This window comes from Pseudomonas sp. Os17 (genome assembly GCF_001547895.1).
Lineage (GTDB): Bacteria > Pseudomonadota > Gammaproteobacteria > Pseudomonadales > Pseudomonadaceae > Aquipseudomonas.
The window spans coordinates 5999239-6054635 of sequence record NZ_AP014627.1 but is presented as its reverse complement, the minus strand read 5'-3'; the positions used below and the strand labels follow the sequence as shown (position 1 = coordinate 6054635).

General features: G+C 63.1%; 56 protein-coding genes (2 of these 56 only partly in view). 31 read left to right on the top strand and 25 right to left on the bottom strand.

Features of this window, described 5'->3' with window-relative positions; translation table 11 throughout:
* The 4 genes from POS17_RS26800 to POS17_RS26785 all read left to right on the top strand — a co-directional run.
* Positions 1-144 carry the end of a sigma-54-dependent Fis family transcriptional regulator gene (locus POS17_RS26800; protein ID WP_060841270.1) on the top strand. Its footprint begins 1776 nt before the window's first position, so only the last 144 of its 1920 coding nucleotides appear in the window; the start codon falls outside the window, past its left edge; its stop codon occupies positions 142-144.
* 121 nt (positions 145-265) lie between these two features.
* The gene (gene mpl, locus POS17_RS26795; protein ID WP_060841269.1) at positions 266-1615 is read left to right on the top strand and encodes a UDP-N-acetylmuramate:L-alanyl-gamma-D-glutamyl-meso-diaminopimelate ligase; all 1350 of its coding nucleotides are present in this window, start codon (positions 266-268) and stop codon (positions 1613-1615) included.
* Positions 1612-2244, top strand: a complete 633-nt coding sequence (gene ubiX, locus POS17_RS26790; protein WP_016966094.1) for a flavin prenyltransferase UbiX — start codon at positions 1612-1614, stop codon at positions 2242-2244. Before mpl ends, ubiX begins: the two co-directional genes overlap by 4 nt.
* A complete protein-coding gene (locus POS17_RS26785; RefSeq protein WP_060841268.1) occupies positions 2237-2524 on the top strand; it encodes a YceK/YidQ family lipoprotein in 288 nt (95 codons plus the stop codon). Before ubiX ends, POS17_RS26785 begins: the two co-directional genes overlap by 8 nt.
* 59 nt (positions 2525-2583) lie before the next feature.
* Here the strand turns inward: POS17_RS26785 and POS17_RS26780 are convergent, their stop codons facing one another.
* The 3 genes from POS17_RS26780 to POS17_RS26770 form a co-directional block, all read right to left on the bottom strand.
* Positions 2584-3225, bottom strand: coding sequence for an oxidoreductase (locus POS17_RS26780; RefSeq protein WP_060842018.1), 642 nt, complete (start codon positions 3223-3225; stop codon positions 2584-2586).
* Between the two features lie 29 nt (positions 3226-3254).
* Positions 3255-4973 (bottom strand): C13 family peptidase, encoded by a 1719-nt coding sequence (locus POS17_RS26775; RefSeq protein ID WP_060841267.1) that lies wholly within the window; start codon positions 4971-4973, stop codon positions 3255-3257.
* A 103-nt stretch (positions 4974-5076) separates the two neighbouring features.
* Positions 5077-5532 (bottom strand): MaoC family dehydratase, encoded by a 456-nt coding sequence (locus tag POS17_RS26770; protein WP_060841266.1) that lies wholly within the window; start codon positions 5530-5532, stop codon positions 5077-5079.
* Between the two features lie 178 nt (positions 5533-5710).
* Here POS17_RS26770 and POS17_RS26765 point away from each other — a divergent pair, with 178 nt between their 5' ends.
* Genes POS17_RS26765 through POS17_RS26755 form a run of 3 tightly spaced genes read left to right on the top strand, consistent with a single transcriptional unit; the run spans position 5711 to position 7387 of the window.
* Complete coding sequence (locus POS17_RS26765; protein WP_060841265.1) at positions 5711-6073, top strand: CidA/LrgA family protein; 363 nt, start codon at positions 5711-5713, stop codon at positions 6071-6073.
* Positions 6070-6786 (top strand): LrgB family protein, encoded by a 717-nt coding sequence (locus tag POS17_RS26760; protein WP_060841264.1) that lies wholly within the window; start codon positions 6070-6072, stop codon positions 6784-6786. Before POS17_RS26765 ends, POS17_RS26760 begins: the two co-directional genes overlap by 4 nt.
* A 10-nt stretch (positions 6787-6796) precedes the next feature.
* A complete protein-coding gene (locus tag POS17_RS26755) occupies positions 6797-7387 on the top strand; it encodes an LON peptidase substrate-binding domain-containing protein (protein WP_060841263.1) in 591 nt (196 codons plus the stop codon).
* Positions 7388-7423: 36 nt separating this feature from the next.
* On the opposite strand, the gene POS17_RS26750 is transcribed toward POS17_RS26755, so the two are convergent.
* Together POS17_RS26750 and POS17_RS26745 are read right to left on the bottom strand one after the other, a co-directional pair.
* Entirely contained in the window at positions 7424-8740 is a 1317-nt protein-coding gene (locus tag POS17_RS26750; protein WP_060841262.1) for a bifunctional DedA family/phosphatase PAP2 family protein, read from the bottom strand.
* Positions 8741-8788: 48 nt separating this feature from the next.
* Positions 8789-9475, bottom strand: coding sequence for a DNA-3-methyladenine glycosylase (locus tag POS17_RS26745; protein WP_060841261.1), 687 nt, complete (start codon positions 9473-9475; stop codon positions 8789-8791).
* A 175-nt stretch (positions 9476-9650) separates the two neighbouring features.
* Between POS17_RS26745 and POS17_RS26740 the strand changes: the two genes are divergently transcribed.
* From POS17_RS26740 to POS17_RS26680, 13 genes are all read left to right on the top strand, one after another.
* A complete protein-coding gene (locus POS17_RS26740; protein WP_060841260.1) occupies positions 9651-10916 on the top strand; it encodes a glutamate-5-semialdehyde dehydrogenase in 1266 nt (421 codons plus the stop codon).
* A complete protein-coding gene (gene nadD, locus POS17_RS26735; protein ID WP_060841259.1) occupies positions 10916-11560 on the top strand; it encodes a nicotinate-nucleotide adenylyltransferase in 645 nt (214 codons plus the stop codon). Before POS17_RS26740 ends, nadD begins: the two co-directional genes overlap by 1 nt.
* Before the next feature lie 60 nt (positions 11561-11620).
* Entirely contained in the window at positions 11621-12043 is a 423-nt protein-coding gene (gene rsfS / locus POS17_RS26730; RefSeq protein ID WP_015637171.1) for a ribosome silencing factor, read from the top strand.
* Positions 12044-12052: 9 nt separating this feature from the next.
* Positions 12053-12520 carry a 23S rRNA (pseudouridine(1915)-N(3))-methyltransferase RlmH gene (gene rlmH, locus POS17_RS26725; RefSeq protein ID WP_011063671.1) on the top strand — a complete coding sequence of 156 codons (468 nt, stop codon included), beginning with the start codon at positions 12053-12055 and terminating at the stop codon, positions 12518-12520.
* A gap of 12 nt (positions 12521-12532) precedes the next feature.
* A complete protein-coding gene (gene mrdA, locus POS17_RS26720; RefSeq protein WP_060841258.1) occupies positions 12533-14428 on the top strand; it encodes a penicillin-binding protein 2 in 1896 nt (631 codons plus the stop codon).
* A 31-nt stretch (positions 14429-14459) separates the two neighbouring features.
* Positions 14460-15563, top strand: coding sequence for a rod shape-determining protein RodA (rodA, locus tag POS17_RS26715; protein WP_047306242.1), 1104 nt, complete (start codon positions 14460-14462; stop codon positions 15561-15563).
* A 5-nt stretch (positions 15564-15568) separates the two neighbouring features.
* Positions 15569-16591: a lytic murein transglycosylase B gene (mltB, locus tag POS17_RS26710; RefSeq protein ID WP_375136277.1), complete on the top strand. Its 1023-nt coding sequence runs from the start codon at positions 15569-15571 to the stop codon at positions 16589-16591.
* Positions 16591-17592, top strand: coding sequence for a septal ring lytic transglycosylase RlpA family protein (locus POS17_RS26705; RefSeq protein WP_060841256.1), 1002 nt, complete (start codon positions 16591-16593; stop codon positions 17590-17592). Before mltB ends, POS17_RS26705 begins: the two co-directional genes overlap by 1 nt.
* Positions 17593-17778: 186 nt before the next feature.
* The gene (locus tag POS17_RS26700; protein ID WP_060841255.1) at positions 17779-18936 is read left to right on the top strand and encodes a D-alanyl-D-alanine carboxypeptidase family protein; all 1158 of its coding nucleotides are present in this window, start codon (positions 17779-17781) and stop codon (positions 18934-18936) included.
* A gap of 81 nt (positions 18937-19017) precedes the next feature.
* On the top strand, positions 19018-19293 hold the full coding sequence (locus tag POS17_RS26695; protein ID WP_011063665.1) for a DUF493 domain-containing protein: 276 nt from the start codon (positions 19018-19020) through the stop codon (positions 19291-19293).
* Positions 19293-19940: a lipoyl(octanoyl) transferase LipB gene (lipB, locus tag POS17_RS26690; RefSeq protein WP_060841254.1), complete on the top strand. Its 648-nt coding sequence runs from the start codon at positions 19293-19295 to the stop codon at positions 19938-19940. Before POS17_RS26695 ends, lipB begins: the two co-directional genes overlap by 1 nt.
* Position 19941: 1 nt before the next feature.
* Positions 19942-20964: a lipoyl synthase gene (lipA, locus tag POS17_RS26685; RefSeq protein ID WP_016964512.1), complete on the top strand. Its 1023-nt coding sequence runs from the start codon at positions 19942-19944 to the stop codon at positions 20962-20964.
* A 164-nt stretch (positions 20965-21128) separates the two neighbouring features.
* Positions 21129-22076, top strand: coding sequence for a S66 peptidase family protein (locus tag POS17_RS26680; protein WP_060841253.1), 948 nt, complete (start codon positions 21129-21131; stop codon positions 22074-22076).
* A 39-nt stretch (positions 22077-22115) separates the two neighbouring features.
* On the opposite strand, the gene POS17_RS26675 is transcribed toward POS17_RS26680, so the two are convergent.
* From POS17_RS26675 to leuS, 5 genes are all read right to left on the bottom strand, one after another.
* Entirely contained in the window at positions 22116-23438 is a 1323-nt protein-coding gene (locus tag POS17_RS26675) for a lytic murein transglycosylase (RefSeq protein WP_060841252.1), read from the bottom strand.
* 63 nt (positions 23439-23501) lie between these two features.
* On the bottom strand, positions 23502-23663 hold the full coding sequence (gene arfA, locus POS17_RS26670; protein WP_015637164.1) for an alternative ribosome rescue factor ArfA: 162 nt from the start codon (positions 23661-23663) through the stop codon (positions 23502-23504).
* Positions 23664-23778: 115 nt separating this feature from the next.
* Positions 23779-24816 carry a DNA polymerase III subunit delta gene (holA, locus tag POS17_RS26665; RefSeq protein WP_060841251.1) on the bottom strand — a complete coding sequence of 346 codons (1038 nt, stop codon included), beginning with the start codon at positions 24814-24816 and terminating at the stop codon, positions 23779-23781.
* A 39-nt stretch (positions 24817-24855) separates the two neighbouring features.
* On the bottom strand, positions 24856-25461 hold the full coding sequence (locus POS17_RS26660) for an LPS-assembly lipoprotein LptE (RefSeq protein WP_060841250.1): 606 nt from the start codon (positions 25459-25461) through the stop codon (positions 24856-24858).
* 88 nt (positions 25462-25549) lie between these two features.
* Positions 25550-28156 (bottom strand): leucine--tRNA ligase, encoded by a 2607-nt coding sequence (leuS, locus tag POS17_RS26655; RefSeq protein WP_060841249.1) that lies wholly within the window; start codon positions 28154-28156, stop codon positions 25550-25552.
* Positions 28157-28417: 261 nt separating this feature from the next.
* Between leuS and POS17_RS26650 the strand changes: the two genes are divergently transcribed.
* On the top strand, positions 28418-28735 hold the full coding sequence (locus POS17_RS26650; RefSeq protein ID WP_060841248.1) for a hypothetical protein: 318 nt from the start codon (positions 28418-28420) through the stop codon (positions 28733-28735).
* A 124-nt stretch (positions 28736-28859) separates the two neighbouring features.
* Positions 28860-29621, top strand: coding sequence for a YdcF family protein (locus POS17_RS26645; protein ID WP_060841247.1), 762 nt, complete (start codon positions 28860-28862; stop codon positions 29619-29621).
* Between the two features lie 45 nt (positions 29622-29666).
* On the opposite strand, the gene lnt is transcribed toward POS17_RS26645, so the two are convergent.
* The 5 genes from lnt to miaB all read right to left on the bottom strand — a co-directional run bounded on the left by lnt (position 29667) and on the right by miaB (position 35240).
* Complete coding sequence (lnt, locus tag POS17_RS26640) at positions 29667-31190, bottom strand: apolipoprotein N-acyltransferase (protein WP_060842017.1); 1524 nt, start codon at positions 31188-31190, stop codon at positions 29667-29669.
* 185 nt (positions 31191-31375) lie between these two features.
* Positions 31376-32215 carry an HlyC/CorC family transporter gene (locus tag POS17_RS26635; RefSeq protein WP_016965481.1) on the bottom strand — a complete coding sequence of 280 codons (840 nt, stop codon included), beginning with the start codon at positions 32213-32215 and terminating at the stop codon, positions 31376-31378.
* A gap of 42 nt (positions 32216-32257) precedes the next feature.
* Positions 32258-32716, bottom strand: coding sequence for an rRNA maturation RNase YbeY (ybeY, locus tag POS17_RS26630; protein ID WP_060841246.1), 459 nt, complete (start codon positions 32714-32716; stop codon positions 32258-32260).
* Positions 32709-33728 carry a PhoH family protein gene (locus POS17_RS26625; RefSeq protein ID WP_060841245.1) on the bottom strand — a complete coding sequence of 340 codons (1020 nt, stop codon included), beginning with the start codon at positions 33726-33728 and terminating at the stop codon, positions 32709-32711. The genes ybeY and POS17_RS26625 overlap by 8 nt, the downstream gene beginning before the upstream one ends.
* 183 nt (positions 33729-33911) lie before the next feature.
* Positions 33912-35240, bottom strand: coding sequence for a tRNA (N6-isopentenyl adenosine(37)-C2)-methylthiotransferase MiaB (miaB, locus tag POS17_RS26620; RefSeq protein WP_060841244.1), 1329 nt, complete (start codon positions 35238-35240; stop codon positions 33912-33914).
* A gap of 134 nt (positions 35241-35374) precedes the next feature.
* On the opposite strand from miaB, the gene POS17_RS26615 reads away from it, so the two are divergent.
* Positions 35375-35701: a DUF1820 family protein gene (locus tag POS17_RS26615; protein WP_007927079.1), complete on the top strand. Its 327-nt coding sequence runs from the start codon at positions 35375-35377 to the stop codon at positions 35699-35701.
* A gap of 78 nt (positions 35702-35779) precedes the next feature.
* Here the strand turns inward: POS17_RS26615 and POS17_RS26610 are convergent, their stop codons facing one another.
* The 4 genes from POS17_RS26610 to POS17_RS26595 form a co-directional block, all read right to left on the bottom strand.
* The gene (locus tag POS17_RS26610) at positions 35780-36334 is read right to left on the bottom strand and encodes a tetratricopeptide repeat protein (RefSeq protein ID WP_016965755.1); all 555 of its coding nucleotides are present in this window, start codon (positions 36332-36334) and stop codon (positions 35780-35782) included.
* 219 nt (positions 36335-36553) lie between these two features.
* Positions 36554-37837: a glutamate-1-semialdehyde 2,1-aminomutase gene (gene hemL / locus POS17_RS26605; protein ID WP_060841243.1), complete on the bottom strand. Its 1284-nt coding sequence runs from the start codon at positions 37835-37837 to the stop codon at positions 36554-36556.
* 18 nt (positions 37838-37855) lie between these two features.
* A complete protein-coding gene (thiE, locus tag POS17_RS26600) occupies positions 37856-38479 on the bottom strand; it encodes a thiamine phosphate synthase (RefSeq protein WP_060841242.1) in 624 nt (207 codons plus the stop codon).
* 18 nt (positions 38480-38497) lie between these two features.
* Entirely contained in the window at positions 38498-39295 is a 798-nt protein-coding gene (locus POS17_RS26595; RefSeq protein WP_042941299.1) for a hydroxymethylpyrimidine/phosphomethylpyrimidine kinase, read from the bottom strand.
* A gap of 292 nt (positions 39296-39587) precedes the next feature.
* Between POS17_RS26595 and POS17_RS26590 the strand changes: the two genes are divergently transcribed.
* From POS17_RS26590 to POS17_RS26575, 4 genes are all read left to right on the top strand, one after another.
* Complete coding sequence (locus POS17_RS26590) at positions 39588-41954, top strand: hybrid sensor histidine kinase/response regulator (protein WP_060841241.1); 2367 nt, start codon at positions 39588-39590, stop codon at positions 41952-41954.
* A gap of 75 nt (positions 41955-42029) precedes the next feature.
* Complete coding sequence (locus POS17_RS26585; RefSeq protein WP_060841240.1) at positions 42030-43682, top strand: acyl-CoA dehydrogenase family protein; 1653 nt, start codon at positions 42030-42032, stop codon at positions 43680-43682.
* 97 nt (positions 43683-43779) lie between these two features.
* Positions 43780-45252, top strand: a complete 1473-nt coding sequence (amn, locus tag POS17_RS26580) for an AMP nucleosidase (protein WP_161799194.1) — start codon at positions 43780-43782, stop codon at positions 45250-45252.
* A gap of 146 nt (positions 45253-45398) precedes the next feature.
* Entirely contained in the window at positions 45399-45965 is a 567-nt protein-coding gene (locus POS17_RS26575) for an rRNA large subunit pseudouridine synthase E (RefSeq protein ID WP_162492861.1), read from the top strand.
* Here POS17_RS26575 and POS17_RS26570 read toward each other — a convergent pair.
* A complete protein-coding gene (locus tag POS17_RS26570) occupies positions 45960-46169 on the bottom strand; it encodes a DUF2788 domain-containing protein (RefSeq protein WP_060841238.1) in 210 nt (69 codons plus the stop codon). The genes POS17_RS26575 and POS17_RS26570 overlap by 6 nt on opposite strands.
* A 177-nt stretch (positions 46170-46346) precedes the next feature.
* Positions 46347-46826 (bottom strand): Lrp/AsnC family transcriptional regulator, encoded by a 480-nt coding sequence (locus POS17_RS26565; RefSeq protein ID WP_016963825.1) that lies wholly within the window; start codon positions 46824-46826, stop codon positions 46347-46349.
* Between the two features lie 413 nt (positions 46827-47239).
* Here POS17_RS26565 and POS17_RS26560 point away from each other — a divergent pair, with 413 nt between their 5' ends.
* The gene (locus POS17_RS26560) at positions 47240-48334 is read left to right on the top strand and encodes a DUF6515 family protein (RefSeq protein WP_060841237.1); all 1095 of its coding nucleotides are present in this window, start codon (positions 47240-47242) and stop codon (positions 48332-48334) included.
* Here the strand turns inward: POS17_RS26560 and POS17_RS26555 are convergent.
* Both POS17_RS26555 and POS17_RS26550 read right to left on the bottom strand, forming a co-directional pair.
* Positions 48328-49224 (bottom strand): cation diffusion facilitator family transporter, encoded by an 897-nt coding sequence (locus tag POS17_RS26555; protein ID WP_060841236.1) that lies wholly within the window; start codon positions 49222-49224, stop codon positions 48328-48330. The genes POS17_RS26560 and POS17_RS26555 overlap by 7 nt on opposite strands.
* 27 nt (positions 49225-49251) lie before the next feature.
* Positions 49252-49671: a hypothetical protein gene (locus POS17_RS26550; protein ID WP_047306214.1), complete on the bottom strand. Its 420-nt coding sequence runs from the start codon at positions 49669-49671 to the stop codon at positions 49252-49254.
* A gap of 130 nt (positions 49672-49801) precedes the next feature.
* On the opposite strand from POS17_RS26550, the gene hrpB reads away from it, so the two are divergent.
* Entirely contained in the window at positions 49802-52321 is a 2520-nt protein-coding gene (hrpB, locus tag POS17_RS26545) for an ATP-dependent helicase HrpB (RefSeq protein ID WP_060841235.1), read from the top strand.
* Positions 52322-52331: 10 nt separating this feature from the next.
* On the opposite strand, the gene POS17_RS26540 is transcribed toward hrpB, so the two are convergent.
* Both POS17_RS26540 and POS17_RS26535 read right to left on the bottom strand, forming a co-directional pair.
* Positions 52332-53408 carry an endonuclease/exonuclease/phosphatase family protein gene (locus POS17_RS26540; protein WP_060841234.1) on the bottom strand — a complete coding sequence of 359 codons (1077 nt, stop codon included), beginning with the start codon at positions 53406-53408 and terminating at the stop codon, positions 52332-52334.
* 87 nt (positions 53409-53495) lie between these two features.
* Positions 53496-54158 (bottom strand): YciC family protein, encoded by a 663-nt coding sequence (locus tag POS17_RS26535; RefSeq protein ID WP_060841233.1) that lies wholly within the window; start codon positions 54156-54158, stop codon positions 53496-53498.
* A 180-nt stretch (positions 54159-54338) separates the two neighbouring features.
* On the opposite strand from POS17_RS26535, the gene POS17_RS26530 reads away from it, so the two are divergent.
* Entirely contained in the window at positions 54339-55106 is a 768-nt protein-coding gene (locus POS17_RS26530) for a DUF2076 domain-containing protein (RefSeq protein ID WP_060841232.1), read from the top strand.
* Between the two features lie 139 nt (positions 55107-55245).
* Positions 55246-55397, top strand: partial view of a LabA-like NYN domain-containing protein gene (locus POS17_RS26525; RefSeq protein WP_060841231.1) — the 5' portion only. 328 nt of this gene lie beyond the right edge of the window; 152 of the gene's 480 nt are visible here — the first part of the coding sequence; its start codon is at positions 55246-55248; its stop codon lies off the right edge, out of view.

Below are 55397 nucleotides of genomic sequence, written 5' to 3'. Positions count from 1 at the left end.
CGGCCCCTGGAAGACGCCGAGCGAGTGGCGCTGCTGGCGGCCCTGGAGCAGCAGCGCTGGCACATGACCCACACCGCCGAGCAGTTGGGGGTCAGCCGCAACACCCTTTATAGAAAGCTGCGCAAGCACGGCATCGCGCGCTAAGCCCGGCCCCTCGCCGCTGGTACAGGCTGCCGCCCGCAGGGGCGGCAACCACTCGCTCAGCTAATGGGTGCGATTTGCAGCCCTCTAGGCTAACCTGCGCCGATGTTTTTCGAGGTCGACTATGCACATCCATATTCTCGGTATCTGCGGCACTTTCATGGGGTCGATGGCGGTTCTGGCCAAAGAGCTGGGCCATCGCGTAACGGGCTCCGACGCCAACGTCTATCCGCCGATGAGCACCCAGTTGCAGGCCCAGGGCATCGAACTGACTCAAGGCTATGATCCTGCGCAACTGGATCCGGCGCCGGATCTGGTGGTGATCGGCAATGCCATGTCCCGGGGCAATCCGGCGGTGGAATATGTACTGAACAAGGGCCTGCCCTACGTGTCCGGCCCGCAGTGGCTGGCGGATCACGTGCTGCAAGGGCGCTGGGTGCTGGCAGTGGCCGGCACCCACGGCAAGACCACCACCAGCAGCATGCTGGCCTGGGTGCTGGAGCATGCCGGCATGAGCCCGGGCTTCCTGATCGGCGGCGTGCCGCAGAACTTCGCGGTGTCGGCGCGCCTGGGCGGCACACCGTTCTTCGTGATCGAGGCCGATGAATACGACAGCGCTTTCTTCGACAAGCGCTCGAAGTTCGTCCATTACCGCCCGCGCACGGCGATCCTCAATAACCTTGAGTTCGATCACGCGGACATCTTCCCCGACCTGGCGGCCATCGAGCGGCAGTTCCACCATCTGGTGCGGACCATCCCAAGCGAAGGCCTGGTGATTCATCCCACCACCGAACCGGCCTTGCAGCGGGTGATCGAGATGGGCTGCTGGACCCCGGTGCAGACCACCGGTGCCGGTGGCCAGTGGCAGGTCAAGTTGCTCAGTGCCGACGGTTCGGCCTTTGAAGTGATGTTCGAGGGGGTGAGCCAGGGCGTGGTGGAGTGGGAGCTGACCGGGCAGCACAACGTGGCCAACGCCCTGGCGACCCTGGCCGCCGCGCGTCATGTCGGCGTGGTGCCGTCCATGGGGATTGCCGGCCTGAGTGCGTTCAAGAGCGTGAAGCGGCGCATGGAGAAGGTCGCGCAGGTGCACGGTGTGACCATCTACGACGACTTCGCCCACCACCCGACGGCCATTGCCACCACCCTGGACGGCCTGCGCAAGCGGGTCGGCGATGCCCCGGTGATCGCCATCATCGAGCCGCGCTCCAATTCCATGAAGCTCGGCGCGCATCGTGACGGGCTGCCGGAGAGCGTCAATCAGGCCGATCAGGTGATCTGGTATGCACCGGCCAACCTGGGCTGGGACCTGGCGGCCACGGCGGCCTTGTGTACGGTGCCGTCGATTGTCAGCGACTCCCTGGAGGGCATCATCGAACGGGTGAAAAGCCAGGCCAAGCCGGGCACCCAGGTGGTGATCATGAGCAACGGCGGCTTCGGCGGCCTGCACGGCAAATTGGCCGAGGCACTGCAATGAGCAACGGCCCGGAACGCATCACCCTGGCCATGACCGGCGCCTCCGGCGCCCAGTACGGTTTGCGCCTGCTCGATTGTCTGGTGCGCGAGGATCGGGAAGTGCACTTCCTGATCTCCAAGGCCGCGCAACTGGTGATGGCCACGGAAACCGACGTCAGCCTGCCACCCAAGCCGCAGTTGATGCAGGCCTTCCTCACCGAGTACACCGGTGCGGCGGCGGGGCAGATCCGGGTTTACGGCAAGGAAGACTGGATGTCGCCGGTGGCCTCGGGTTCCGGCTCGCCGGCGGCGATGGTGGTGGTGCCCTGTTCCACCGGCACCTTGTCGGCGATTGCCACCGGGGCCTGCAACAACCTGATCGAACGCGCGGCGGACGTCACCCTCAAGGAGCGCCGGCAGCTGATCCTGGTGCCGCGCGAGGCGCCGTATTCCAGTATTCATCTGGAGCACATGCTCAAGCTGTCCAACATGGGGGTGACCATCCTGCCGGCCTCGCCGGGCTTCTATCACCAGCCGCAGACCATCGATGACCTGGTGGATTTCGTGGTGGCGCGGATTCTCAATCTGCTGAACATTCCCCAGGACATGTTGCCGCGCTGGGGCGAGCATCATTTGAGCAGCGATGAATAAATCCCTGTTGATCCTGCTGGCTGTCCTGCAACTGGCGGGATGCGCCACGGTGCGGACCTTGAACGCCGCGCAACCGGGCGCGCCGGTGGTGTATTCGGGGACGCGCCTGGACCTGTATGCGATGCAGGGAGGCTGCTGCGCCATGGACCGCTTTGGCGCCGAGGCACCGAGCTATCCGGGGGTGGATCTGCCGGCCAGCGCTGTGCTCGATACCCTGCTGCTGCCGTTGTCAGTGCTGACGGTGTTGGGGGTGGGGTTTCAGGCGACGGGCGGGTTGTAGCGCCTCGGTGGCAAGCCGGATCCCACAGGCGTGTGCGGGAGCGGCTTGCCGGCAATGATTCATTTACCCAGCTTGCGCAGCTCGTCGGATTCGACGACCCGCGTGCCGTTCTGCTCTTCAAGCGCCAGGCGCCACATGGCCCGGGCCAGCTGGCAGGCTTCGATGCCGCGGTATTTCCCGGGGATCAGTCGAGACAGCGGCCCGGCCAACTGCTCGCCCAGGCGCGGCTCGATACGATCCCCCAGCAGCAATGACGGCCGGCAAATGGTCAGTTGTGGCCAGCCCTGCTGTTTCAGGGCTTCTTCCATTTCACCTTTGACCCGGCTGTAGAAAATCGACGACTTGGGATCGGCGCCCAGCGCACTGATCACTATCAGGTGCCGTGCCCCGAGTTCCCGGGCGCGCTTGCCGAAGGCCACCACCAGATCCAGGTCCACCGCGCGGAAGGCCGCTTCGGAGCCGGCCTGCTTGATGGTGGTGCCCAGGCAGCAAAAGGCGATCTCCACCTTGCCGCTCAATTGCGGCAGGACCACTGCCGGATCGCCAACGGGGTTTTCCAGGCGAGGGTGCTCGCTTAACGGGCGTCTGCTGGGTGCCAGGACGCGAACCACGGTGGGCTCGTTGAGCAGGCGGTCGAGTAGTTGCTCTCCGGTCAGGCCTGAGGCGCCGGCGAGCAGGATGTGCTGAGGCGTCAAGTACATGGTCATTCCCCCCTTGATACGGTTCCAGCTTAGTTGCTCTGTGCTTCCTTGCTGCCTATAGAGACACTTTGCAGCGCTTTTCGTGCCTGCTGTTTACGCAGTTGTTGCCAGTGGGCGATGACCCCCTTGGGGGCCCAGATTTGGGGTTCCGACGCCTCGAAGCCATCTGCCTGTTCGCGCTCGGCGACGGTGGCCCTGGCCAGTTTGAAGGCATGCTCCAGATCGTCCGTCTGGTTCAGCGCCTGGGCGAACAGCGCGTCGCCGAAATAGGTGAAGTCGGCTTCTTCCGAACAGCCGAAGGAGACCCGGTCGGCTTGGGAGGCGGTCATGATCAGGGTTCGCTCATCCTTCAGCGCGGGGATGAAGCCGCCGGAATAGCAGGACGAGATGACGATGATCTTGTCGCGATTTTTCAAGGGGGCCAGGACGCTGGCCAGCTCGTCGGCGGGCAGGTCCGCCAGCTCCAGGCGGGGTTGATCCAGCACCAGTTCGTGTTCGCTGGTGCCGTGACTGGTGAGGTAGATGAACACCAGGTCCTCGGGGCTGCTGCGTTCGGCCAGGGTCTGGGCGGCGCGGCGCAGGTTTTCCCGGGTGGCCATCGGCCTGCTCGTCAGGTGGTCGCGGTGGTTCACCAGGCGGATCTGGCCATAGGCGCCGAAGCGGCTGGCGAGCATGTTGCTGACGTAGTCGGCTTCGCGCAGGAACACGCTCTGCTTGCCGTCGCCGGCCAGGGTCAGGCTGTAGAGCTTGATGCCTGGGGTGGAGGCGGGCACCTCGTCCAGGGCTTTTTGCAGCAAGTGGCCCTGGACCAGCAGGGCGCTTTCCAGCGGGTCGGGCAAGAGCTTGCCGTCGGCATCACGAACCCGCAGGCCGTTGTTCCACACGCCGCTTTGCACGCTGCCATCGCGCAGCACCAGCACGCCACGGCCTTGATAGTTGTCGCTGTCGAAGCCGCCAATGTAGAAGCTGCCGTCACTGAGGTTGAGGCGTCCCTCGCCGCTGAAGCGCCAGTCGCTGAAGCCGCCGATATAGTGGCTGCCGTCGGCACCGATCAACTCGCCCTTGCCGCCCAGGGCGCCTTCCTTGAATTGGCCGATCCACACGTCGCCGTCGGAGTTTTCGTAACGGCCCTTGCCATTGAGCTGATTGTGTTTGAAGCCGCCGACGTAGATGTCGCCCTCGGCGCTGTTGAAGGTGCCGTTGCCTTCCAGCTGGCCGTTGACGAAGTGGCCGGTGAACTGGTTGCCGTTGCCATCGCTGCGCTGGCCCTCGCCATTGGGTTTGCCCTTGGCGAACTGCCCCTGATACTGGCTGCCGTCTTCCAGCTCCAGGCGACCCAGGCCTGAGTACAGGTCGGCCTTGAATTCGCCGCGATAGGTCATGCCGTTTTCTTTGAGGGTGCCTTCGCCGTCCCGGCGGCCGAGCTTGAAGCCGCCGCTGTAGCTGCTGTCCTTGGTGGTCAGGGTGCCTTGGCCATGGAACAGGCCCTGCTGGAACTGGCCGCGATAGACCTCGCCATTGCTGCCGTGCCATTCCCCCTGGCCGTGCCATTGGCCCTTGTCGAACTGGCCGGCGTACCAGCTGCCGTTGGGGTAGTCGATACGTCCCTGTCCCTGGAGCAGTCCATTGACCAGGTCGCCACGATAGCGTCCGCCGTCCGGCAGTCGGGCGTCGGGCGGCAACAGGGATTCACCGTCTCCGCAAGCGCTGAGCAAAAGGGTCAAAACCAGGGGTACAAGTGGGCGCATAACGGGTTCCGGATAATTAGGGGACCGAGTATGCCGCAGCGGTGTGACTTATATATAGAGAGGTTGAGCGAAACAGCGTGAGCTGTTTCGCATCAGGAGCGTTTCAGACGAAGCAGAGCGACAGGGGCTCGGCGATGTAGGCGGGTTTTTCCTCGCCCTCGATCTCCAGGGTGGCGGTGGCCTTGAGCAGCCATTGGCCTGGCTTTTTCTCGGTGACCTCGGTCAGTTCGACCTTGAGCCGTACCTTGGAGTCGACTTTCACCGGCTGGATGAAGCGCACGCTGTCCAGGCCGTAGTTGACCACCATCTTCAGGCCTTCGGGCAGCACGAGGATGTCTTCCATCAGTTTGGGGATCAGCGACAGGGTCAGGAAGCCGTGGGCGATGGTGGTGCCAAACGGGGTCTTTGCCGCCTTGACCGGATCGACGTGAATGAACTGGAAGTCGCCGGTGGCTTCGGCAAACAGGTTGATTCGCTCCTGGTCGATGGTGAACCACGGGGAGCGTCCGAGTTCCTTCCCGACATAATCTTTGAGCTCTGCAACAGGAACATGGGGCATTGAGACTCTCCTTGGATCAACGTTTTTTTAGTATTGGGCGCAGTACTTTGCGCTCCGAAATATCCACTTTAGATCATCATGGCGATCCTTCCCGGTAAACATCCATGCTTTTGGCGAATGCCGGTTCATAGCGCCTGCGTGCTTATAATGCGCGACGGGATCTGGCTGGAGAGGCGGTATGTTGTTACGCGGTTTGACATGGCTGGTGCTGTTCCAATTGCTTGGCACGGCGCTCAATCATCTGCTGTTGCCCGTGCTGCCCGGACCCATCATTGGCCTGTTGCTGCTCCTGGTGTTCCTGGTGCTGCGCGGTGAAGTGGGAGAGCCGTTGAGCCAGGCGGCCAGCAGCCTGCTGCGTTATCTGCCGCTGCTGCTGGTGCCGCCTGCCGTGGGGGTGATGGTCTATGCCCGGGATATCGCCGCGGACTTCTGGGCCATCAGTGGCGCGCTGGTGTTGTCGCTGGTCATCTCCATGGCCTTTGTCGGCGTGCTGATGCAGCGCCTGGTCAAGCGCCAGGCTCGCCGGGAGGACCGCCAATGACCTTCGATTGGCAAGGGGCCTGGGCAGCCGTGATTCATCATCCCCTGTTCGGCATCGGCATCACGCTGGGGGCCTATCAACTGGTGCTCGCGGCTTTCGAGAAGACTCGCTGGATGTTCCTGCAGCCGGTGCTGGTCTCCATGCTGCTGGTGATCGGTGTGTTGCTCGGCTGTGGCCTGAGTTACGCCGAGTACCGCAAGAGCACCGAGATCCTGAGCATTCTGCTGGGCCCGGCCACAGTGGCCCTGGCGGTACCGCTGTACCTCAACCTGCGGCGCATTCGTCAATTGTTCTGGCCAATCTTCACTACGCTGGTGGTGGGTGGGCTGCTGGCCACCAGTCTGGGGGTGGCGCTGGGATGGTGGTTCGGCGCCGAGCACATGATCCTCATGACCATGGCGCCCAAGTCGGTGACTTCGCCCATCGCCATGCTGGTGGCCGAACAGATCGGCGGGGTGGCGGCATTGGCGGCGGTGTTCGTGTTGATCACCGGGGTGATCGGGGCGATCTTCGGCCCGGCCATTCTCGATCGCCTGGGGGTGCATGGTCCCGAGGCGCGGGGCATGGCGCTGGGCATGACCGCCCACGCCGTGGGCACTTCGGTGGCGTTGCAGGAAAGTGAGGAGTGCGGCGCCTTTGCGGCGCTGGCGATGAGTCTGATGGGCGTGGCCACGGCGGTGTTGCTGCCGTTGGCGGTGTCTTTGCTGGTTTAAGGATGGGTGTATGAGCCTGGCACTGTTTCCCCTGAATACCGTGTTGTTTCCCGACTGTATCCTCGATCTGCAGATTTTCGAGGCGCGCTACCTGGACATGATCGGCCGTTGCATGAAGCAGGGCTGCGGTTTCGGGGTGGTGTGCATTCTGGAGGGCGAGGAGGTCGGCCCTGCAGCGCCCGGCTATGCCCTGGTGGGCTGTGAGGCGCTGATCACCGATTTCCACCAGCAGGACAATGGATTGCTGGGCATCAGGGTCAAGGGTGGCCGGCGTTTTCGCGTGCTCAGCAGTGAAGTGCAGAAGGATCAATTGACCGTGGCCCAGGTCCAGTGGCTGCAAGAGGCCAGCGAGCAGCCGCTGAAGGAGGAGGACGCCGACCTGATCGCCCTGCTCAAGGCCTTGGCCGAGCATCCGATGGTGGAGGCGCTGGACATGGGCAGCGAGGCCGAGGGGCAATTGTCCCTGGCCAATCAACTGGCCTACCTGCTGCCCTTCTCCGAGCAGGACAAGATCGACCTGCTGCAACTGGATGATCCGCAGCAGCGGCTCGATGCCATCCAGCAATTGCTGGACGAGCTGCAGGGCGAGCTGTTCGCCTGAGCCGGCACCGGTCGCGGCAGGTGGCGCGCCGATTCGTCAATAGGCGTAGCGCAACAGCGCGTGGGGCAGGTGCCGGGTGGCCATGAAGCCGCACATCAGCAGCATCACCGGCAGCACTATCCACCAGGCCCTGGCCGGCATCGGCCTGAGCGGGGCCTGCCATTGAATCAGGGTCAGGCTGGCGGCACAGACGCAGGTCGCCAGCATCGCACCGGCGAGGATGTCGCTGGGCCAGTGAGCCCCCAGGTACACCCGCGACAGGGCAATCGAGGCCGCCGGCAGGCAACCCAGCAGTAGCCAGGTCAGGCGCATCCTGGGCGGCTGGCCGCGTCCGGCCAATACCGCCAGGGTCAGGAACAGCGCAAAGGAGCCCGAGGCGTGGCCGCTGGGCATGCTGTAGCTGGTGAGCGGATCGCTCAGGACTTCAGGCCGCAGGCGGGCGAAAAACCATTTGCTGCCGGTATTGGCCAGGGCGGTGCACATCAGGGTCGCCCCAGCGAATACCGCGTGGCGCCATTGCCGCAGAGCCAGAAGCAGCAAGGTCAGCACGGCGCTGGTGATGAACATGGCGCGAAACTCGCCGACCTGAGTGATCATCACCATGATCTTGTCCAGGGCCGGGTCCCGGTGTTCCTGCACCAGCGCGATCAGCCCCTGGTCGAATGCCGTGAGATAGGGATAGCCGATGAACAGTCCCGCCAGGACCAGCAGGCTGGTGCCGGACATCAGCAGGGTCGCACGGCGGTGGCGCCGCAGGCTGCTGGTGATGCTCAAGCCGATCAGCAGTGCCAGGCTGCCGGCGACGACACCGGCTTGTGGCCAGAAACCTTCGGGCAGTGGCAGGCGGATCGCCGCACCGGTGGCCCAGCCTGGCAGCAGGTAAGCCACGGACCAGCCCGCCGCGGCCAGCAGGCTGACGGCTATGAAGCGCGGGAAGGGCATGTCGAACATGCCTGCCACCATGGGGAGCATGGGGCGCAGAGGACCGATGAAGCGTCCCACCAACAGGCTGGCGATACCGTAGCGCTGGAAGTAGTTCTCGGCGCCATTGATCCATTCCGGGTGCTGCCGCAGGCCCGGCAGGCGGCGGATGCTCTGATGAAAGTGGCGTCCCAGCAGGTAGGACACCAGGTCCCCAAGCAGGCCGCCGAACAGGCCCAGCAGCAGGGTTTCCCCCAGTGACAGCGCGCCGTTGCCGGCCAGCACGGCAATCGCGAACAGCAGCACCGTGCCCGGGACAATCAGGCCGGCAATGGCCAGGCATTCCACGCAGGCGACGATGAACACGGCGGCGGCCAGCCATTGCGGGTGGGTGGTCAGCCAGGCAGTCACGCTGTCGAGCCATGGGCCCATAAATTCAACTCCATTGTGGTTGGCGGCGGGGAGGCGGATGCCGTTGCTTCAGCCGAGGATCAGGTAGTCGCGCCCTTCGACCTGACCGCGTCGCAGCGGGTTCCGAGTGCAGTAGGGGGCGAAGGCGGCATCGACGAAACGGTACATCAGGTGTTCGTCACGGCCATGGGGAATGCCCAGGCGCGTGGTCTGGATGATGTGCGGCACAGTGCTGCCGACGTCCTCGACGAACAGGATTTCATGATCGAAACGTTTTGCATCCCAATTCGGGACTTTGAGGCCCATGGCCTTGCACAGCAGGGTCTGGCCGGCGCAGAGCTTTTGCGCCGGGCGCGGATGACCGTTGGCGTCCGGGTTGTTCAGTTGCATCTGCGCCAGGCTGGCAGGGCCGGAGAGCGGGTCGACCCAGGGGTAGCCGGATTTGATCAGCACCGCGTTGCCGGGGCCCTGGGCGCTGAAGTTCAGCGAGTCGCCGCCACGGGCGTAGTACATATAGATGTGGCCGCCATCTAGAAACAAAGCCTTACGTTTTTCTGTGTAGCCGAGGGAGGCGTGACTGCCTTTTTCCTCGCAGTAATAGGCTTCGGTTTCGATAATGCGCGCGGACAACCAGAGTTCGCCGACCTTGTGGCGGATGACTTTGCCCAGCAGTTCACGGGCGAGCAACTGTGCATCACGGTCGAAAAAGCCGTCAGGCAAGGCTTTGGGCGGCTGCGCGGTGGTTGGAATGGGCATGGCGGCGAGGGTTATGGCGAAAAAAGTGACGCAATGGTAACAACTCCAGGCTTAATTCAGGCTGAAGCACGAGTATTTACACTCCATTTCGACCATCCGCCCGTGACCGCTGTCCGTGAACGGGCGCGACAGCTATAATCAGCCGCTTTCCTCTTTGCCAAGACCACACCAGACCATGACTGAGTCCGTTCTTGACTACATGACCCGTTTGGGTCGCGCTGCCCGCCAAGCTTCCCGGGTGATCGCCCGTGCCACCACCGCGCAGAAGAATCGTGCGCTGCTGGCGGCTGCCGATGCCTTGGACGCCGCGCGACCGGAGCTGACCGCAGCCAACGAGCAGGACCTGGCCAACGGCCGGGCCAATGGTCTGGAGCCGGCTCTGCTGGATCGTCTGGCGCTGACGCCCGCGCGTATCGACGAGATGATCGAAGGCCTGCGTCAGGTGGCCAAGCTGCCTGACCCCATCGGTGAAATCCGCGACATGCGCTACCTGCCTTCGGGCATTCAGATGGGCAAGATGCGCGTGCCCCTGGGGGTGATCGGCATCATCTACGAATCGCGTCCGAACGTGACCATCGATGCCGCCAGCCTGTGCCTGAAGTCCGGTAACGCCACCATCCTGCGTGGCGGTTCCGAGGCAATCCATTCCAACCGTGCCATCGCCACCTGCATTCAGCAGGGCCTGGCGGCGGCCGACCTGCCGCCCCACGTGGTGCAGGTGGTGGAAACCACCGACCGCGCCGCGGTGGGGGCGCTGATCACCATGCCCGAATTCGTCGACGTGATCGTGCCCCGTGGTGGCAAGAGCCTGATCGAGCGGGTCAGCCGTGACGCCAAGGTGCCGGTGATCAAGCACCTGGACGGCGTCTGCCACGTGTATATCGATGTGGCGGCGGACCTGGACAAGGCGATTCGCATTGCCGACAACGCCAAGACCCAGCGCTACGCCCCGTGCAACACCATGGAAACCCTGCTGGTTCACGCCGCCATTGCCGAGCGTGTATTGCCGCCGCTGGCCGCGATCTATCGCGACAAGGGCGTCGAACTGCGCGGCTGCGAGCAAACCCGCGCGATCCTGGGGGCCGACGTGCTGCAAGCGACCGAAGAAGACTGGCGCACCGAGTACACCGCGCCGATCCTCTCGATCCGGGTGCTGGACAACCTGGAGCAGGCCATCGAGCACATCAATACCTATGGCTCGCACCATACCGACTCGATCGTCACCGAAAACTTCAGTGATGCCCGGCGCTTCCTCAACGAAGTGGATTCCAGTTCGGTCATGGTCAACGCCTCGACGCGTTTTGCCGACGGCTTCGAGTACGGCCTGGGCGCGGAGATCGGCATCTCCACCGACAAGCTGCATGCCCGCGGCCCGGTGGGCCTGGAAGGCCTGACCAGCGAGAAATACGTAGTTTTCGGCGACGGTCACGTGCGCACTTGATGGGCAAACGTATCGGTCTGCTGGGCGGCACCTTCGATCCAGTGCATATCGGCCACTTGCGTGGCGCACTGGAGGTGGCGGAATCCCTGCAACTCGATGAGCTGCGCCTGGCCCCCAGTGCCAGGCCGCCGCATCGGGATACACCGCAGGTGTCGGCGCTCGATCGTCTGGCGATGGTCGAATGTGCGGTGGCGGGCGTTTCCCCCCTGGTGGTGGACGACCGTGAGCTGAAGCGGGACAAACCGTCCTACACCATCGACACCCTGGAACAGATGCGGGCCGAGTTGGCCGCGGATGACCAGTTGTTTCTGTTGCTGGGCTGGGACGCGTTTTGCGGCCTGCCCACCTGGCATCGCTGGGAAGAACTTCTCCAGCATTGCCACATCCTGGTGCTGCAACGCCCGGATGCCGACAGCGAACCGCCGGATGCCTTGCGCAACCTGCTGGCGGCGCGCTCGGTGAGCGACCCACTGGCCCTGCAAGGGCCGGGGGGGCACATTGCATTCGTCTGGCAGACGCCGCTTGCGGTGTCCGCCACCCAGATCCGTCAACTGCTGGCCAGCGGTAAGTCGGTACGTTTCCTGGTGCCTGACGCGGTCCTGGCCTATATCGATGCTCACGGACTTTACCGTGCGCCGAACTGAAGGAACGCTGCCGGCCTGTGCTGAGCGGCGCTCCAAACATACGAGCTGAACGAGTTTTATATGACTAACCAAGTAATGAAAGGCGAAGATCTGGTCAAGGTGGCTGTCGCCGCGCTGGAAGACGTCAAGGCCCAGGACGTCCTGGTGATCGATGTTCGCGACAAGCAGAGCATCACCGACTACATGATCATCGCCACCGGTACTTCCAACCGCCAGATCGGCGCGATGCTGGAAAAGGTCCGCGAAATGGTCAAGGCCCAGGGCGTGCGTCCACTGGGTGAGGAAGGCAAGGGCGACAGTGACTGGGTGCTGCTGGACCTGGACGACGTGATCGTGCACATGATGACCGCCTCGGCCCGCCAGTTCTACGACCTGGAACGCCTGTGGCAGGGCGCCGAGCAGAGCCGCGCTGCCGATGGCAAGCACCACAGCCCGGAGCATGGCCACGAGCACTTCACCAAGCTCAACAAAGACCAGCAATAAGGGACGGCTGTGCGCCTGCGTCTGATCGCTGTCGGTTCACGCATGCCCAAGTGGGTGGAAGAGGGTTGGCACGAATATGCCAAGCGTCTGCCCTCCGAGCTGGCGCTGGAACTGGTGGAAATTCCGCTCAATACCCGGGGCAAGAACGCCGACGTGGCTCGCTTTATCCGTCAGGAAGGCGAGGCCATGCTGGCCAAGGTCGGGCATAACGAGCGCATCGTTACCCTTGAGGTGCATGGCAAGCCCTGGAGCACCGAGCAACTGGCGGTGGAACTGGATCGCTGGCGCCTCGATTCGCGCACGGTGAATTTCATGGTCGGCGGCCCGGAAGGGCTGGCGCCGGAGGTTTGTGCGCGGGCCGATCAGCGCTGGTCGCTGTCGCCGCTGACCCTGCCGCACCCGCTGGTGCGGATTCTCATCGGTGAACAGCTGTATCGCGCCTGGACCGTGCTGTCCGGGCACCCTTACCACAAGTAGCCCGCGCCCCTAATGTCCCAGCCGATCCGTATCAAGGACCACGAAAAAGACGCCCGTCTGGTGCGTGGCCGGGTCGTGTTCGGCGCCATTATGGTGATCTGCCTGATTGGCGTGCTGATTGCCCGGCTGTATTACCTGCAGGTGATCCAGTACGACTATCACTCCACGCTTTCGGAGAACAATCGGGTGCATGTGCAGCCGATTCCTCCGACTCGCGGGCTGATTTTCGACCGCAACGGCGTGGTGGTGGCTGACAACCGGCCCAGCTTCAGTCTGAGCATGACCCGGGAGCGTTCCGGTGACTGGCAGAAGGTCCTCGATGTGATCGTCGAGGTGCTGGAGCTGACTCCGGAAGATCGGGTGCTGTTCGAAAAGCGCATGAAGCAGGGGCGGCGTCCCTTCGAGCCGGTGCCGATCCTGTTCGAGCTGACCGAAGAGCAGATCGCCCGAATCGCGGTGAATCAGTTCCGTTTGCCCGGGGTGGAAGTGGTGGCCCAGCTGGTCCGGCATTACCCTCAGGGCGCGCACTTTGCGCATTCCGTGGGCTACATGGGGCGGATCAACGAGAAAGAGCTGAAGTCCCTGGACCCGGTGAACTACAGCGGCACCCACCACATCGGCAAGACCGGCATCGAGCGTTTCTACGAGCCGGAACTGCACGGCCAGGTCGGCTACGAAGAGGTGGAAACCAACGCTCGTGGGCGGGTGCTGCGGGTGCTCAAACGCACCGATCCGATTCCCGGCAAGGACATTGTCCTGAGTCTGGACATCAAGCTGCAGGAGGCTGCGGAACTGGCCCTCGGCGGGCGCCGTGGTGCGGTGGTCGCGCTGGATCCGAACACCGGTGAAGTGCTGGCGATGGTCAGCCAGCCGAGCTTCGATCCCAATCTGTTCGTGACCGGCATCAGCTTCAAGGCCTATGCCGAGTTGCGTGATTCGATCGACCGGCCACTGTTCAACCGGGTGCTGCGCGGCCTGTATCCACCGGGCTCGACCATCAAGCCCGCGGTAGCCATTGCCGGGCTGGATGCCGGGGTGGTCACGGCGGCGTCCCGCGTCTACGACCCGGGTTACTACCAGTTGCCCAACTACGATCACAAGTACCGTAACTGGAACCGTACCGGTGACGGTTATGTCGACCTGGATACCGCGATCATGCGGTCCAATGACACCTATTTCTACGACCTGGCCCACAAGCTGGGCATCGATCGGCTCTCGGCCTACCTGAGCAAGTTCGGGATTGGCCAGAAGGTCTCCCTGGATATGTTCGAGGAGTCCCCGGGGCTGATGCCGACCCGTGAATGGAAGCGTGCCACCCGGCGCCAGGCTTGGTTCCCGGGGGAAACCCTGATTCTCGGGATCGGCCAGGGCTACATGCAGTCCACGCCGTTGCAGTTGGCCCAGGCCACTGCGCTGGTCGCCAGCAAGGGCAAGTGGAACCGGCCGCACCTGGCCAAGACCATCGAAGGCGAGAAGCCGGTGGATCACAACCCGATGCCGGACATCGTCCTGCGTGATCCCTCGGATTGGCTGAAGGTCAATCACGGCATGCAGCAAGTGATGCACGGTGCCCGGGGCACGGCGCGCAAGGCGGCAATCGGATCGCCGTATCGCATTGCCGGCAAGAGTGGTACGGCCCAGGTGGTGGCCATCAAGCAGGGTGAGAAGTACGACCGCTCCAAGGTTCAGGAGCGGCACCGCGACCACGCCCTGTTTGTCGGTTTCGCCCCGGCGGAAAACCCGAAAATCGTGGTCTCGGTCATGGTCGAGAACGGTGAGTCGGGGTCCGGTGTTGCCGCTCCGGTGGTGCGTCAGGTGATGGATGCCTGGCTTCTCGGCCAGGACGGCCAGCTCAAGCCTGAGTTCGCCAGCCCTATCAGCGCGGAGGCTACGGCCCGTGAAGAGTAATTTTGACCGCATCCTCTCCAGCGAGGATGTGATGCGTCGCCGCGCGACGCTGCTGCAGCGCCTGCATATCGATGGCCCCTTGCTGGTGCTGCTGCTGACGCTGGCCGCCGGCAGCCTGTTCGTGTTGTATTCGGCCAGCGGCAAGAGCTGGGACCTGTTGGCCAAGCAGGCCACGTCCTTTGGCATCGGCCTGGTATCGATGATTGTCATCGCCCAGTTCGAGCCGCGTTTCATGGCGCGCTGGGTGCCCCTGGCTTATGTGTTCGGCGTGGTGTTGCTGGTGGTGGTGGACGTCATGGGCCACAACGCCATGGGGGCGACCCGCTGGATCAACATTCCCGGGGTGATCCGCTTCCAGCCGTCGGAGTTCATGAAGATTATCATGCCGGCGACCATCGCCTGGTACCTGTCCAAGCGCACGCTGCCGCCGCATCTCAAGCATGTGGGGATCAGCCTGATCCTGATCGGCATTCCGTTCATCCTGATCGTGCGCCAGCCGGACCTGGGGACGGCCTTGCTGATCCTGGCCGGTGGCACTTTCGTACTGTTCATGGGCGGCCTGCGCTGGCGCTGGATCCTCAGCGTGCTGGCGGCCGCGGTGCCAGTGGCGATCGCCATGTGGTTCTTCATCATGCATGACTACCAGAAGCAGCGGATCCTGACTTTCCTCGACCCTGAAAGCGATCCCCTGGGCACTGGCTGGAACATCATCCAGTCCAAGGCGGCGATCGGTTCCGGTGGGGTTTTCGGCAAGGGCTGGTTGCTGGGCACCCAATCGCACCTGGACTTTTTGCCTGAGAGCCACACCGACTTCATCATTGCGGTCATGGGCGAGGAGTTCGGCCTGGTGGGCATCTGTGCGCTGCTCTTGATCTATCTGCTGTTGATCGGGCGCGGGCTGGTGATCACCGCCCAGGCGCAGACGCTGTTCGGCAAGTTGCTCGCAGGCAGCCTGACCATGACGTTTTTTGTTTACGTTTTCGTCAACATCGGTATGGTCAGTGGCTTGTTGCCGGTGGTGGGAGTGCCGTTGCCGTTCATTAGCTACGGAGGAACTTCGCTGGTGACACTACTGTCAGCGTTTGGGGTTTTGATGTCGATCCATACCCATCGCAAGTGGATCGCGCAGGTTTGATTAAGGTGAAGAATTCAATGCAAGCAATGCGTGGCTGGGCCGCTCGGCAAGCGCCGTGGGTCGGTCTGGTAAGCATCCTGGGTGCAGCGCAAACCGCGTTCGCCGGTGATTACGAAGGTTCGCCGCAAGTGGCCGAATTCGTCGGCGAAATGACTCGGGACTATGGCTTTGCCGGGGAACAGCTGATGGGCGTGTTCCGCGAGGCCGAGCGCAAGCAGTCGATTCTTGACGCCATTTCGCGGCCTGCCGAGCGGGTCAAGCAGTGGAAGGAATACCGGCCGATGTTCATCACCGACGCGCGCATTGCCCGCGGGGTGGATTTCTGGCGTCAGCATGAGGCGGTCCTGGCCCGCGCCGAGCAGGAATACGGCGTGCCGGCCCAGGTCATAGTGTCGATCATTGGCGTTGAAACGTTTTTTGGCCGCAATACCGGGAATTACCGTGTAATCGATGCCTTATCGACCCTGGGTTTCGATTATCCGCCGCGGGCCGAGTTCTTCCGCAAGGAACTGCGCGAGTTCCTGCTGCTGGCCCGCGAAGAGCAGCTCGATCCGCTGAGCCTCAAGGGGTCCTACGCCGGGGCCATGGGGCTGCCGCAGTTCATGCCCAGCAGTTTCCGCGCCTATGCGGTGGATTTTGACGGAGATGGGCACATCAATATCTGGACCAACCCGGACGATGCCATTGGCAGTGTGGCCAGTTACTTCAAGCGCCATGGCTGGGTCGCCGGCGAGCCGGTGGTCAGCCGCGCCGATGTGCGTGGCGATCGCGTGGACGAGGGCCTGACCACGGGCATCGAACCGACCAAGACGGTGGGGGAGTTGCGAGCCCTGGGCTGGTCGAGTCATGATGCGCTGCGCGATGATATGCCGGTCACCGCTTTCCGCCTGGAAGGTGACAATGGCCCGGAATATTGGATGGGCCTGAAGAATTTTTACGCGATCACTCGCTATAACCGCAGCGTGATGTATGCCATGGCCGTACATCAGTTGTCTGAACAGCTGGTCCAAGCACGGGGCGTCAAGTAATGCTGGCAATGCCAATCCGCAAACCCCTGAAGCTGCTGGCTTTTGCCACGTTGTCCTTGCTGGTGGTCAGTTGCTCGACGAGCCGCTCGCCGCAGCAGAAATCCTCGAATGCCGTGCGTTCCATGCCTGGGCTGGACGTCAACCGTGCCCACAAGGATGGCGCGCCCTGGTGGGATGTCGACGTTTCGCGGATCCCCGATGCGACTCCGACCCTGCATACCGGCCCGTACAAGGCCAATCCGTATACGGTACTGGGCAAGACCTACTTCCCGATCCAGGAGTCGAAGAACTACGTGGCTTCCGGCACGGCGTCCTGGTACGGGACCAAGTTCCATGGTCAGAACACTGCCAATGGCGAGGTCTATGACCTGTATGGCATGAGTGCCGCACACAAGACCCTGCCATTGCCCAGTTACGTCAGGGTCACCAACCTGGACAACAACCGCAGCGTGATCCTGCGGGTCAACGACCGCGGTCCGTTCTATTCCGACCGGATCATCGACCTGTCCTACGCGGCGGCGAAGAAACTCGGCTATGCCGAAACCGGCACCGCCCGGGTCAAGGTCGAGGGCATCGATCCGCAGCAATGGTGGGCTCAACGTGGCCGTCCGGCGCCGTTGATGCTCAACGAGCCGCAAGTGGCGCAAAATAGCGCGCCGGTGGTCACGGCTTCCGCCGGTACTGTCGAGCAATGGACCCCGCCGCCTCAGCAACACGCGGCCGCAGTGGTTCCGGTACAAGTGAAAAACACTCCTGCAGCCGCCTCAGGCCAGTATTTGCAGGTGGGCGCCTTCGCTAACCCCGATGCTGCCGAGCTGTTGAGGTCGAAATTGAGCAGCATGGTGAGCGCTCCGGTGTTCATCAGCTCGATCGTGCGCAACCAGCAGACGCTGCACCGGGTTCGCCTGGGGCCATTCGGCACGCCGGGTGAGGCCCAGCAAGCGCAGAACAGCGTGCGCTTGGCTAACCTGGGTCAGCCCAGTGTGGTCACCGCCGAGTAGGAACATTGAAGATTGAAGGTCCGCTCGCGGTATTGGGGGGCGGACCCTGGTTGTTGGCTCGTCGAACAACAAAAGCCCGGCAAGGGTCAGTGAGTGAACAACTGCATACGCGACAGCTCGTCAGAAGGCTGTCTGAAATAGTTTTGCCCTCCGGGGCAAGTTTCCATTAGCAACTTCGAGAGACGGATGAACATCACCACCTTTGCCAAACGCCTGTGCCTGCTTGTCCCGCTGATCATCACGCCCGCCGCCTGGGCGGTCGAAGCGATGCCGTCGCCACCGCAACTGGCCGCCAAATCCTATGTGCTCATGGACGCCAGCAGCGGTAACGTGCTGGTGGAGAACAATGGTGACCAGCGCCTGCCGCCAGCCAGCCTGACCAAGCTGATGACTGCCTACATCGCGACCCTGGAGATCCGTCGCGGTCAGATCGGTGAGAACGACCCGGTGACCGTCAGCGAAAACGCCTGGCGTACCGGCGGTTCGCGGATGTTCATCAAGGTGGGATCGCAGGTCACCGTCAGCGACCTGCTGCACGGGATCATCATCCAGTCGGGTAACGATGCCAGTGTCGCGGTTTCCGAGCACATTGCCGGCAGCGAGGACGCGTTCGCCGACATGATGAACAAGACGGCGGCCGACCTGGGCATGAGCAACAGCCACTTCATGAACCCTACCGGTCTGCCGAATCCCGAGCACTATTCGTCGGCTCACGACATGGCGCTGCTGGCGCGGGCGATCATCCACGAAGACCCGGCCCACTACGCCATCTACTCGCAGAAAGAGTTCTTCTGGAACGGTATCAAGCAGCCCAACCGTAACCTGTTGCTGTGGCGCGACAAGACCGTCGACGGTCTGAAAACCGGCCACACTGACGAGGCCGGCTACTGCATGGTGTCTTCGGCCGTGCGTGATGGCATGCGTCTGATCGCCGTGGTGTTCGGCACCAACAGCGAGCAGGCGCGCGCCGCCGAAACCCAGAAGCTGCTGACCTATGGCTTCCGCTTCTTCGAAACCCAGACCTTCTACCAGAAGGGCACCGAGCTGGCCCAGGCCCAGGTCTGGAAAGGCACCACTCATCAGGTCAAGGCCGGTCTGGCCGAAGATCTGACCATGACCATGCCTAAAGGCCAGCTGAAAAAGCTCGCTGCCAGCATGACCATGAACCCGCATCTGGTTGCGCCGATCGCCAAGGGCGACGTGATTGGTAAAGTCGAAGTGAAGCTGGACGATAAGGTGGTGCACAGCGCCGACCTGATCGCTCTGGAAGCGGTCGACGAAGGTGGTATCTTCCGCCGCATGTGGGATAGCATCCGCCTATTCTTCTACGGTTTGTTCAACTGATATTGTCGACCTGCGTGGCCCTCGCTCCGAAGTGGAGTGGGGGTCATGTCCGTCGCCACGGCTTACGAGGCCGTTACTGCCATGACAGACACTGACGTTAAGTCGCACAAGATTGAATTTCCCGTCGATGACTACCCGATCAAGGTGATCGGTGACACGGTTGTCGGCTTCAAGGACACCGTTATCGAGATCCTTGCCAAGTACGCCAAGCTGGACATCAAGTCCCTGGCCGAGCGTCAAAGCAGCAACGGCAAGTACACCACGGTACAACTGCACATCACCGCCACCGGCGAAGACCAACTGCGTGATATCAATAGTGCCCTGCGTGCTACCGGTGTCGTCCACATGGTGCTGTGATGCCGCAAACGCTGGGCTTTCGTGAGCTTGGCCTGATGGCCTACGAACCGGTCTGGCAGGCCATGCAGCGCTTTACCAATGAACGCGGCACCAGCGCGGCAGACGAAGTCTGGCTGGTGCAGCATCCTCCGGTGTTTACCCAGGGCCAGGCGGGCAAGGCCGAGCATCTGTTGCTGCCGGGAGATATTCCGGTGGTGCAGGCCGATCGCGGCGGACAGGTGACTTATCACGGTCCGGGCCAGTTGGTGGCCTACTTGCTGCTGGATGTGCGCAGGCTGGGATTCGGTGTGCGTGATCTGGTCAGTCGCATGGAGCAATGCCTGGTGGAGTTGCTGGCCAGCTATGGCGTGCCGGCGGCGGCCAAGCCCGATGCACCGGGGGTCTACGTCGACGGGGCGAAAATTGCCTCGCTGGGCCTGCGGATCCGGCACGGATGCTCCTTTCACGGTCTGGCCTTGAACGTGGACATGGATTTGCAGCCGTTTCGACGGATTAACCCCTGTGGTTATGCCGGGTTGGCGATGACCCAACTGAGCGACCATGCAGGGCCGATTGAATTTGCCGAGGTAAGTGCCCGGCTGCGTGCGCAGCTCGTCAAACACCTCGACTATGCTGAGCAGACGACCCTAACGGGCGGAATCGACTGATATGACTACTGCGCAAGACGCTGTTGAAACCCTGATCCCGACGCTGGATGTTTCCGAGCGGGCGGCCCGTCCGAAAGTTGAAACCGGCGTCAAATTGCGCGGTGCGGAAAAGGTCGCGCGCATTCCGGTGAAGATCATTCCGACCACCGAGTTGCCGAAGAAGCCGGACTGGATTCGTGTACGCATTCCAGTCTCGCCGGAAGTCGACCGGATCAAGCAGCTGCTGCGCAAGCACAAGCTGCACAGCGTCTGCGAAGAGGCGTCCTGCCCGAACCTGGGCGAATGTTTCTCCGGCGGTACCGCGACCTTCATGATCATGGGTGACATCTGCACCCGTCGCTGCCCGTTCTGTGACGTTGGCCATGGCCGTCCGAAGCCTCTGGATGTCGATGAGCCGATGAACCTGGCGGTGGCCATCGCCGACCTGCGCCTGAAGTACGTGGTGATCACCTCGGTGGACCGTGATGACCTGCGTGACGGTGGTGCCCAGCACTTTGCCGACTGCATTCGCGAGATTCGCAAACTGTCGCCGAACGTTCAGTTGGAAACCCTGGTTCCCGACTACCGCGGTCGCATGGACGTCGCCCTGGAAATTACCGCCGCCACGCCGCCGGATGTGTTCAACCACAACCTGGAAACCGTGCCGCGCCTGTACAAGGCAGCGCGTCCGGGCTCGGACTACCAGTGGTCGCTGACCCTGCTGCAGAAGTTCAAGCAACTGGTACCCCATGTACCGACCAAGTCCGGCCTGATGCTGGGTCTGGGCGAAACCGACGACGAAGTCATCGAAGTCATGAAGCGCATGCGTGAGCACGACATCGATATGCTGACCCTCGGCCAGTACCTGCAACCGTCGCGCAACCACCTGCCGGTTCAACGCTTCGTGCACCCGGACACTTTCGCCTGGTTCGCCGAGGAAGGTTATAAGATGGGCTTCAAGAACGTCGCTTCCGGCCCGCTGGTACGTTCCTCGTATCACGCCGACGAACAAGCGAAGCTGGCCAAAGAAGGCCTGGTTTCCTGATGTAGCCCGCCCGCAAGGCCCTGGCCTTGCGGGCAGCTTTGCCGCTGTTTGGTACGCCTTCTGCGCTGCGCCTCCCTTGTATTCTCCGTGGGTGATTTCCCCTCTTCTGTTTGGTGGCATTCATGGCTACTGTGCTGGGGTGAATTCACACAGGGAGAATCTGCATGCCCATCCAACCCACTGCTGCTCTTCACGCTCATCTGCCGGTGCCGGCATTGGCGGCGGAAGGTGTCATTGGCCTTATCGCCCCCGCCGGTCCTGCAGCTCTGGATACCGAAAAAGCCTGCCAATGGATGCGTTCCAGGGGCTATACGCTGCGGATCTTCCCTGGCGTAGGTCAACAGGATGGTTACCTGGCAGGCAGTGATCAGGTCCGTCTCGATGACTTGCACGGGGCTTTTGCCGATAGCGAAATCGACGCCATTGTGTGTCTGCGCGGGGGCTATGGCAGTCCGCGCCTGCTGGACAAGATCGACTTTGAGTTGCTGCGACGCCATCCCAAGCCATTTGTCGGCTACAGCGACATCACCGCCTTGCACCTGGCGATCAATCGTTATGCGGGCTTTGTCAGCTTTCACGGGCCGATGCTCAATGCCGACCTGCTGGGCGACAAGCAGGCGCCAACCGAGGCGTCTTTTTTCAATATGCTCAGAGGGCAGGTCAAGAGCGGCAGCCTGCTGCCCCATCCGGTAGCCTTTCCCTTGACCACGGTGGAGCCGGGTATCGCCCAAGGGCCGCTGGTGGGCGGCAACCTGTCACTGATTGCCAGTACCTTGGGTACGCCTTACGAAATCAATACCGGCGGCGTCATTCTGTTTATCGAAGACGTCAACGAGCCGCTGTACCGCATCGACCGCCTGCTCAATCACTTGCGTCTGGCCGGCAAGCTGGAGGGGGTGCGCGGGGTCCTGGTCGGGGATGTGGCCGGTGTGGATTTCACCGCGTTGTGCGCGTTGCTCAAGCAGGTCTTCGAGCCCTTGCAGATTCCGGTGCTGGCGGGATGGCGCAGCGGTCACTGCGATCCGAACCTGACCTTGCCGGTGGGGGCGCTGGTCAAGCTGGATGCAGGGGCCAGGGAGTTGACCCTGGCTCAGGACGTGGTGTTCAGGTAAGGCGCTGGCGAAGGAGCCAGCTCCTTCGCACACGCGTGTCTAGCGGCTGCGCAGGCTTTCCAGCAGCTTGTGGGTTGGGTAGCCATCTGCGGGCCAGCCCAGTGCCTGCTGGGCACTGCGAATGGCCTTGCGGGTATTGGCACCAATGATGCCGTCGGGGTTGCCGGCGTCATATTGGTGGGTGCTGAGCAGGGTCTGCAATTCGATGCGTTCGGAGCGGCTCAGGGGAAGATCGTCCTTGGGCCAACTGCCGTTGATCTGACCAGCGCCGCCAAACCGCTCGGACAGCAGATTGACTGCCAGGGCGTAGGACGATGAGTTGTTGTATTTCAGCACTGCCCGGAAGTTATCCAGAATCAGGAACGCCGGCCCTCGGTAACCCGCAGGCAACAGCAACGAAGCGGACAATTGCTCGGAGCCATATGGCAGGGCCTTGCCGTTGCTCGTTGTCATGCCCAGGCTCAGCCACTCGGCCACGGTCTTGCGGGTGGAGGCGTCGGCCAGGGCGTAGTCGAAACCGCTCTTGAGCTGGACCTCAACGCCCCAGGGCTGGCCTTTTTGCCAGCCTGAGCTCTGCAGGTAATGGGCTGTGGAGGCCAGAGCGTCGGCCGGGCTGTTCCAGATATCCCGGCGACCGTCGCCGTCGAAGTCCACGGCGTGGGTGTTGTAGGTGGTGGGAATGAACTGGGTCTGGCCCATGGCGCCGGCCCACGAGCCGAGCATCTTCTCTGGCTGGATGTCGCCGTGCTGGATGATCTGCAAGGCGGCAATCAACTGGCTGTTGGCGAAGGCCGGACGGCGTCCTTCATAAGCCAGGGTGGCCAGGGAGCGGATCACCGACTTGTTGCCCTGGAAGTCGCCGAAATTGCTCTCCATGCCCCAGACCGCCACCAATGCCTGGCGATCCACGCCATAGCGCTGTTCGATCCGCTGCAGGATGTCGCTGTACTGGAGCAGCAGGGCCTGGCCCTTGCGTACCCTGACCGGAGACAGGGCTCCATCCAGGTATTCCCAGACCGGGCGGGTGAACTCCGGCTGGCTGCGGTCAGCCTTGATGACGCTCATGTCCGGGGTGACACCGGCGAAGGCTCGGTCGAAGATGTCGGCGCGAATGCCGACGTTCAGGGCTTCGGTACGGAATGCGTTCAGCCATTCATCGAAGGTCTGTGCGGGTTGGATGTCCAGATTGTCGGCGGTCAGTGGTGCGACAGTAGCGGGTGTGGCGAGGGGGGCTGCCTGGAGGGTGGGCAGCGGCTGGGCGTCGGCGGCGGTAGGTTGTTCCGCGCAGGCGACGAGCAGAACGAGGCTGGAGGCAGCGATCAGTTGGCGCATGTGCCAACGACGGGAAAGACAAAAGGGCATGCACAGGTCCAGAGAGAATAACTATCAGGTGCAGACCTTATCATGCCGACGGGGTTCAGGGCTTCAGGCGGCCAGAAAGTAAGAAGCCTCCCAGCTTTTAGACTGGAAGGCTTCGCGGCGGTAGCTGCCTTTGCCCTTGGCCGGGCGTTCCTGACGGCTGCGGAACAGTGGCTGGGCGACAATGGATTTGGCCTTGTTGGGGCCATGCTTGGATGGCTTGCTCATCGTTTTGTACTCGCGTTTTGTAGAGAGAGGCTGCGGCGCGAATCATCGGCCAGAGTGGAGCGGCTGTCCAGCACTCTGCAGCAGGAAGATGCCAGTCGTGAGATGAGCGGCGTGCTTACTCGGCCGGCAGGGCCAGGCGTTGGCCGGCCATCAGCAGCGACAGGCGGCTCAGGCTGCTCCAGGGCGAACCGCTGGCCTGCCCCTTGATCTGTGCATCGATGCGCTGGGCATCCAGCAGCAACTGCCCCCAGCGCTGTGCAGAGTAACGTTGCAGCGCCTTGCTCATCAGCGGCTTGCGTTTGTCCCAGACCGGAGGGCGGGCCTGACTGAACACCTTGTCCAATGGCACGCCCTGGCTGAATTGCAGGGCCAGGTTGGCCAACAGCCGCAGTTCTCGGGACAGGGCCCAGAGAATCACGGGAGGTTCTACGCCTTCACCGCGCAACCCTTCCAGCATGCGCAGGGCGTGGGCGGCTTCACCGTTGAGAATGGCATCCACTAGCCCGAACACATCGAAACGCGCACTGTCGGCCACTGCGGCCTGGACCGTTTCGACGGTGATCTGTCCACCTTCAGCCATCAGCTTGAGTTTTTCGATTTCCTGGGCCGCGGCCAGCAGGTTGCCCTCGACCCGCGCGGCGATCAGCTCCACCGCGTCCTGGCTGGCGGACAGCCCGGCTTGGGACAGTCGCTGACGAATCCACTGTGGAAGCTGGTTGGCGTCCACCGGCCAGATCTGTACGAACTGGGTCTGGGCACCTTCCACCAAGGCCTTGCCCCACTTGGTCTTCTGTGCGCTGCCGTCGAGCTTGGGCAGGCTGATCAGCAGCACTGTGTCCTCGGCCGGACGCGAACAGTACTCGATCAGCGCTGCGGCGCCCTTGTCTCCTGGCTTGCCCGAGGGCAGGCGCAGTTCCAGCAGGCGTTTTTCCGCAAACAGCGACATGCTGGCCCCGGCTTGCAGCAGGCTGCCCCAGTCAAAGCTGGCATCGGCACTGAATACCTGGCGCTCGTCGAATCCCTGCTGGCGTACGGCAGAGCGGATGGCGTCGGCGGCTTCCTGGCAGAGCAGGGGATCATCGCCGCTGATCACATAGACCGGCGCGAGAGGACCTTGCAGGTGTTTGCCGAGTTGGGCGGGTGCGAGTTTCATAGGCGGGGGCCAATGGGGCGCGTGAGCGCCCCACACGGCTTACTGGTTCGGCAGTTCCAGGGGGGACTGCTGCGGAGTTTCCGCCTCAGCCTTGCGTGCAGCTTCCAGCGCCTGGGCTTCGGCCTTGGCTTTGGCTTCGGCTGTGGCTTGCAGTTGAGCAAGCTGGTCCGGGGTCAGCAACTGCAGACGGATCAGCATGCGCTGGATCAGGTCGCGGCGCATTTCCTTGCGTGTTTCAGACGATTCCTGATCGGAGCCGGTGATGTTGTTGCCGTCATGCACGAAGACCTTCTGCACTTCCAGCTTGTCGTCGAGCAGATGCAGGTTGTCGTGCGTCAGGATTTCGTACCTGAGTGTGGTGCCGATCTCGTATTCGGCCGAGCTGCCACCGCCGGTGTAACTGAGGGTGCGCTGGGAGTTTTCCTCGTTCAGCAGCACCAGTTTGTAAGGCGCGCCGGCATGGACCCGTACACCGCTGCTTTCCAGTTGTTGCTGGAGCATTTTCACGGTGGGGCCGTAGGCATCCCGGGCGCTCAGGTCGAGTTCCTTGATGGTCAGCTCATGGGTTCCCGTTCCGCGCAACTGGAAGCCACAGGCGCTCAGCAGCACGGCCAGACCCATCACCAGCAGGTTACGTTTGATCATGTATTGCTCCCCTTGAAACCATATGGGCCACCTTGTGGCCCTGGAGGTTTTGTTCGGCGCCCGATCCCGGACCGGGCGCCTGATCCAATTAGCTGGCGACGATATTGACCAGTTTGCCCGGCACCACGATGACCTTGCGGATGGTCAGGCCTTCGGTGAAGCGCAGCACGTTCTCGTTGCTGCGAGCCGCGGCTTCGACTTCTTCACGGCTGGCGCTGGCCGGCATTTCGATCTGGCCACGCAATTTGCCGTTGACCTGGATGACCAGTTGCAGGCTGTCTTGAACCAGGGCGCTTTCGTCCAGAACCGGCCAGCCGGCATCGATGATGGCGCCTTCCTGACCCAGCTGTTTCCACAGTTCGTGACTGATATGCGGAGTGATCGGAGCCAGCAGCAGGGCTACGGTCTGCAGGCCTTCCTGCAACAGGGCGCGGTCCTGGTTGCTGCCTTGCGGGGCTTTTTCCAGGACGTTCATCAAGGTCATCACCTGGGCGATGGCGGTGTTGAATTTGTGGTGCTGGCCGACATCCTGGCTGGCCTGCTTGATGGCCAGGTGGATGGCGCGGCGAATGGCTTTCTGTTCGTCGCTCAGGGTGGCGATATCCAGTGCTTGCGGCAGCCCTTGGCTGACATGGGCCTGGGCCAGGCGCCAGACGCGCTTGAGGAAGCGGTGCGCACCTTCGACACCCGAGTCGGACCATTCCAGGCTCAGCTCGGGCGGCGACGCGAACATCATGAACAGGCGGCAGGTATCGGCACCGTATTGCTCGATCATCGATTGCGGATCAACGCCATTGTTCTTCGACTTGGCCATCTTCTCGGTGCCGCCGATTTCCACCGGCAGGCCGTCGCTGATCAGTTTGGCCCCGATGATCTTGGCCTTGCTGTCGCGCTCCAGCTCAACGTCCGCCGGGTTGTACCAGGTGTAGGCGCCATTGGCCTCACGGCGATAGTAGGTTTCGGCAATCACCATGCCCTGGGTCAGCAGGTTCTTGAACGGCTCGTTGGAGCTCACCAGGCCTTCGTCACGCATCAATTTGTGGAAGAAACGTGCGTAAAGCAGGTGCAGGATGGCGTGTTCGATGCCGCCGATGTACTGATCCACCGGCAACCAGTGGTTGGCCGCCGCCGGGTCCACCAGGCCGCCTTCATAGTGTGGCGAGGCGTAGCGCGCGTAGTACCACGAGGACTCGACGAAGGTGTCCATGGTGTCGGTTTCACGCTTGGCAGGCTGGCCGCATTTCGGGCAGTTGCACTCGTAGAACTCGGGCATGCGGGCCAAAGGCGAACCGGCACCATCGGGTACCACGTCTTCCGGCAGCACCACCGGCAGCTGGTTTTCCGGGACCGGAACGTCGCCGCAGCTGTCGCAATGGATGATCGGGATCGGGCAGCCCCAGTAGCGCTGGCGGCTGATGCCCCAGTCCCGCAGGCGGAACTGGGTGCGTGATTGACCGAGGTTTTTCTTCAGCAGGGCCGCTTCGATAGCGTCGAACGCGCCAGGGAAATCCAGGCCGTCGAATTCGCCGGAGTTGATCAGTTCGCCGTGCTCGCCGTAAGCGTCCTGCCATGGCGCAGGGGTTTCATCGCCGGCGCTGGTGCGTACCACGGCCTTGATCGGCAGGTTGTACTTGCTGGCGAATTCGAAATCGCGCTCGTCGTGAGCCGGGACAGCCATGACCGCGCCATCGCCGTAGTGCATCAGCACGTAGTTGGCCACCCACACCGGGAGCTTTTCGCCGGTCAGCGGGTGTTCGACGAACAGCGAGGTGGCCAGGCCTTTTTTCTCCTGGGTCGCCATGTCCGCTTCGGCGACGCTGCCGCCTTTGCATTCGGCGATGAACGCCTGCAACTCGGGGTTGTTGCGTGCGGCCAGGGTTGCCAGCGGGTGCTCGGCGGCGACGGCGACATAGGTCGCGCCCATCAGGGTATCCGGACGGGTGGTGAACACCTTCAGGGTGCCGGTTTCGCCGATCGATGCCTGATCGTAGGGGAACTGCACTTCCATGCCGCGGGACTTGCCGATCCAGTTGCGTTGCATGGTCTTGACCTGCTCGGGCCAGCCCGTCAGTTCGTCGAGACTCTCCAGCAGCTCATCGGCATAGGCGGTGATCTTGAAGTAGTACATCGGGATTTCGCGCTTCTCGATCAGCGCGCCGGAACGCCAGCCGCGGCCGTCGATCACTTGCTCGTTGGCCAGGACGGTCTGGTCGACCGGGTCCCAGTTCACGGTGCCGTTCTTGCGATAGATCACGCCTTTTTCGAACAGGCGGGTGAACAGCCACTGTTCCCAGCGGTAGTAGTCCGGCTTGCAGGTAGTGACCTCGCGGGACCAGTCCACCGCCAGGCCCAGGCTGCGCAGCTGGGTCTTCATGTAGGCGATGTTTTCGTAGGTCCACTTGGCGGGAGCCACGTTGTTCTTCATCGCGGCGTTTTCCGCCGGCATGCCGAAGGCATCCCAACCCATGGGTTGCAGGACGTTCTTGCCTTGCATGCGCTGGTAGCGGGAGATCACGTCGCCGATGGTGTAGTTGCGCACGTGCCCCATGTGTAGCTTGCCGCTGGGGTAAGGGAACATCGATAGGCAATAGTAGGTTTCCTTGCCTGGCTGTTCACTGACTTCAAAGGACTTTTGCTCGTCCCAGAACGACTGGGCGGCGGCTTCGATTTCACGGGGCTGATAGTGTTCGTGCATGGCTACTTTTGTACTGAATAGGGGTGGCCTAATCCTCTTCAATGCAACCACGGGGAGCGATGACGCCAAATACGGCGATTTTCAGTGCCCGATGGAGCTGGAAGTGGAGTTACAGGAAGCGCCGTAGCATACATGACCGCACTCTGCCGAGGGAAACCTTGATTGCTCGGCCGGGCCGTTGGTCGCAGCGGCGCGACGCTTTCGGTCGTCCGACTAAGCTCAAAAAGGGGAGTGAGTCTTATTCTTCGATGAGGTGAACGGATGCTTGAATCGCAGCGAAAAGTAACAGAACCAGAGGTGTATGAAAGGCTGCTGAATCGACTGGCTCTGGCCCTGGATGCACTGAAGACTGCGGATCGACTGCGTGATGAGCGGCCTGTCGAGTTGGAGCTGCGGGGCTTGAGCAGTGCTGAGTTCGAATTGATCCGGGCCTATCTGGCTCGTAGCCAGCGTGAAATGCAGATCAGCATGCCGGGTGATCGGCAGCAGGAAATGCCCCGTTCAGCCAAGATCATTTGGTTGAAGGATCAGGCGCCCGTCAAGGAATCGGTGAAAGTCCGATCGCATCAGTGCAAGTAGTCTCCGGACTGCGTTTGGGGCCCATGAGGTCGTTGCCGAGGCGTTCATGAGCAAAAGTACTCGGCACTGGTTGTTGCAGCAGGGCTTTGACCTTTAGGCTTCGGGCATCTTTTGGAGATGCCCGATGCCTTTTCGTTATTTCATCAAGCAGTTGTTGTTGCCCCCCGGCATTCTTTTGCTGCTGCTCCTGTTTGCCTGGTGCCTGCGTCACTCCCGTCCGCGGCTGGCGCGATGCTGCTTTGTTCTGGGTTTGGGCGGTTTCTGGCTGATGAGCTTGCCGGTGATGGTGGAGTGGGGCGCGCGCGGGTTGGAGCAGTTGCCTCCTTTGCCTCAGGGGGAGTGGGCGAGCCTGGCCCAGCAGGCGGATGCGATTGTGGTCCTGGGCTCAGGCCGCGAGCGCGGCGATCCGGCCTGGGGTTCTGATCAGCCCACCGGCGTGGGGCTGGAGCGTGAGCGCTACGCTGCGCGTTTGGCCAAGGCATCCGGGTTGCCGTTGCTGACCAGTGGTGGCTTGCATTACGGCACGCCGCCCACCGAAGCGGCGCTGATGGCCGAGTCCTTGCTCAATGACTTTGGCGTGACGGTGCGCTGGCAGGAAGGTCGCAGTCGCACCACCTGGGAGAACGCGCAATTCAGCGCCGAAGTCTTGCAACCCTTGGGTATCAGGCGCGTGGTGGTGGTGACCCAGGCCTGGCACATGCCTCGCGCCGTCTGGAGTTTCGAGCATGCGGGGTTTGACGTGGTACCGGCCCCGGTGGGCTTTCTCGGGGTGGACAACGCCCGTCCGCTGGGCGGCTGGATGCCGGAGTTCAAGTCGATCTGGCAGAGCGGCCAGCTGCTTAACGAGGCGGTGGGACAACTCGGTTACCGAGTCTTCTATCGCTGAGTGGCGCGCCAGCTCCCGCAGGAGCCGGCTGGCCGGGGATGGGCTTCAAACGGTCTTGGCAATGCGACTGGCCAACAGGGCCCAGCCGAACAGTAGGGTGCAGAGCACCACCAGCGGCCACGAGCGCCACTTCAGATAAGGCGTCAGATTGTGCATGGGCACCACTTCGCCATACAGGATGCCGCGCTCGAACTGTGGAATCTGCACGGTGATCTTGCCGAACGGGTCGATCAGCCCGGTGACGCCGTTGTTGGTGGCGCGGATCATCCAGCGTCCTGCCTCCAGGGCGCGCATCTGTGCCATCTGCAGATGCTGCAGGGGGCCGATGGAGGTGCCGAACCAGGTGTCGTTGCTGATGGTCAGCAGCAGGTCGCTGCGGGCCGAAAGACCGGCGGCGAACTCGGGATAGACCACTTCGTAGCAGATGAAGGGGGCAATCTGATAGCCCTTGGCCTGCAGCAACGGCTGGTCCGCCGGGCCACGGGCAAAGTCCGACATCGGCAGGTTGAAGAAGTCGATCAGGCCGCGCAGGACTTCCTGCAGGGGAACGTACTCGCCAAAGGGCACCAGTTTTTGTTTCAGGTAGGTGCCGTCGCCTTCGCCGGTCACGGTAATGCCGTTGAAGTAGCGTTTTTCATGGTGCACCAGCTGGCGCACCGGAACCCCGGTAATCAGTGCGGAATGACGGTCGGCGGCAAAGTTGCCCATCATCGTTAGGTAGCCTTCGGCGGATTCCTTGAGCACCGGAACCGCGGTTTCCGGCCAGACCAGCAGGTCCACCCGCTTGCTGCTGAAACTCATGTCGCGGTACAGGGCCAGTTGGGCATTGAGCTGGGCGGGGTCCCATTTCATGCTTTGTTCGATGTTGCCCTGGATGGCCGCTACCGACATGGGGTCTCCCGACGGGCTGGTCCAGGCATGGCCTTTGAGCGCCAGGCCGATCACCCAGGGAGCTGCCAGCAGTAGCAGGCCGGCGACAATGAACCCTTTGCGCCCGGCCTTGATCAGGCGCGGCAGGTTGTAGAGCAGCGCGGCGGTCAGGGCTAGGGAGAAGGAGATCAGCCAGATTCCGCCCACTGGCGCGAGCCCGGCCAGGGGGCCGTCGAGCTGGCTGTAGCCGGAGTAAAGCCAGGGGAAACCGGTGAGGAACCAGCCGCGAAACGCCTCCTGGCCTAGCCACAGGGCAGCAAACGCCAGAGCATCCGCCAGCGGTGCTTCATTGCGCCGCAACCAGCGGGCCCAGAGCCAGGCGGGCAGGGCAAAGAACCAGGCAATGGCGGCGATGAAAGCCAGCATCAGCAGGCCGGCGAGCAAGGCCGATGCGCCGCCGTAGGTGTGGATGCTGACGTAGATCCAGCTGGTGCCGGCGCCGAACAGGCCGAAGCCGAAGCACCAGCCCCGGCCCAGGGCCTGGCGTGGCGTCAGTTCTCGCAGGCCGGCATAGAACAACCCTACCGCCAGCAAAGCCAGGGGCCAGATGTTGTAGGGCGCCAGCGCCAGGGTGGTGATGGCGCCGGCTGCCACGGCCAGCAGGTTGCCGGGCCAGCCGGGTCGGGTTGAGCGCTGCAAGAGGCGTTTCATCAGCTCTTTCCTGTTTCGCACCGGGCAGGGCGCGAGGAGATGGGTGGGTTGGATTCAGGTGGGCATCGCGCCGTGCGGCTCAGCGGCCTGTCCCCGAGAGCCGTCGCCCCGAGCCCGGGGTTCCGGTTTCGGGGCGACGTTTCGTTGTGCAGGAGAGCTGATGCCCCTGGCCCCTAGCGGGAGACGGGAGTCAGGCGCAGCAGATGAATCCGCCGGCTGTCGGCATTGAGCACGCGGAAGCGATAGGCGCCGATTTCAGTGATTTCGTTGCGTTTTGGCAAGTGGCCGAAGGCGCTCATGACCAGTCCGCCGACGGTATCGAACTCGTCATCGGAGAAGGTGCTGTCGAAGAACTCGTTGAAGTTCTCGATCGGCGTCAGCGCCTTGATCAGGAAGTCGCCGCTGGGCAGGGGCTTGATGTAGCTGTCTTCCTCGACGTCATGCTCGTCTTCGATGTCGCCGACGATCTGTTCCAGCACGTCTTCGATGGTCACCAGGCCGGCCACGCCGCCGTACTCGTCGATGACGATGGCCATGTGGTTGTGATTGGCGCGGAACTCGCGCAGCAGCACGTTCAGGCGCTTGGACTCCGGGACGAAGGTCGCCGGGCGCAGCAGGTCCTTGATATTGAAGCTGTCGCCGTTCTCCTTGAGGATCAGCGGCAGCAGGTCCTTGGCCAGCAGGACGCCCATCACGTCGTCATGGCTTTCGCCGATCACCGGGTAGCGCGAGTGCGCGGAGTCGATGACGGCGGGCAGGAACTCCCGGGGTGTCTGGGTCGCCTTGATGCTGATCATCTGCGAGCGCGGCACCATGATGTCCCGGACTTGCAGGTCAGCCACCTGGATGGCGCCTTCGACGATGGCCAGCGCTTCGCTGTCCAGCAATTTGTTCTGATGGGCTTCGCGCAGCAGCTCCAGCAGCTCCTGGCGGTTTTTCGGCTCATGGGCAAAAGCCTGGGTCAGTTTGCCCAGCCATGACTTTTGCCCGTTGCTCGATCGATCTTCGCTCATAGCGATTGCTCTGAATCCTTGGTTGTTACAGGGGGTTGTTGATCAGCTTTCGTCGTCTGCATAGGGGTCGGGATGACCCAGTTCTGCAAGCAACGTTCGTTCCAGTGCTTCCATTTCTTCGGCTTCGTCATCATCTATATGGTCGTAACCCAACAGATGCAAGCAGCCGTGAATCACCAGATGGGCCCAGTGGGCCTGAAGTTCCTTGCCTTGTTCGGCGGCCTCGCGTTCGACCACTGGAACGCAGATCACCAGATCCCCCAGCAAGGGGATATCCAGCAGCTCATCCGGCACGTCGGCAGGGAATGACAGCACATTGGTGGCGTAATCTTTGTGACGCCAGGTGTGGTTCAGCTCGCGGCCTTCGGCTTCGTCCACCAGACGGATGGTCATTTCCGAGTCGGCGGTTCGCTGGCGCAGGGCCAGTTCGCACCACTGGCGGAACTGTTCGTCGCTGGGGGCCGGCTGCTGGCTGGCGCGCTGCAGATCAAGCTCAAGCATCGTGGCGCTGGCCTCTGTCGGCGGAAGCCTTGGCGGTCTCGTCGTCGGCCCGCAACTCGAAGCGCTCGTAGGCTTCGACGATGCGTTGCACCAGCGGGTGGCGCACCACGTCCTTGGGCATGAAGTGGGTGAAGCTGATCCCGGGCACATCCTTGAGCACGTTGATCACCTGGGCCAGGCCGGACTTGGTGCCCTTGGGCAGGTCGACCTGCGTGATATCGCCGGTGATCACCGCGGTGGAGCCGAAGCCGATCCGGGTGAGGAACATCTTCATTTGTTCCACGGTGGTGTTCTGGCTTTCGTCGAGGATGATGAAGCTGTTGTTCAGGGTTCGGCCACGCATGTAGGCCAGGGGCGCGATCTCGATGACCTGGCGCTCGATCAGCTTGGCCACTTGTTCGAAGCCGAGCATTTCATACAGCGCGTCATACAGCGGGCGCAGGTAAGGGTCGATCTTTTGCGCCAGATCACCGGGCAGGAAACCGAGCTTCTCGCCGGCTTCCACCGCCGGACGCACCAGCAGGATGCGTCGCACCTGCTCGCGCTCCAAGGCGTCCACCGCGCAAGCGACGGCCAGGTAGGTCTTGCCGGTGCCGGCCGGACCGATGCCGAAGTTGATGTCGTTTCCCAGGATCTCCTTGACGTAGCGCTGCTGATTCAAGCCGCGTGGGCGAATCATGCCTTTCTTGGTACGCAGGGCGATGGCGGCGTCAGCCACCGAGGGGTTATCCAGCTCTTCCACAGCGGACTCCTGAAGGAACAGGTGCACCAGGTCCGGCGACAGCTCGGTTCCCTTGGTTTCCCGGTAGAGACGGCGCAGAAGATTTTCCGCGGAGGTGGTGTGCTTGGGTTCGCCGATCAGTTCGAACTGATTGCCGCGATTGCGGATCTGGATCGTCAGGCGCTGTTCGATCAAGCGCAAATGCTCGTCGAATTGCCCGCACAGATTGGCGAAGCGGCGAGCCTCGAAGGGCTCGAGGATGAAACGATGAGGTTCTATGGGTGCGTTCAAGGTCGTTTTTTAGCCGCCCAACGGCAATTAAGATGAATTCAAGGATAACGCCAGCGGCCTGGGTGCGAAAGCTCTTATGCGGAGCGTGGACCGGTGATGCTTTCTTCGTAGGAGCCGGCTTGCCGGCGAAGGCGGTCCTGAAGGCCCCTTCGCCGGCAAGCCGGTGCCTACACAAGCCAGTTCTTACGATAACAGCGAGCCGCGCAGCGAGTGGGGCTGCGCCGAGTCGATATGCACGTCGGCGAATTGGCCGATCAGTGTGGGATCGTCGCAACGGAAGTTGACGATCCGGTTGTTCTCGGTGCGGCCCTGCAATTCGCCCGGATCTTTCTTGGAGTAGTCGCTCACCAGGATGCGCTGGGTCGACCCGACCATTTGTCGGCTGATTTCAAACCCTTGCTGGTTCAGGCGGTGTTGCAGCGCGTTCAGGCGTTCCTTCTTCAGTGCTTCCGGCGTGTCGTCGGCCAGGTCGGCGGCCGGAGTACCCGGGCGCTGGCTGTAGACGAAGGAGTAGGAGAAGTCGAAACCGACGTCTTCGATCAACTTCATGGTCTGCTGGAAGTCTTTTTCCGTCTCGCCAGGAAAGCCGACGATAAAGTCCGAGCTGATGCAGATTCCCGGTACCGCCGCTCGCAGCTTGCGCAGTTTGGACTTGTACTCCAGGGCCGTGTGATTGCGCTTCATCGCCGCCAGAATCCGATCCGAGCCCGATTGCACGGGCAGGTGCAGGTGCTTGACCAGCTCCGGCACTTCGGCGTGGGCCTGGATCAGGCTGTCGGAGAACTCCAAAGGGTGCGAAGTGGTGTAGCGAATCCGCTCGATGCCGTCCACCGCGGCAACTACGCGGATCAGCTCGGCCAGGTCGGCCAGGCGTCCGTCGTGGGTCTGGCCCCGGTAGCCATTGACGTTCTGGCCCAGGAGGGTGACTTCGCGCACGCCGTTTTCCGCCAGGTGGATGATTTCGGCAATCACGTCGTCAAACGGCCGGCTGACCTCTTCGCCCCGGGTGTAGGGCACGACGCAGAAGGTGCAGTACTTGCTGCAGCCTTCCATGACCGAGACATAGGCACTGGGGCCGTCGATGCGCGGCTCGGGCAGGTGGTCGAATTTTTCGATTTCCGGAAACGAGACGTCCACTTGCGGCAGCTTGCTGATGCGCGCGGCATCGATCATTTCCGGCAGGCGGTGCAGGGTCTGCGGACCGAAGACCACGTCCACATAGGGCGCGCGATCGCGAATGGCCGCGCCTTCCTGACTGGCCACGCAGCCGCCGACGGCAATCACCATGTCCGGATTGGCCAGTTTCAGCTCGCGCCAGCGACCCAGCTGGGAGTACACCCGATCCTGGGCGCGCTCACGAATGGAGCAGGTATTGAGCAGGATGACATCCGCGTCTTCGGCACGTGCGGTGACTTCCAGGGCCTGATGTTCACCCAGGAGGTCCACCATGCGCGAGCTGTCGTACTCGTTCATCTGGCAACCGTGGGTTTCGATGTAAAGCTTCTTGGCCATGGACCTCAGTCTCACGTGATTCAAAGAACCGCGCATTATAGGGTCCATGCCCACAGGTTCCTAGCGTTGTGCATCGGGTAGCTATGCTATAGTTCGCGCCCTATTTTTATCCCCCGATGTGTTGCCCGCCCACCATGACCAAACGTGAAGCCCCAATCTACAAGGTGATTTTCCTCAACCAGGGCCAGGTGTTCGAGATGTACGCCAAGCAGATCTACCAGAGCGATCTGTGGGGCTTCCTGGAAGTGGAAGAGTTCGTCTTTGGCGAGCGCACGCAAGTGGTCGTCGATCCGAGCGAAGAGAAGCTCAAGGCGCAATTCGAAGGCGTGGTGCGCAGCTTTGTGCCGATGCATTCGATCGTGCGCATCGACGAAGTGGAGCGCCTGGGCACGCCGAAAATCAGCGAAGCCCGTGGCGTGAGCAACGTCATGCCGTTCCCGATGCCGATGCCCGAAAAATAAGCCTGGCTGGCCACTTCTTCGCAAGGGTCCGGTTCGTGTCTGTAGGCGCTGGCTTGCCAGCGAAGGGCATGGAGGCTTTTACGGCAATGGCGAAAAAGGCGAGCGCCCATCGGCGCTTTGCAATTCCATCAAGTATTTGCGGAAAATCTGTCCCAGCACCTGGGTCGCGACTTCCAGCTCGTCGCGCTGCATGTGCTCGGCGACTTCGTCGGCGGTGTCCAGAGCGTCTTCGGCGCCATTGACCGCCGCCATCTTCAGCACGATATAGGCCTGGACATTGTTGGCCGGCACGCCCTCACCGTGGAAGAACATGGTGCCGAGTTTGAATTGCGCCTGAGCGTGGCCTTGCAAGGAGGCTTTTTCGAAATAGCTCAGGGCTTGATTGAGGTCCCGCGGCGCGCCTTTGCCTTCGTAGTAGAACTCACCCAACTCGTATTGCGCCTCGGCGTCGCCTTCGTCGGCGGCTTTCTGGCACGCGGCTAGCGCCTCGGCCTGTTCCTGTGCCTGGGGATCGAGGGTGCAGCGACCCATCGCTGGGATCAACAACGAGTTGCCGCCTGCTTGTGCGTGCGCGAGCAGGGGCTGAAGGAGCAACAGGCAGCCCAGTGTCAGGGCGCGGCCGGTGCGGTTCATGGGAATCGACTTACCTCTGAGGGGCGCGCGGACCCAGCGAGGGGTCCAATAAGCGCGCATTATGAAATAAGCGGGGCCAACCTTACAAAGTCTTTACTCGTTTTTCTGCTGCGTGGCCGCGATATCCGTCGCCTTGCTGGGCATTTGTCCCCTTGGCGGGGAAAAGTCCGAGTAAAGCCTCCGCTGGCGCGGTTGATTACCACGCCAGCCCGCCTGTGCTTATTTCAAGGCGGCGAATGCGCGTTCGGCGGCATCCAGGGTCAGTTGCAACTCGGCTTCGCCGTGGGCGATCGAGGTGAAACCGGCCTCGAAGGCACTCGGCGCCAGGTACACGCCGCCTTCCAGCATCAGGTGGAAGAAGCGCTTGAACAGGTTGGCGTCGCTGGCCATCACGTCATCGAAGGTGACGATGTCATCGGCGCCGCTGAAGTACAGGCCAAACATGCCGCCGGCCTGGGTGGTGACGAACGGAATGCCCGCGGCGTCCGCGCGTTGTTGCAAACCTTCGAGCAGGCGGCTGGTGTAGTCGCTCAGTTCGGCGTGGAAGCCCGGGCGACTGATCAGGCGCAGGGTGGTGAGGCCGGCGGCCATGGCCAGCGGGTTACCGGACAGGGTGCCGGCCTGGTAGACCGGGCCCAGGGGCGCGATGTGCTCCATGATCTTGCGTTTGCCGCCGAAGCAGCCCACCGGCATGCCACCGCCGATGATCTTGCCGAAGGTCGACAGGTCCGGTGTCACGCCGTAGTAGGCCTGGGCGCCACCGAGGGCGACGCGGAAGCCAGTCATCACTTCGTCGAAAATCAGCACCACGCCGTGCTGGTCGCAGAGGCTGCGCAGGCCTTCGAGGAAGCCCGGTGCCGGCGGTACGCAGTTCATGTTGCCAGCCACCGGCTCGACGATGATGCAGGCCACTTCCTGGCCGACTTCGGCGAGCATCTTTTCCACGGCGGCAATGTCATTGAACGGCAAGGTCAGGGTGTGTTTGGCGAAGGCCGCAGGCACCCCGGCGGAGCTTGGCACGCCCTGGGTCAGGGCGCCGGAACCGGCCTTGACCAGCAGGCTGTCGGAGTGGCCGTGGTAGCAACCTTCGAACTTGATGATGCTGTCGCGGCCGGTAAAGCCCCGGGCCAGGCGAATGGCGCTCATGGTGGCTTCGGTGCCGGAGCTGACCATGCGCACCATTTCCATGGACGGCACGATGGAGCACACCAGATCGGCCATTTCGGTTTCCATGGCGGTCGGTGCGCCGTAGGACAGGCCGTGTTCCAGCTGCTTGCGCACCGCATCCAGTACGTCCGGATGACTGTGGCCGAGGATCATCGGGCCCCAGGAACCGACATAGTCGACATAGCGCTTGTCGTCTTCGTCGGTGACGTAGGCGCCTTCTGCGTGCTTGAAGAACAGCGGGGTGCCGCCCACGCTCTTGAAGGCGCGAACGGGCGAGTTGACGCCACCGGGGATGTGTTTCTGGGCGTTGGCGAACAGAGTTTCGGAACGGGACATGAGCGGGCTCTCAAAAAGTCAGCTGTTGAATAGGGCGTTGAAGGCGCGGGCGCGACGGGTCACTTCGTCGGCGCTATCGGCACCGAACAGGCCGTGGACCACTGCCAGCAGGTCGGCGCCGTGGTGTACCAGCGGCGCTGCGTTATCCAGGGTGATGCCGCCGATCACGCAGATCGGCAGGTGCAGGCTGGCCCGGGCCTGATCCAGCAACTCCAGGCTGGCCGTGGGCGCGCCGGGTTTGGTGGTGGAGTTGAAAAAGCGGCCGAAGGCGACATAACTGGCGCCTTCCTGCGCGGCTTGCTCGGCCAGCGACAATTGGTCGTGACAGGTGGAGCCGATGATCGCCTGGCGACCCAGCAGGGCCCGGGCCGGCGTCAGTGGGCCGTCGGTCTGGCCCAGGTGCACGCCGGCACCAATGCGCGCGGCCAGTTCGGCGTCATCGTTGATGATCAAACGGGTCTTGTAGCGCTCGCACAGGGTCAGCAGGGTTTCGGCTTCCCGCAGGCGGCGGGCCTGATCGTCGCTTTTGTCGCGATACTGCAACAGGGTGACGCCGCCTTCGAGCGCCGCCTCCACGTACTGCAGAAACTTGCCGGCCAACAGCTGGCTGTCGGTGATGGCGTACAGACCACGTAGTTTCATCGAGCGGGCCTCATGACATTACGAGCAGAAATCCAACGGCAAGCGACGTGGGACGAATTGGCCGCGACCCAGTTGTTCGGCGTCGCGCAGGGTGCGCCAAGTGTAATCAAGGGCCGATTTCACGGCGCTGGCCAGGTGCTCGCCTTGTGCCAGGCGTCCGGCCAGGGCGCTGGCCAGGGTGCAGCCGGAGCCGTGATAGCTGCCCGGTAAACGCTGGCAGGTGTAGGTTTCGCGCAGGCCGTCACGGCTGTACAGGCGATTATGCACTTCGTGTTCATCGCCATGGCCGCCGGTGATCAGCAGGTGCTTGACGAACGGCAGGAGTTTTTCGGCGCATTGGTCGGCGCTGCCTTCGGGCAGTTCCGCAAGAATTCGAGCTTCAGGAAGGTTGGGGGTGGCAATGGTGGCCAGGGGCAGCAGGCGTTCGCGCATGGCGTAGCCGACTTCATCCTTGCCCAGCCGGCCACCGCCGCCGGCGCGCAGCACCGGATCGCAGACCAGCGGCAGATGCGGGTGCGCCTGGAGCAGTTCGACCACGGTGTCGACCATCTCCAGGGAGCCGAGCATGCCCAGCTTGACCGCGGCGACCGTGGAGTCGTTGAGCACGGCATTGGCCTGGGCCAGTACCCACTCGCGATCCAGAACGCGGAAATCGCTGACATTGACCGTGTCTTGCACGGTCAGGGCGGTGACAGCCGGAGCTGCGTGACAACCCTGAGCCAGCAGGGCTTCGATATCTGCCTGCAAGCCGGCGCCACCACTGGGGTCGTGGCCGGAGAGACAGAGGACAACGGGGCGAGAGCTGTAGATATTCATGGGCGGCGAGCTTACCACCAATCGCTTTTTTTCGCGGCGCCTGGCGTCTGCTGGAAAATGTCGCCGCGCTGGGCGCGAACGTCTTGACCGATGCAACAGCTCTAGCTCGCGGTATTGCGCTGAAAGGCTTGATCTAGAGCCTTTAGACTAAAATTTACAATGGTGTTCATTGGCCATCAGCGGCTATGCTAGAGTGCATTCAAACCAATAACAGGTCATGCCGGTTATACGTCTGCTCAAGGGAAATGGGGGGACTTCCTGACATCACCGGACAAGCCACGCTGGGTCTTTAATGCGCTATTTGCTGCTGTTGCTGTTGAGCTTGCCGATGTTGGTGGGTGCCGCCGAGTTCGACGAGTTCACCCAGCGCCTTCCTTTGGGCCGAGTGATGCAGGTCCTTGAAGACACGGGGGGTGAAGCGACCATTGCCGACGTCAGCTCGGGGCCACTGGCCGAGCGCTTCAAGCCCCACGATAAAGACACCCTCAATGCCGGTTATTCACGTTCGGCGTTCTGGCTGAAGATCGACCTCGATTACCGCCCCGGCAACCCCACGGCGCAGCGCAACTGGTTGCTGGAGCTGGCCTATCCGCCCCTGGATCACCTGGATCTGTACCTCCCCGACGAAAGCGGGGGCTATCGCCTGGCGGAGCGGACCGGCGATGCCTTGCCCTTCGACAGTCGGCAGATCCGCCAGAACAATTACCTGTTCAACCTGAATTTCGCTCCCCATGAGCACAAGACGATCTATCTGCGGCTGGCCAGCGAGGGCTCGATCCAGGCGCCGGTGAGCCTGTGGTCCAATACTGCCTACCTTGAGGCCCAACCCGTGCGTCTCTACGTACTGGGCCTGATCTACGGCGTGTTGCTGGGCATGCTGGTGTACAACCTGTTCATCTACCTCAGCGTGCGCGACACCAGTTACCTCTATTACATCTTCTATATCGCCTCCTTCGGCCTCTATCAGTTGTCGGTCAACGGCGCTGCGGTGGAGTACTTCTGGCCCAACAGCCCTTGGTGGGCCAACGCCGCGACGCCCTTCTTCATCGGTTCGGCCGGGCTGTTCGGCAGCCAGTTCGCCCGCAGCTTCCTGCAGACTGCCGGCCACAGTCCCTGGGTTGACCGCATATTGATGGCGCTGATGGGCTTTGGTGCGCTGGTCATGGCCCTGTCGCTGATGACCAGTTACGCCCTGGCCCTACGCCTGGCTACCACCCTGGCGCTGCTGTTCACCGTAGTGATCTATGTCGCGGGAATCGTCGCCTGGTGGCGCGGGTTGCGGGTGGCGCGCTATTTCATCATCGCCTGGTCGGCTTTCCTGTTCGGTGGGGTGATCAATACCTTGATGGTGCTGGGTTACCTGCCCAACGTGTTCCTGACCATGTACGCCAGCCAGATCGGCTCGGCGATCGAGGTGGCGTTGCTGTCCCTGGCCCTGGCCGACCGGATCAACGCGATGCGCGAGCAGCAGGCTCAGACTCTGCTGGAGGCGGGGCAGAAGCTTGAGGTGCTGAACCAGCAACTGGCCCACAGCAACCGGCTCAAGGATGAATTCCTGGCCACCCTGACCCATGAACTGCGCACGCCGATGAACGGTGTCATCGGTTCACTGGAATTGATGCAGACCCTGGAACTGGACCCGGAGCTTGCGCAGTACCAGCAGACCGCCGCCGGTTCGGCGCGAGACATGATGCGCATGGTCAACGGCATCCTCACGCTGACCGAACTGCAGGCCGGCAAGCTCAGCGCCCAGCGCCAGCCCTTCAGCTTGCGTTCGCTGCTGACCGCGTTGCAAACCCAGTACGCGGCCAGTGCGGCGGCCAAGTCCCTGTCGTTTCAGGTCGATCTGAGTGCGGGATTGCCCGATCGCCTGCAGGGGGATCGCTGCAAGCTCAGCCATTGCCTGGAGTGCCTGCTGGATAACGCCGTCAAGTTCACGCATTCCGGCGGCGTGGTCTTGCGGGTGGTGACCCGTGCCGTCTCGGTCGAAAGGGTCAGCTTGAGTTTCGAGGTGATCGACAGCGGCATAGGTTTCGTCAATCTGGACGAGGCTATGCTGTATCAGCGCTTCTTCCAGCTCGATGGTTCCATGACCCGCGAATATGGCGGATTGGGCATCGGCCTGGCGATCTGCCGCCAGTTGGTGGAACTGCTGGATGGGCAATTGACCCACGAATCCACGCCAGGGCAGGGCAGTTGCTTCCGTTTGCAGGTGGAGTTTGAGGTGCAGGAGCCGATTGCCCGGCTGCCCGCCGCCCATCAGCGGCGGACACCCCAGGACTGCACCGTGCTGTTGATCGATGACAATGACGTCGACCAACTGGTGCTGCGGGGCATGTTGCTCAAGCTCGGTTATCGGGTCCGCACGGTCGGCAGCCCAACCGATGCCCTGCAACTGTTGGGGCGCGAGCCGGTCAGCGCGGTGCTGATCGATGGCCAGATCAGCGCGGCGCAGTTAGGGGCGTTTCGCCTCCAGGCTCAGGCGATGCCCGGCTATGCCCAGTTGCCTATCCTGTTGGCCTGTGTTCCCGGCACCGAAGGGGGCGCGGCCACAGCGGGAGCCGATTGTCTCGGCAAACCGGTGAAATTCGAGGCCTTGCAGCTGCTGCTGTCCAAGCGTGTGCTCGCTGTGGAGCAGGGCGAAAGCGCCGACATTTAGGCGGGTATGCCACTTTGTTCAGGGTGGGGCCGGTGCTTAACTTGGGGCCTTGGCACACCCTGAAGGAGCCCGGCAATGAACCTCCACCAGTTCGCTGAAACCCACGAAGTCACCAACCAGCCGCCCGCTCTGGACGGCGTCAACCTCTATCGGATCGATCTGCCGTTGCAGCAATGGATGCAGCGTTTCGATGCCGGTTGGGCCGAATCCCGGGTCGATGCCTACGGTGCATTGGCGGGGGGGCCATTGATGGAGGCGGGGTTCCTGGCCAATCAGAACAAGCCTGTGTTTGCCAGTCACGACCGCTTCGGTCATCGAATCGATCTGGTGGAGTTTCACCCGGCTTACCACCAACTGATGCAGGCGGCCATCGAGGGCGGACTGACCTCACTGCCCTGGACCCACCCGCAAGCAGGAGCCCATGTGGCGCGTGCCGCCATGACCTATCTGCACAGTCAGGCCGAAGCCGGCAGCGGCTGCCCGCTGACCATGACGTTCGCCTGCGTGCCGGCCCTGAAGCTGCAGCCGGATATTGCCCGGCTATGGCTGCCGAAGATCCTCGCCACCGAGTACGACCCGCGCAACGTCGGCATGCAGCACAAGGCCGGGCTCACCATCGGCATGGCCATGACCGAGAAGCAGGGCGGGACCGATGTCCGGGCCAACACCACCCGGGCCTACCCGGTGGGGGCCCCCGGGCCGGGGCAGGCCTATGAGCTCGTGGGGCACAAGTGGTTCTGTTCGGCGCCGATGTGCGATGCCTTCCTGACCCTGGCCCAGACCGACAAGGGCCTGACCTGTTTCCTCCTGCCCCGTCATCGCCCGGATGACAGCCGCAATCAGTTCTATATCCAGCGTCTGAAGAACAAGCTCGGCAACCAGTCCAACGCCTCCAGTGAAGTGGAGTTTCGCGGCGCTCTGGCCTGGATGATCGGTGAGGAGGGGCGCGGGGTGCCCACCATCATCGAGATGGTGGCCATGACCCGCTTCGATTGCATGGTCGGTTCCAGTTCGCTGATGCGCCAGGCCCTGACCCAGGCCAGCCATCATTGTGCCCATCGCCGCGTGGGCGGACACCTGCTCAGTGAGCAGCCGCTGATGCAGAACGTACTGGCCGACCTGGCCCTGGAAAGCGAAGCGGCCCTGGCCTTGAGCCTGCGCATGGGGCGGGCCCTGGACCATCAGGACGATGCCCGGGAGGCCAAGTTCTCCCGATTGGTGACGGCGGTGGGCAAGTACTGGATCTGCAAACGGGCCCCGGCCATGATCAACGAGGCCGCCGAGTGCATGGGCGGTGCCGGTTATGTCGAGGACAGCATCCTGCCGCGGCTGTACCGCGAAGCGCCGGTGAACTCGACCTGGGAAGGTTCCGGCAACGTGCAGTGCCTGGATGTGCTGCGGGCTCTCTCGAAAGAGCCGGGCGTGCTGGATGCCCTGTTTGCCGAGCTGGGGGACGGGCATGGCGACCAGCGTCTGGCGGCGCATATCGTCGCACTCAAGGACAGCTTCAAGGACACCGCCGACATTCAGTATCGCGCTCGGCAACTGACCGAGGACATTGCTCTGTGCCTGCAGGCCAAGTTGTTGCTGGAGGCGGGCAACGACCTGATCAGCGAGGCCTTTATCGCCAGCCGCCTGGGCGGCCAGGGCGGGCGGGTCTATGGCACGCTGCCCCGCGGGCTGGATGTGGCCGCGATCCTCGCCCGCTCCACTCCCCAAGGCTTCTGACCCGCTGCAGGAGCCGGCAAGCCGGCTCCTGTAACTCCGCTGTTCCCGTGGGGCGGTGTTGCAGGCAAGATGAACGCCTGCAAGATCAGAACACAGGATGCTTACCGTGACCGAAGCTTTTATTGTCGTTCAAACCGCCGAGCAAGCCGTGGATCGGCTTGCTGCTTTGCATGAGCGGGCCACCACGGCCCTGAGCCAGGCGCTCAAGCGTTACCTCAAGGATCGGGTCGAACCGGATGCCGAGCAGCGTGCGCTGTTTCGCTACCCCGAACTGCGCTTGACCTACCACTGCCACGGCGAAGTCCCACAGACCACCCGGGCCTATGCCAAGGTGCAACTGCCGGGCACTTACAGCGTCACCGTCACTCATCCCGCCGCCTTCCGTAACTACCTGCTCGAACAACTGGTGCCGTTGATGCACGACTTCACCGTCACGGTTGAAGTGGGTGTCAGCGAGCAGAACATTCCTTATCCCTACGTGGTGGAGCAGGGCGACGAACTGGCCGGTTCCGGCGTGACCGCAGCGGCCCTGGCCCGGGTATTCCCCAGCACCGACCTGTCCGCCGCCACCGACGGTATCGCCGACGGCCTCTACGACTGGGAAAACACCCACCCGCTGCCCCTGGCACTGTTCGATGCCGCGCGGGTGGATTTCTCCCTGCGGCGCCTGGTGCACTACACCGGTAGCGACTGGCGCCATGTGCAGCCGTGGATCCTGCTGACCAACTACCACCGTTATGTCGACCAGTTCATCGTCCATGGCCTGGAGCAACTGCGCAGCGATCCGCGTTTCGTACGCATGGTCCTGCCGGGCAACGTGATCATCGACAAGGGCATGGACCACGGCGAGGCCTCGGCGATCGCCGCCGGTGTGGTCTGGCACCGTTACCAGATGCCGGCCTATCACCTGCAGGCCAGCGATGGCCATGGCGTGACCCTGGTGAACATCGGCGTCGGCCCGTCCAATGCCAAGAACATCACCGACCACCTGGCGGTGCTGCGTCCCCACTGCTGGCTGATGATCGGCCACTGCGGCGGCCTGCGACAGTCGCAGACGATCGGCGACTACGTACTGGCTCACGCCTACATGCGGCGCGACGGCATTCTTGACCGCGTGGTGCCGCCGAACATCCCGATCCCGGCGCTGGCCGAAGTCCAGCTGGCGCTGCAACAGGCTGCAGCCAATGTCACCGGGGAGAAGGGCGAGCAGTTGAAGAAGCGCCTGCGGACCGGCACCGTGCTGACCTACGACGATCGGAACTGGGAGCTGCGCTGGGCCGAGGAACGTCCGTTCATCAATCTGTCCCGGGCGGTGGCGGTGGATATGGAGAGTGGCACCATTGCTGCTCAGGGTTATCGCCTGCGGGTGCCTTATGGCACTTTGCTGTGTGTTTCGGACAAGCCCCTGCACAGCGAGATCAAGTTGCCCGGTGCGGCCAATGCCTTCTATGAGCGGGCGGTCAGCCAGCACTTGAAGATTGGGATCGAAGCCGTGGACCTGATGCGCAGCGAGCTCAACTCCCTGCACTCGCGCAAACTGCGCAGCTTCGACGAACCGCCTTTCCGCTAGGCGTTTAATCCGTGGTCATTTGGCGATCAGGTCACTAGCATTGTCGGTCCTGATCGCTGAATGTTCCCGCTGCCATGTCCCGTGCACCTCGTCCCGCTTCCCGTCGCCCAGGCGCCAAGCCGTTTTCTCCTTCTTCCAGCAAGCGCGTGGCCAAGGCGCCGCCGGCCGAGCCGAAGCTGATCCTGTTCAACAAGCCTTTCGATGTCCTGACCCAGTTCAGTGATGGCGAAGGCCGGGCGACGCTCAAGGACTTCATCGCGATTCCCGGCGTCTATCCGGCCGGACGCCTGGACCGGGACAGCGAAGGGCTGCTGCTGTTGACCAATGACGGGCAATTGCAGGCGCGCATTGCCGATCCCAAGCACAAGCTGGCCAAGACTTACTGGGTGCAGGTCGAAGGCGAACCCACTGCCGAGCAGTTGCAGCGGCTGCGTGATGGGGTGGAACTCAACGATGGCATGACCCTGCCAGCCCAAGCCCGGCAACTGGAGGAGCCGCAGCTGTGGCCGCGCAACCCGCCGGTGCGTTTTCGCAAGAGTGTGCCCACCAGTTGGCTGGAGCTGGTGATTCGGGAAGGGCGCAACCGTCAGGTACGCCGCATGACGGCAGCGGTTGGCCTGCCGACCTTGCGGCTGGTAAGGGTCAGGATTGGCGACTGGACCCTGGATGGCCTGGATCAGGGGCAGTGGAAGGAAGTTGCGGCGCGCTTATAAGGCGCCGGATTCGATCAGGCCGATCACTACGCTCTTGATGATGAAGGCGGCCACGCCCAGGCCCAGCACGAAGAACAGGATAAAGGAGCCGAAGCGCCCGGCCTTGGACTTCTTGGCCAGGTCCCAGACGATGAAGCCCATGAATATGATCAGGAGGCTGACCAGACCGGTCATCATCCATTCTTCGAATACGGCTGGGTCCATCGATCATCTCCAATGCAGGCAGGGAAAAAATGCCGGGCGAGTATACGCCAACGCTCGCCGGCCTAGCATTGATCTGCATGCGTTATGTCGCCACAGCGTCAGGCCGGCCCGGCTGCAGGAGTCCGGCGAATGCGCCCGCGTACCTGCACTCGCCAGTCGGCTTCGACAGGTGGCCCGTCAATTGCGCAGGTGGGTCAGGGGCAGCTCGGTGCTGTTGAGTACCTGATTGAGCACAAAGCTGGAACGCACGCTGGTGACACCGTCGATACGAGTCAGGTGACCGAGCAGGAGCTTCTGGTAGTGGTCCATGTCCGGTACCACGACCTTGAGCTGGTAGTCGGCATCAACCCCGGTCACCAGGCTGCATTCCAGTACCTGGGGCAGGCTGCGGATCGCCGCTTCGAAATTCTCGAAGCGTTCGGGAGTGTGCCGGTCCATGCCGATCAGTACGTAGGCGGTGAGGCTCAAGCCGAGCATCTTGCGGTCCAGCAAGGCGACCTGGCGGGAAATGTAGCCGTCGTCCTCCAACTGCTTGACCCGGCGCGAACAGGGCGAGGGTGACAGGCCGATGCGCTCGGCCAGTTCCTGGTTGGAGATGCGGGCGTCGCGTTGCAATTCGGCCAAAATACTCAGGTCATAGCGGTCGAGTTTGCTCATCAATCAGGCCTTTCTCATAAGTATTGCGTTGAATTATCTATCTCGGGTTAAAAATTGCGCAAGAGGTGTTTTTGCAAGCAATCTTCGCAATCCTCTGTCGTCGGCCCAGGCCTATTCTTATCACCAGAATCACTGCCCGGACATAGAGTCCACTGCGGCCCGCCGAATCAGGCCTGCCGCGGCCGCCAATCCCACAGGGTTGAGCCGGCCCCCGGGCTACACCCTGTCCAGAAGACGGAGTGAGGTGAGCCGGCGTCAAAAGCGTCGAGCACGGACAAAATCTCAAAGGGCGGCCGACGGGCCGCCCTTTTTTATTGCCTGCGAAATAAGTCTCGTGACTGATAATCTCTAGCAGAACCGCCCTGGGCTTTTTCAGTCTTATCTACAGGCCCCAATCCGCAGTGAGGAATAGCATGAAGTCGCGCATCTGGCGTTTGGCAGGTGTTGGTGTGTTGTGCGTGAGCGTCAGCGCGCAAGTGCTCGCCGATGAGCGAGACGACAGACGACCGCCCCAGCAGGGAGCGCCTTCCGGCGGGCAGCATGAGCATGCCCCGGAAGGGCATGGGGAAGGCAATCAGGGCCGTCCGGGGAGCCCGCCGGAACGGGCGCAACCCGCCCCGCAGCAGCGGCCACAGAATGAAATCATCCGTGGCGAGAACAGCCGTCAGTTCGAACACAATGGACTGAACCCCGGCGGGCAGTGGCAGAACCGCCCCCCGCATGATCCCAACCAGCAAAGCCGGCCTGCGCCGGCGCCGCAGCAACAGCCGCAGGCAGCACCCAGCCTGCCGATCCAGGGGCGGCCCGACACCGTGCGCCAGACCCAGGAGCCCCAGCGTGGCTACTACCAGGACATTCCCCGGCGCAACGACTACAACCAGCACTGGCAGGCCGGTGGGCCGGGTTCACGGCCGGACTATGGCCGCCCCAATGATCATCGCTGGCCGGGGCGTCCCGATGGGCATGGCAACGGTTGGGGACCAGGGCCGCAGTACCGCCCGGGCTACGTGATCGACCGTTTCCCCGAGCGCAACTACCGCGTGCCGTATCGCGGCCAGGACTACTTCTTCTCGGGTGGCTACTGGTATCGCCCGCAGGGTTCCCGCTATGTGGTGGTGCATCCACCCTATGGCATTCGAGTGGGATACCTGCCCGATTACGCGCGGGAAATCTGGATCGGCAGCGCGCTGTTCTTTCTCGCCGCCGGGGCCTACTACAGCTACGAAGCGGACACCCAGCAGTACGTCGTGGTCGAACCGCCCGTGGGCGTGCCGCCGCCGGATCAGCCGCCGGCTGGCAATGGCTATGACGTTCTGGCTTACCCGGTCAACGGCCAGTCGCCGCAGCAGATCGATCAGGATCGCTACGATTGCTATCGCTGGGCGGTGCAGCAGAGCGGTTTCGATCCGGCCGGCGCGACCTATCAGCCCGCTCCGGAGGTGGTGCAGGCCTACCGTCAGGCCCAGGGCAACTGCCTGAGTTCGCGGGGGTATCAGGTCACTTACTGAGCTTTGGCGGCCTCGACCACTTCCTGCGGATCGGCGTGTACCAGCACTTCAGCCCGTGGATAGGCCTGGTGGATCGCCTCGGCGGCCTGATCGCTGATGGCGTGGGCCACCGACAGGCTCAGGTCGCCAGGCAATTCCAGGTGCAGTTGGACGAACCAGTGGCTGCCGGAAATCCGCGTGCGCAGGTCATGGGCGCCCAGCACCCCGGGCACACTGCAGGCCAGTTCCAGCATGTGCTGGCTGACATCGGGGGGCAGCTCCTCATCCATCAGCACCGAGAAGCTTTCCCGGGCGATGTGGATCGCGCTCCAGAGAATGTAGGCGGCGATCCCCAGGCCGAACCAGGCGTCCACCTGATGCCAGCCGAAGGCCGCCAGCACCAGGGCCAGGAGGATGCTGCCATTGAGCAGCAGGTCGGAGCGGTAGTGCAGCGAGTCGGCCCGTACCGCATTGGAGCCGGTTTCGCGGATCACTCGATGTTGCAGGATCAGCAGCGCCACGGTCAGCACCAGTGACAGCCCGATCACCCCGATGCTCAGCCAGGGCGCGCCCACCGGCTCCGGGTGCTGCAGGCGCTCGAACGCCTGAAAGGCAATCAGCACCGCACTGCCGGCGATGAACAGCGCCTGGGCCATGCCCGCCAGCGACTCGGCCTTGCCGTGGCCGTAGCGATGATCGTCATCGGCCGGGCGCAGGGCGTAATGCACCGCCAACAGATTGAGCAGCGAGGTGAAGCCGTCGAGCACCGAGTCGGTCAGGCCCGCCAGCATGCTCACCGAGCCGCTGAGCCACCAGGCGATCGCCTTGGTCACAATCAGGATGCCTGCGACGGTGACCGAGGCGCGGGTGGCCAGGCGCAGGAGGCGAGCGTGTTCCGGGTTGCCAATCATCGACGGCGGGTTCCTTGAGTCGGGGGGTCAGGCGGCGGGCTGCAGGCCATACAGGGCCAGTTGCTGCACGCTGCCCTTGTGCTGGATCAGGCGCGGGTCATCCAGGGGGAAGTGGCCCCCCAGTTCGCTTTCCAGAATGGCCTGCAGTTTACGGTTGTCGACTTTACCGTCGGCGCCAATGGCCTGCTGGAGTTTTTCCGGGGCGATCTGCGCGGTCTTGCCGGGCTCCAGGTAGATCGCCCCGGTGGCGAAGTCGACGCCAAAGGCGATCAGCCCCGGGATCACATAGAACAGCAGGCCAACGGCATCCAGTACCACGACCACCGGATCGATCTTGCCGTCGATCTGGCCGCGCCGGTCGGGGAAGAAGATCGAACCGCAGGCAGTCAGTTGGGTCAGCAGGGTGGTGATCAGGACGCCGCCAATGACACGGTGGGGAATACGCATGGAAATCTCCTAGCAAGCACGAAAGCAAAGAAGGATGGAGCGGGGTGTTGAGTCTTGTCGATCAGCACTCAGACCATGATTAACCCCAGGCAGTTCGCCGTTATACTCGCGCCTCTGTTTGGGAGCCAGCATGAATTCTTTGCCAATTGATGAAGTTTTGCCTGCACTGCGCGAGGCCCTGGCGGCGCGCCATGAAGCGGTGCTCGAAGCCCCGCCCGGGGCCGGCAAGACCACCCGCGTGCCCCTGGCGCTTCTGGATCAGGACTGGCTGGCAGGACAGACCATCCTCATGCTCGAACCCCGGCGGCTGGCGGCACGGGCCGCCGCCGAGCGCCTGGCCAGCGAGCTGGGGGAGAAAGTCGGGGAAACCGTGGGCTACCGCATCCGCCTGGACAGCAAGGTCGGCCCGCGCACCCGTATCGAAGTGGTCACCGAAGGCATTCTCACCCGTCGCCTGCAGGACGACCCGGCCCTGGAAGGGGTGGGGCTGCTGATCTTCGACGAATTTCACGAGCGCAGCCTGGATGCCGATCTGGCCCTGGCCCTGAGTCTCAATGGTCGCGAGCTGTTCCGTGACCAGCAGCCGCTGAAGATCCTGTTGATGTCGGCGACCCTGGAGGGCGAGCGGCTGTCCACGCTGCTGGGCGATGCGCCGATCCTGCGCAGTGAAGGGCGCATGTTCCCGGTGACCCAGCGCTGGGGGCTCCCGTTCCAGCCTGGCGAGTTCATCGAGCCGCGAGTGGTGCAGACGGTTCTGGAAGCCCTCAATGATGAAAGCGGCAGCCTGCTGGTGTTTCTCCCCGGGCAGGCGGAGATCCGCCGGGTCCATCAGCAACTGGCCGAAGCCCTGGGGCCGCGCGACGATATCCTGCTGTGCCCATTGCACGGCGAGCTCGACCTGGCGGCCCAGCGCGCCGCCATCGACCCGGCCCCGGCGAGCCAGCGCAAAGTGGTGCTGGCCACCAACATTGCCGAAACCAGCCTGACCATCAACGGTGTACGGGTGGTGGTGGACGCGGGACTGGCGCGGGTCCCGCGCTTCGACCCCGGCAGCGGCATGACCCGCCTCGACACCCAGCGCATCTCGCGCGCCAGCGCGACCCAGCGCGCCGGTCGGGCCGGGCGTCTGGAACCCGGCGTTTGTTATCGCTTGTGGTCCGCCGACCAACAGGAACAACTGGCCGCCTATGCCAGTGCGGAGATTCTCCAGGCCGACCTGGCCGGACTGGCCCTGCAACTGGCGCGCTGGGGCGTGGCGCCGAACCAGCTGGCTTGGCTGGACGCGCCGCCCGGCGCCGCCTATGCCCAGGCCCAGGATCTGTTGCGGCGCCTGGGAGCGCTCAACGACGACGGCACCTTGACCCGCCACGGCCAGGCCATGGCCGAGTTGCCGGCTCATCCGCGCATCGCCCACTTGCTGTTGCGTGGCCAGTCCCTGGGGCTGGCGCAGATGGCCTGTGACGTCGCGGCGCTGTTGGGGGAGCGGGACATTCTGCGGGGGGCCGGGGCCGATCTGCACAGTCGCCTGGTGCTGCTTTCGGGAGAGGAGCGGGCGGCCCGCGGTGCTCAGGGCGGCGTACAACGAGCACGGCAACTGTCGCGTCAATACCGCAGCTACCTGCGTGGGCAGGCAGAGTCCGCCGTCAGCGATCCCGAGCATCCGCGTTGGCTCGGGGCCCTGCTGGCCCTGGCCTATCCCGACCGCGTGGCCCAGCAGCGGCGTCCCGGTGGCGCCGAGTATCGTCTGGCCAACGGCCGCGCGGCGCAGTTCAGCGAAGCCGACAACCTGATGAAGCAGCCCTGGCTGGTGGTGGCCGACCTGGGCAGTCGCCAGGGCCAGCGTGAAGAACGCATCTACCTGGCAGCGGATTTCGATCCGGCGCTGTTCGACAGCGTGCTGGCGGAGCAGGTGCGGACGGTCGACCAGTTGGACTGGGATGAGCGCGAAGGTGTGCTGCGCGCCGAGCGCCAGCGCAAGGTCGGTGAGCTGGTGCTCGACCGTGAGCCCCTCAGCGGCCTGGACGAAGCTGCCCGTTGCCGGGCCCTGGTCAATCTGGTGCGGCGCAAGGGACTGGAGCTGTTGCCCTGGACCCCGGAACTGCGCCAGTGGCAGGCCCGGGTGATGTTGTTGCGCCAGCTCGAGCTGGCGGACAAGGGCGAGAGCCAATGGCCGGATGTCAGCGACGGCGCCTTGCTCGAAGGCCTGGAGCAATGGCTGCAACCCTTCCTGGGCAAGGTGTCGCGCCTCAGTCATTTTGCCAATCTGGAGCTGGCCAGCATCGTTCACAACCTGCTGCCCTGGCCGCTGCCCCAGCGCCTGGACGAACTCGCGCCGCACCATCTGACGGTGCCTTCGGGGTCGTCGATCCGCCTGGACTACAGCGAGCAGCCGCCGATTCTGGCCGTGCGCCTGCAGGAGCTGTTCGGTCTGTCGGACACCCCGCGGATTGCCGGCGGGCGCCAGGTGGTCAAGTTGCACCTGTTGTCCCCGGCGCGGCGTCCGGTGCAGGTCACCCAGGACCTGGCCAACTTCTGGCGCAGCACCTATGCCGAGGTCAAGAAGGACCTCAAGGGGCGTTATCCCAAGCACTACTGGCCGGATGACCCGTTGATCGCCGAGGCGACGGCCCGGGTCAAACCGCGCAAATAGAGAGCGGGGCTTACTGGGCCGGTAACAGAAAGCGCGCCAGCACCGGCAAGTGATCGGAGATGCGCAGGGTATCGTCCTGGCGCACCCGGGATTCGACCCGCTTCAGGCGCGGGCTGTAGAACAGGTAGTCGACCGTGCGATCCGGGCCGTCCAGGCTCGGGTCGTTGGGGTAGTGGGTCAGCCAGCGCGCACGGTCGACGCCGCTGGCCTGGGTGTTGCTGGGGATCATCGGGTACTTGTCCCACAGCAGGTGCAGCGGGCTGTCGATCTGATACGGCGCGCGCTGTGCTTCGCTCAGGCGTTGGTACTGGCCCAGGGGCAGCAGGTTGAAGTCGCCGCCAATCAGCCAGGGCGTGCCGCGGCTTTCCAGCTTGTCCAGCACCTTGGCAATGGCCGTCACTTGCCTCTGTTGTGTGTCGTCGGCCCGCTGCGCACGTTCCAGGTGGGTATTGAGCACCACCAGTTGGCCGCCGTCGCTCAGGGGCAGGTAGCTCAGGAGCAGGGCGTCCTTGGGCTGGAATTGCCGGCTGATGAGTGGCTGTGGGGCAACCGGCAGTTGCAGGCGTTCGGCGTGTTCGATGCGGTAGCGGCTGAGGGTCGCCAGTTGCCGGCCGACGCTGCCAAAAATGTGCGGGGAGGGCACGAAATCGGCCTTCCAGTCGTAAGCCTGGGTGCTGCAGGGGTACAGGTCGGTGACCCGCTCCTGCAGCAGCTTGAGCTGATCCTGGTAGGCGCTGGCCTTGGCGCCGTTGTCCACTTCCTGCAGCAGCACCAGGTCCGGTTGTTCGTCGCGGATCACCCGGGCCACTTCGTCGAGGCTGAAGGCCATGTCTTCCAGGGTCGGGCGTTCATCCTCGCCCCGGGCCTGGTCGTTCCAGAACACGTAGCGCTTGCCGGCCAGGTATTGCAGGTTCCAGGTCATCACCTTGAGCGCCTGGCCCGGCACCAGTGGAGCGGCCTGGGCGCTGCAACTGACCGTCAGGGTTTCCTTGGGCTGCGGACGCCAGGTCAGGCTGTAGATCAGGCTGGCCAGCACCAGGCCGATCAGTAGCAGGCTCAACAGGGTGATGCGCAGTAGACGGGTCATCGGCTCGGCTTATGGCGTTGCGGGATGGGCCGGAGCATAACCGAGTGCGCCGCCCTCACCCAAGGGGCAGAGCGGTTGCGCAGCGTTTCAGCGCTGGTCCGACTGCTCGTTGATGAGCATGAACAGGCGGAACAGCACCACGCTGGTGAACAACTGCAGGAAGCTGTAGGCACTGTCCAGCACCAGGCTCAGGATCGGGTTGAGCGGTTCGGGATAGGCGGCTTCGCTCGCCCCCTTGAGCAGCCACAGCGGGGCCATGACCGCCAGGATGCACAACAGGATGCGCAGGAAGTGCCCGCGGCTCAGGCGCAGGCTTTCCTTGATCGCCGCCAGGGGCGCCAGGCCCTTGAGTACCAGCAGGTACTCGGCGAAGGCCAGCACCACCATCAGCCACAGCCCCGGCAGGAAATACAGCGACAGCCCGAGCAGAATCAACAGCGTGCTGACCGCGGTCAGCAGCGCGAAGCGCGGCCACAGGCTCAGGGCCATGGCCCACAGATCGCGATTGCGGGGCGACTGCCCGCGAGTGCGGGCATCGAGAAACAGGATCAGCGCGCCGGTGTACAAGGGATACAGCAACAGGCCCACCACCACGCTGGAGCCGGGGAAGGCCTTCTCGCCCAGGGCGCTGCTCACGCCCTGCTGCAACAGCGCCTCGAGAATCACCAGAGGCAGGCACAGTTGGGCGATGCGGCCGAGATTACGCTGGAAGAAATAGAAAGAGTCGCGCAGAACATCTAACGGAGTCATTGATGGGGATCGCAGTTGACCAAGCGGTTTGACACTTTAACCGATGCAGGCCCTCCGGGAGCAAACGTAAACCTTGAGTAAAGACCATTGAAAGTCGTCGCCCCAGCCCCATAACTGGTGCGTACCGCAGCCCTGTGGGGGCGCGGACCAGATTTTTACCGGCAATCTAAAGAGGTCGCCATGAACAGCGAAGAGCAAACCCTGATCGATGGACTGTTTTCACGGTTGCAGCAAGCCGAAACGGATTCAGCCCCGCGTGATGCCCAGGCCGAGGCGCGGATCAAGGAGCATCTGACCCGCCAGCCTGCGGCCGGGTATTTCATGACCCAGGCGATCCTGGTGCAGGAGGCGGCCCTGAAAAGCCTCGACCAGCAGAACAAGCAACTGACCCAGCAAGTGCAGCAGTTGCAGGCCGAGCTGCAACAGGCCCGCTCCCAGGCCGCAGCGCCAGCTCCGGCGGCGAGCGGCGGTTTTCTGTCGAGCATCTTCGGTGGCTCCCGCGAGCCGGCTCCGGCGCCCGCGCAGGCCCCGAGCGTGGCGCCATCCTCCGGCGGAGGCTGGCGTGAGCCGTCGCGTTCGTCCTTTGGTGCACCGGCCCAGCAGGGCTTTGGCGCGCCGCAGCAGAACTATGCGCCAGCACCTGCTCCGGCCGCGGCCGGCAGCGGCTTCCTCGGAGGCGCCTTGAAAACCGCTGCCGGCGTGGCCGGCGGGGTGATGCTGGCGCAGGGCATCAGCAGCCTGTTCCACAGCAATCAGCAACCCCAGGAAATCGTCGAAGTCATCAAGGAAGAACCGGCGCCGGCCAGCGACAACAGCGGCTGGGGCAATGACGATCAGCGTCTGGCCAACAACGACGCCTGGGGCGGCAACGACCAGGGCGGCTTCAGCAACGCCGACTACGGCAGCGACGACAGCTCGTTCTTCTCCGACGACGACTCCTTCGTCTGACCCACCGTCGGTCCGGGGCAGGTGCCTGCTCCGGACCGATTATTCGCGGAACATTCCTCGTGACTGGCATACTGGGCGACTTTTTTCGGGTCTTGAGCCCCGTTCCAGCCCCCGCGCTGCTGCGCCATGAGGATTAGCGGTGAAAAAAATCGCTGTGTTCGCCGATGTCCAGAACCTCTACTACACCGTTCGCCAGGCCTATGGTTGTCACTTCAACTACGCGGCGCTGTGGGCGGATATCAGCAAGCAAGGGCAGATCGTCGAAGCCTATGCCTACGCCATCGATCGCGG

What these genes read in the sequence shown, in the direction of transcription:
- mpl (WP_060841269.1), top strand. Translation starts at nt 266, where the DNA reads ATGCACATCCATATTCTCGGTATCTGCGGCACTTTCATGGGGTCGATG.
- ubiX (WP_016966094.1), top strand. Translation starts at nt 1,612, where the DNA reads ATGAGCAACGGCCCGGAACGCATCACCCTGGCCATGACCGGCGCCTCC.
- POS17_RS26785 (WP_060841268.1), top strand. Translation starts at nt 2,237, where the DNA reads ATGAATAAATCCCTGTTGATCCTGCTGGCTGTCCTGCAACTGGCGGGA.
- POS17_RS26780 (WP_060842018.1), bottom strand. Translation starts at nt 3,225, where the DNA reads ATGTACTTGACGCCTCAGCACATCCTGCTCGCCGGCGCCTCAGGCCTG.
- POS17_RS26775 (WP_060841267.1), bottom strand. Translation starts at nt 4,973, where the DNA reads ATGCGCCCACTTGTACCCCTGGTTTTGACCCTTTTGCTCAGCGCTTGC.
- POS17_RS26770 (WP_060841266.1), bottom strand. Translation starts at nt 5,532, where the DNA reads ATGCCCCATGTTCCTGTTGCAGAGCTCAAAGATTATGTCGGGAAGGAA.
- POS17_RS26765 (WP_060841265.1), top strand. Translation starts at nt 5,711, where the DNA reads ATGTTGTTACGCGGTTTGACATGGCTGGTGCTGTTCCAATTGCTTGGC.
- POS17_RS26760 (WP_060841264.1), top strand. Translation starts at nt 6,070, where the DNA reads ATGACCTTCGATTGGCAAGGGGCCTGGGCAGCCGTGATTCATCATCCC.
- POS17_RS26755 (WP_060841263.1), top strand. Translation starts at nt 6,797, where the DNA reads ATGAGCCTGGCACTGTTTCCCCTGAATACCGTGTTGTTTCCCGACTGT.
- POS17_RS26750 (WP_060841262.1), bottom strand. Translation starts at nt 8,740, where the DNA reads ATGGGCCCATGGCTCGACAGCGTGACTGCCTGGCTGACCACCCACCCG.
- POS17_RS26745 (WP_060841261.1), bottom strand. Translation starts at nt 9,475, where the DNA reads ATGCCCATTCCAACCACCGCGCAGCCGCCCAAAGCCTTGCCTGACGGC.
- POS17_RS26740 (WP_060841260.1), top strand. Translation starts at nt 9,651, where the DNA reads ATGACTGAGTCCGTTCTTGACTACATGACCCGTTTGGGTCGCGCTGCC.
- nadD (WP_060841259.1), top strand. Translation starts at nt 10,916, where the DNA reads ATGGGCAAACGTATCGGTCTGCTGGGCGGCACCTTCGATCCAGTGCAT.
- rsfS (WP_015637171.1), top strand. Translation starts at nt 11,621, where the DNA reads ATGACTAACCAAGTAATGAAAGGCGAAGATCTGGTCAAGGTGGCTGTC.
- mrdA (WP_060841258.1), top strand. Translation starts at nt 12,533, where the DNA reads ATGTCCCAGCCGATCCGTATCAAGGACCACGAAAAAGACGCCCGTCTG.
- rodA (WP_047306242.1), top strand. Translation starts at nt 14,460, where the DNA reads ATGCGTCGCCGCGCGACGCTGCTGCAGCGCCTGCATATCGATGGCCCC.
- POS17_RS26705 (WP_060841256.1), top strand. Translation starts at nt 16,591, where the DNA reads ATGCTGGCAATGCCAATCCGCAAACCCCTGAAGCTGCTGGCTTTTGCC.
- POS17_RS26700 (WP_060841255.1), top strand. Translation starts at nt 17,779, where the DNA reads ATGAACATCACCACCTTTGCCAAACGCCTGTGCCTGCTTGTCCCGCTG.
- POS17_RS26695 (WP_011063665.1), top strand. Translation starts at nt 19,018, where the DNA reads ATGACAGACACTGACGTTAAGTCGCACAAGATTGAATTTCCCGTCGAT.
- lipB (WP_060841254.1), top strand. Translation starts at nt 19,293, where the DNA reads ATGCCGCAAACGCTGGGCTTTCGTGAGCTTGGCCTGATGGCCTACGAA.
- lipA (WP_016964512.1), top strand. Translation starts at nt 19,942, where the DNA reads ATGACTACTGCGCAAGACGCTGTTGAAACCCTGATCCCGACGCTGGAT.
- POS17_RS26680 (WP_060841253.1), top strand. Translation starts at nt 21,129, where the DNA reads ATGCCCATCCAACCCACTGCTGCTCTTCACGCTCATCTGCCGGTGCCG.
- POS17_RS26675 (WP_060841252.1), bottom strand. Translation starts at nt 23,438, where the DNA reads ATGCCCTTTTGTCTTTCCCGTCGTTGGCACATGCGCCAACTGATCGCT.
- arfA (WP_015637164.1), bottom strand. Translation starts at nt 23,663, where the DNA reads ATGAGCAAGCCATCCAAGCATGGCCCCAACAAGGCCAAATCCATTGTC.
- holA (WP_060841251.1), bottom strand. Translation starts at nt 24,816, where the DNA reads ATGAAACTCGCACCCGCCCAACTCGGCAAACACCTGCAAGGTCCTCTC.
- POS17_RS26660 (WP_060841250.1), bottom strand. Translation starts at nt 25,461, where the DNA reads ATGATCAAACGTAACCTGCTGGTGATGGGTCTGGCCGTGCTGCTGAGC.
- leuS (WP_060841249.1), bottom strand. Translation starts at nt 28,156, where the DNA reads ATGCACGAACACTATCAGCCCCGTGAAATCGAAGCCGCCGCCCAGTCG.
- POS17_RS26650 (WP_060841248.1), top strand. Translation starts at nt 28,418, where the DNA reads ATGCTTGAATCGCAGCGAAAAGTAACAGAACCAGAGGTGTATGAAAGG.
- POS17_RS26645 (WP_060841247.1), top strand. Translation starts at nt 28,860, where the DNA reads ATGCCTTTTCGTTATTTCATCAAGCAGTTGTTGTTGCCCCCCGGCATT.
- POS17_RS26635 (WP_016965481.1), bottom strand. Translation starts at nt 32,215, where the DNA reads ATGAGCGAAGATCGATCGAGCAACGGGCAAAAGTCATGGCTGGGCAAA.
- ybeY (WP_060841246.1), bottom strand. Translation starts at nt 32,716, where the DNA reads ATGCTTGAGCTTGATCTGCAGCGCGCCAGCCAGCAGCCGGCCCCCAGC.
- miaB (WP_060841244.1), bottom strand. Translation starts at nt 35,240, where the DNA reads ATGGCCAAGAAGCTTTACATCGAAACCCACGGTTGCCAGATGAACGAG.
- POS17_RS26615 (WP_007927079.1), top strand. Translation starts at nt 35,375, where the DNA reads ATGACCAAACGTGAAGCCCCAATCTACAAGGTGATTTTCCTCAACCAG.
- POS17_RS26610 (WP_016965755.1), bottom strand. Translation starts at nt 36,334, where the DNA reads ATGAACCGCACCGGCCGCGCCCTGACACTGGGCTGCCTGTTGCTCCTT.
- hemL (WP_060841243.1), bottom strand. Translation starts at nt 37,837, where the DNA reads ATGTCCCGTTCCGAAACTCTGTTCGCCAACGCCCAGAAACACATCCCC.
- thiE (WP_060841242.1), bottom strand. Translation starts at nt 38,479, where the DNA reads ATGAAACTACGTGGTCTGTACGCCATCACCGACAGCCAGCTGTTGGCC.
- POS17_RS26595 (WP_042941299.1), bottom strand. Translation starts at nt 39,295, where the DNA reads ATGAATATCTACAGCTCTCGCCCCGTTGTCCTCTGTCTCTCCGGCCAC.
- POS17_RS26590 (WP_060841241.1), top strand. Translation starts at nt 39,588, where the DNA reads ATGCGCTATTTGCTGCTGTTGCTGTTGAGCTTGCCGATGTTGGTGGGT.
- POS17_RS26585 (WP_060841240.1), top strand. Translation starts at nt 42,030, where the DNA reads ATGAACCTCCACCAGTTCGCTGAAACCCACGAAGTCACCAACCAGCCG.
- amn (WP_161799194.1), top strand. Translation starts at nt 43,780, where the DNA reads ATGCTTACCGTGACCGAAGCTTTTATTGTCGTTCAAACCGCCGAGCAA.
- POS17_RS26570 (WP_060841238.1), bottom strand. Translation starts at nt 46,169, where the DNA reads ATGGACCCAGCCGTATTCGAAGAATGGATGATGACCGGTCTGGTCAGC.
- POS17_RS26565 (WP_016963825.1), bottom strand. Translation starts at nt 46,826, where the DNA reads ATGAGCAAACTCGACCGCTATGACCTGAGTATTTTGGCCGAATTGCAA.
- POS17_RS26560 (WP_060841237.1), top strand. Translation starts at nt 47,240, where the DNA reads ATGAAGTCGCGCATCTGGCGTTTGGCAGGTGTTGGTGTGTTGTGCGTG.
- POS17_RS26555 (WP_060841236.1), bottom strand. Translation starts at nt 49,224, where the DNA reads ATGATTGGCAACCCGGAACACGCTCGCCTCCTGCGCCTGGCCACCCGC.
- POS17_RS26550 (WP_047306214.1), bottom strand. Translation starts at nt 49,671, where the DNA reads ATGCGTATTCCCCACCGTGTCATTGGCGGCGTCCTGATCACCACCCTG.
- hrpB (WP_060841235.1), top strand. Translation starts at nt 49,802, where the DNA reads ATGAATTCTTTGCCAATTGATGAAGTTTTGCCTGCACTGCGCGAGGCC.
- POS17_RS26540 (WP_060841234.1), bottom strand. Translation starts at nt 53,408, where the DNA reads ATGACCCGTCTACTGCGCATCACCCTGTTGAGCCTGCTACTGATCGGC.
- POS17_RS26535 (WP_060841233.1), bottom strand. Translation starts at nt 54,158, where the DNA reads ATGACTCCGTTAGATGTTCTGCGCGACTCTTTCTATTTCTTCCAGCGT.
- POS17_RS26530 (WP_060841232.1), top strand. Translation starts at nt 54,339, where the DNA reads ATGAACAGCGAAGAGCAAACCCTGATCGATGGACTGTTTTCACGGTTG.